General features: G+C 67.5%; 50 protein-coding genes and 1 pseudogene (2 of these 51 running past the window's edge). 25 read left to right on the plus strand and 26 right to left on the minus strand.

Features of this window, described 5'->3' with window-relative positions:
* A protein-coding gene (locus ACK4E3_RS02235) for an acetyltransferase (protein ID WP_409695726.1) crosses the window boundary here: on the plus strand, positions 1 to 173 show its 3' portion. It extends 472 nt beyond the left edge of the window; the window shows 173 of its 645 coding nt (coding positions 473-645); the start codon falls outside the window, past its left edge; the stop codon is at positions 171 to 173.
* Positions 170 to 1,309: a DegT/DnrJ/EryC1/StrS family aminotransferase gene (locus tag ACK4E3_RS02240; protein ID WP_409695729.1), complete on the plus strand. Its 1,140-nt coding sequence runs from the start codon at positions 170 to 172 to the stop codon at positions 1,307 to 1,309. Before ACK4E3_RS02235 ends, ACK4E3_RS02240 begins: the two co-directional genes overlap by 4 nt.
* Before the next feature lie 8 nt (positions 1,310 to 1,317).
* Here ACK4E3_RS02240 and ACK4E3_RS02245 read toward each other — a convergent pair whose 3' ends face one another.
* Together ACK4E3_RS02245 and ACK4E3_RS02250 are read right to left on the minus strand one after the other, a co-directional pair.
* Entirely contained in the window at positions 1,318 to 2,538 is a 1,221-nt protein-coding gene (locus ACK4E3_RS02245) for a glycosyltransferase family 4 protein (protein WP_409695732.1), read from the minus strand.
* A 107-nt stretch (positions 2,539 to 2,645) separates the two neighbouring features.
* Positions 2,646 to 2,813 (minus strand): hypothetical protein, encoded by a 168-nt coding sequence (locus tag ACK4E3_RS02250; RefSeq protein WP_409695735.1) that lies wholly within the window; start codon positions 2,811 to 2,813, stop codon positions 2,646 to 2,648.
* Positions 2,814 to 2,996: 183 nt separating this feature from the next.
* On the opposite strand from ACK4E3_RS02250, the gene katG reads away from it, so the two are divergent.
* The gene (gene katG / locus ACK4E3_RS02255; protein WP_409695738.1) at positions 2,997 to 5,237 is read left to right on the plus strand and encodes a catalase/peroxidase HPI; all 2,241 of its coding nucleotides are present in this window, start codon (positions 2,997 to 2,999) and stop codon (positions 5,235 to 5,237) included.
* A gap of 120 nt (positions 5,238 to 5,357) precedes the next feature.
* Complete coding sequence (locus tag ACK4E3_RS02260; protein WP_409695741.1) at positions 5,358 to 5,897, plus strand: FKBP-type peptidyl-prolyl cis-trans isomerase; 540 nt, start codon at positions 5,358 to 5,360, stop codon at positions 5,895 to 5,897.
* Positions 5,898 to 5,983: 86 nt separating this feature from the next.
* Here the strand turns inward: ACK4E3_RS02260 and rplL are convergent, their stop codons facing one another.
* Positions 5,984 to 6,373 (minus strand): 50S ribosomal protein L7/L12, encoded by a 390-nt coding sequence (rplL, locus tag ACK4E3_RS02265; RefSeq protein ID WP_409695744.1) that lies wholly within the window; start codon positions 6,371 to 6,373, stop codon positions 5,984 to 5,986.
* Positions 6,374 to 6,424: 51 nt separating this feature from the next.
* Complete coding sequence (gene rplJ / locus ACK4E3_RS02270; protein WP_409695747.1) at positions 6,425 to 6,940, minus strand: 50S ribosomal protein L10; 516 nt, start codon at positions 6,938 to 6,940, stop codon at positions 6,425 to 6,427.
* 384 nt (positions 6,941 to 7,324) lie between these two features.
* Here rplJ and ACK4E3_RS02275 point away from each other — a divergent pair, with 384 nt between their 5' ends.
* The 13 genes from ACK4E3_RS02275 to ACK4E3_RS02335 all read left to right on the plus strand — a co-directional run bounded on the left by ACK4E3_RS02275 (position 7,325) and on the right by ACK4E3_RS02335 (position 19,476).
* Positions 7,325 to 8,560: an aspartyl/asparaginyl beta-hydroxylase domain-containing protein gene (locus tag ACK4E3_RS02275; RefSeq protein ID WP_409695750.1), complete on the plus strand. Its 1,236-nt coding sequence runs from the start codon at positions 7,325 to 7,327 to the stop codon at positions 8,558 to 8,560.
* Between the two features lie 196 nt (positions 8,561 to 8,756).
* Positions 8,757 to 9,158 (plus strand): 30S ribosomal protein S6, encoded by a 402-nt coding sequence (gene rpsF / locus ACK4E3_RS02280; protein ID WP_409695753.1) that lies wholly within the window; start codon positions 8,757 to 8,759, stop codon positions 9,156 to 9,158.
* Positions 9,159 to 9,168: 10 nt separating this feature from the next.
* On the plus strand, positions 9,169 to 9,444 hold the full coding sequence (rpsR, locus tag ACK4E3_RS02285) for a 30S ribosomal protein S18 (protein ID WP_409695756.1): 276 nt from the start codon (positions 9,169 to 9,171) through the stop codon (positions 9,442 to 9,444).
* A gap of 13 nt (positions 9,445 to 9,457) precedes the next feature.
* Positions 9,458 to 10,042, plus strand: a complete 585-nt coding sequence (rplI, locus tag ACK4E3_RS02290; protein ID WP_409695759.1) for a 50S ribosomal protein L9 — start codon at positions 9,458 to 9,460, stop codon at positions 10,040 to 10,042.
* A gap of 184 nt (positions 10,043 to 10,226) precedes the next feature.
* Positions 10,227 to 10,607, plus strand: a complete 381-nt coding sequence (locus tag ACK4E3_RS02295; RefSeq protein ID WP_409695762.1) for a hypothetical protein — start codon at positions 10,227 to 10,229, stop codon at positions 10,605 to 10,607.
* A gap of 84 nt (positions 10,608 to 10,691) precedes the next feature.
* Complete coding sequence (locus ACK4E3_RS02300) at positions 10,692 to 12,161, plus strand: replicative DNA helicase (RefSeq protein WP_409695765.1); 1,470 nt, start codon at positions 10,692 to 10,694, stop codon at positions 12,159 to 12,161.
* A gap of 165 nt (positions 12,162 to 12,326) precedes the next feature.
* Entirely contained in the window at positions 12,327 to 13,010 is a 684-nt protein-coding gene (locus ACK4E3_RS02305) for a hypothetical protein (protein WP_409695768.1), read from the plus strand.
* A gap of 105 nt (positions 13,011 to 13,115) precedes the next feature.
* Positions 13,116 to 13,808 (plus strand): hypothetical protein, encoded by a 693-nt coding sequence (locus ACK4E3_RS02310; protein ID WP_409695771.1) that lies wholly within the window; start codon positions 13,116 to 13,118, stop codon positions 13,806 to 13,808.
* Positions 13,809 to 13,922: 114 nt separating this feature from the next.
* A complete protein-coding gene (gene alr, locus ACK4E3_RS02315; RefSeq protein WP_409695774.1) occupies positions 13,923 to 14,975 on the plus strand; it encodes an alanine racemase in 1,053 nt (350 codons plus the stop codon).
* Between the two features lie 107 nt (positions 14,976 to 15,082).
* Positions 15,083 to 16,471 carry a DNA repair protein RadA gene (gene radA / locus ACK4E3_RS02320; protein ID WP_409695777.1) on the plus strand — a complete coding sequence of 463 codons (1,389 nt, stop codon included), beginning with the start codon at positions 15,083 to 15,085 and terminating at the stop codon, positions 16,469 to 16,471.
* A complete protein-coding gene (locus tag ACK4E3_RS02325; protein ID WP_409695780.1) occupies positions 16,468 to 17,058 on the plus strand; it encodes a CvpA family protein in 591 nt (196 codons plus the stop codon). Before radA ends, ACK4E3_RS02325 begins: the two co-directional genes overlap by 4 nt.
* Before the next feature lie 43 nt (positions 17,059 to 17,101).
* Positions 17,102 to 18,604, plus strand: coding sequence for an amidophosphoribosyltransferase (gene purF, locus ACK4E3_RS02330; RefSeq protein ID WP_409695783.1), 1,503 nt, complete (start codon positions 17,102 to 17,104; stop codon positions 18,602 to 18,604).
* A gap of 80 nt (positions 18,605 to 18,684) precedes the next feature.
* Positions 18,685 to 19,476, plus strand: coding sequence for an SDR family NAD(P)-dependent oxidoreductase (locus ACK4E3_RS02335; protein WP_409695786.1), 792 nt, complete (start codon positions 18,685 to 18,687; stop codon positions 19,474 to 19,476).
* Between the two features lie 14 nt (positions 19,477 to 19,490).
* Here ACK4E3_RS02335 and der read toward each other — a convergent pair whose 3' ends face one another.
* The 7 genes from der to ACK4E3_RS02370 all read right to left on the minus strand — a co-directional run bounded on the left by der (position 19,491) and on the right by ACK4E3_RS02370 (position 25,731).
* Positions 19,491 to 21,092, minus strand: coding sequence for a ribosome biogenesis GTPase Der (der, locus tag ACK4E3_RS02340; RefSeq protein ID WP_409695789.1), 1,602 nt, complete (start codon positions 21,090 to 21,092; stop codon positions 19,491 to 19,493).
* A gap of 21 nt (positions 21,093 to 21,113) precedes the next feature.
* Complete coding sequence (locus ACK4E3_RS02345; RefSeq protein WP_409695792.1) at positions 21,114 to 22,481, minus strand: PQQ-binding-like beta-propeller repeat protein; 1,368 nt, start codon at positions 22,479 to 22,481, stop codon at positions 21,114 to 21,116.
* A 17-nt stretch (positions 22,482 to 22,498) separates the two neighbouring features.
* On the minus strand, positions 22,499 to 23,251 hold the full coding sequence (locus tag ACK4E3_RS02350) for a tetratricopeptide repeat protein (RefSeq protein WP_409695795.1): 753 nt from the start codon (positions 23,249 to 23,251) through the stop codon (positions 22,499 to 22,501).
* Positions 23,252 to 23,337: 86 nt separating this feature from the next.
* Positions 23,338 to 24,171: a 3-methyl-2-oxobutanoate hydroxymethyltransferase gene (panB, locus tag ACK4E3_RS02355; RefSeq protein WP_409695798.1), complete on the minus strand. Its 834-nt coding sequence runs from the start codon at positions 24,169 to 24,171 to the stop codon at positions 23,338 to 23,340.
* A gap of 20 nt (positions 24,172 to 24,191) precedes the next feature.
* The gene (locus ACK4E3_RS02360; RefSeq protein WP_409695801.1) at positions 24,192 to 24,725 is read right to left on the minus strand and encodes a hypothetical protein; all 534 of its coding nucleotides are present in this window, start codon (positions 24,723 to 24,725) and stop codon (positions 24,192 to 24,194) included.
* On the minus strand, positions 24,712 to 25,323 hold the full coding sequence (locus tag ACK4E3_RS02365; RefSeq protein ID WP_409695804.1) for an RNA polymerase sigma factor: 612 nt from the start codon (positions 25,321 to 25,323) through the stop codon (positions 24,712 to 24,714). The genes ACK4E3_RS02360 and ACK4E3_RS02365 overlap by 14 nt, the downstream gene beginning before the upstream one ends.
* A gap of 30 nt (positions 25,324 to 25,353) precedes the next feature.
* The gene (locus ACK4E3_RS02370; protein WP_409695807.1) at positions 25,354 to 25,731 is read right to left on the minus strand and encodes a DUF6249 domain-containing protein; all 378 of its coding nucleotides are present in this window, start codon (positions 25,729 to 25,731) and stop codon (positions 25,354 to 25,356) included.
* A 521-nt stretch (positions 25,732 to 26,252) separates the two neighbouring features.
* On the opposite strand from ACK4E3_RS02370, the gene uvrA reads away from it, so the two are divergent.
* The gene (gene uvrA / locus ACK4E3_RS02375; RefSeq protein WP_409695810.1) at positions 26,253 to 29,201 is read left to right on the plus strand and encodes an excinuclease ABC subunit UvrA; all 2,949 of its coding nucleotides are present in this window, start codon (positions 26,253 to 26,255) and stop codon (positions 29,199 to 29,201) included.
* Between the two features lie 6 nt (positions 29,202 to 29,207).
* Here uvrA and ACK4E3_RS02380 read toward each other — a convergent pair whose 3' ends face one another.
* The 9 genes and pseudogenes from ACK4E3_RS02380 to ACK4E3_RS02420 all read right to left on the minus strand — a co-directional run bounded on the left by ACK4E3_RS02380 (position 29,208) and on the right by ACK4E3_RS02420 (position 40,097).
* On the minus strand, positions 29,208 to 30,134 hold the full coding sequence (locus ACK4E3_RS02380) for a hypothetical protein (RefSeq protein WP_409695813.1): 927 nt from the start codon (positions 30,132 to 30,134) through the stop codon (positions 29,208 to 29,210).
* Positions 30,135 to 30,210: 76 nt separating this feature from the next.
* Positions 30,211 to 31,020 carry a hypothetical protein gene (locus tag ACK4E3_RS02385; protein ID WP_409695816.1) on the minus strand — a complete coding sequence of 270 codons (810 nt, stop codon included), beginning with the start codon at positions 31,018 to 31,020 and terminating at the stop codon, positions 30,211 to 30,213.
* The gene (gene glyS, locus ACK4E3_RS02390; RefSeq protein ID WP_409695819.1) at positions 31,017 to 33,221 is read right to left on the minus strand and encodes a glycine--tRNA ligase subunit beta; all 2,205 of its coding nucleotides are present in this window, start codon (positions 33,219 to 33,221) and stop codon (positions 31,017 to 31,019) included. The genes ACK4E3_RS02385 and glyS overlap by 4 nt, the downstream gene beginning before the upstream one ends.
* Before the next feature lie 86 nt (positions 33,222 to 33,307).
* A pseudogene (locus ACK4E3_RS02395) lies at positions 33,308 to 33,427 on the minus strand (DUF559 domain-containing protein); the annotation flags it as partial.
* A gap of 175 nt (positions 33,428 to 33,602) precedes the next feature.
* The gene (locus tag ACK4E3_RS02400) at positions 33,603 to 34,499 is read right to left on the minus strand and encodes a glycine--tRNA ligase subunit alpha (RefSeq protein ID WP_409695822.1); all 897 of its coding nucleotides are present in this window, start codon (positions 34,497 to 34,499) and stop codon (positions 33,603 to 33,605) included.
* A gap of 97 nt (positions 34,500 to 34,596) precedes the next feature.
* Positions 34,597 to 35,529, minus strand: coding sequence for a fasciclin domain-containing protein (locus tag ACK4E3_RS02405; RefSeq protein WP_409695825.1), 933 nt, complete (start codon positions 35,527 to 35,529; stop codon positions 34,597 to 34,599).
* Positions 35,530 to 35,766: 237 nt separating this feature from the next.
* Positions 35,767 to 36,639, minus strand: coding sequence for a 4-(cytidine 5'-diphospho)-2-C-methyl-D-erythritol kinase (locus tag ACK4E3_RS02410; protein WP_409695828.1), 873 nt, complete (start codon positions 36,637 to 36,639; stop codon positions 35,767 to 35,769).
* Positions 36,640 to 36,646: 7 nt separating this feature from the next.
* A complete protein-coding gene (locus tag ACK4E3_RS02415) occupies positions 36,647 to 38,341 on the minus strand; it encodes a tetratricopeptide repeat protein (protein WP_409695831.1) in 1,695 nt (564 codons plus the stop codon).
* Between the two features lie 43 nt (positions 38,342 to 38,384).
* A complete protein-coding gene (locus ACK4E3_RS02420; protein WP_409695834.1) occupies positions 38,385 to 40,097 on the minus strand; it encodes an electron transfer flavoprotein-ubiquinone oxidoreductase in 1,713 nt (570 codons plus the stop codon).
* A gap of 90 nt (positions 40,098 to 40,187) precedes the next feature.
* Here ACK4E3_RS02420 and ACK4E3_RS02425 point away from each other — a divergent pair, with 90 nt between their 5' ends.
* Entirely contained in the window at positions 40,188 to 41,018 is an 831-nt protein-coding gene (locus tag ACK4E3_RS02425; RefSeq protein WP_409695837.1) for a uracil-DNA glycosylase family protein, read from the plus strand.
* Positions 41,019 to 41,106: 88 nt separating this feature from the next.
* Positions 41,107 to 42,789 (plus strand): transglycosylase SLT domain-containing protein, encoded by a 1,683-nt coding sequence (locus ACK4E3_RS02430; RefSeq protein ID WP_409695840.1) that lies wholly within the window; start codon positions 41,107 to 41,109, stop codon positions 42,787 to 42,789.
* Here the strand turns inward: ACK4E3_RS02430 and ACK4E3_RS02435 are convergent.
* Positions 42,786 to 43,136, minus strand: a complete 351-nt coding sequence (locus ACK4E3_RS02435; protein ID WP_409695843.1) for a hypothetical protein — start codon at positions 43,134 to 43,136, stop codon at positions 42,786 to 42,788. The genes ACK4E3_RS02430 and ACK4E3_RS02435 overlap by 4 nt on opposite strands.
* Positions 43,137 to 43,185: 49 nt before the next feature.
* Here ACK4E3_RS02435 and trxB point away from each other — a divergent pair, with 49 nt between their 5' ends.
* A complete protein-coding gene (trxB, locus tag ACK4E3_RS02440) occupies positions 43,186 to 44,199 on the plus strand; it encodes a thioredoxin-disulfide reductase (protein ID WP_409695846.1) in 1,014 nt (337 codons plus the stop codon).
* Between the two features lie 55 nt (positions 44,200 to 44,254).
* Here the strand turns inward: trxB and ACK4E3_RS02445 are convergent, their stop codons facing one another.
* From ACK4E3_RS02445 to ACK4E3_RS02460, 4 genes are all read right to left on the minus strand, one after another.
* On the minus strand, positions 44,255 to 44,662 hold the full coding sequence (locus ACK4E3_RS02445; protein WP_409695849.1) for a response regulator: 408 nt from the start codon (positions 44,660 to 44,662) through the stop codon (positions 44,255 to 44,257).
* 84 nt (positions 44,663 to 44,746) lie between these two features.
* Positions 44,747 to 46,675 (minus strand): PAS domain-containing protein, encoded by a 1,929-nt coding sequence (locus ACK4E3_RS02450; protein WP_409695852.1) that lies wholly within the window; start codon positions 46,673 to 46,675, stop codon positions 44,747 to 44,749.
* A gap of 81 nt (positions 46,676 to 46,756) precedes the next feature.
* Positions 46,757 to 48,082, minus strand: coding sequence for a cell wall hydrolase (locus tag ACK4E3_RS02455; RefSeq protein ID WP_409695855.1), 1,326 nt, complete (start codon positions 48,080 to 48,082; stop codon positions 46,757 to 46,759).
* A gap of 74 nt (positions 48,083 to 48,156) precedes the next feature.
* On the minus strand, positions 48,157 to 48,636 hold the full coding sequence (locus ACK4E3_RS02460) for a Dps family protein (RefSeq protein WP_409695858.1): 480 nt from the start codon (positions 48,634 to 48,636) through the stop codon (positions 48,157 to 48,159).
* 208 nt (positions 48,637 to 48,844) lie between these two features.
* On the opposite strand from ACK4E3_RS02460, the gene ACK4E3_RS02465 reads away from it, so the two are divergent.
* From ACK4E3_RS02465 to nadC, 4 genes are all read left to right on the plus strand, one after another.
* On the plus strand, positions 48,845 to 52,510 hold the full coding sequence (locus ACK4E3_RS02465) for a PAS domain S-box protein (protein ID WP_409695861.1): 3,666 nt from the start codon (positions 48,845 to 48,847) through the stop codon (positions 52,508 to 52,510).
* Positions 52,511 to 52,695: 185 nt separating this feature from the next.
* The gene (gene nadA / locus ACK4E3_RS02470) at positions 52,696 to 53,796 is read left to right on the plus strand and encodes a quinolinate synthase NadA (protein WP_409695864.1); all 1,101 of its coding nucleotides are present in this window, start codon (positions 52,696 to 52,698) and stop codon (positions 53,794 to 53,796) included.
* Complete coding sequence (locus ACK4E3_RS02475; RefSeq protein WP_409695867.1) at positions 53,796 to 55,313, plus strand: L-aspartate oxidase; 1,518 nt, start codon at positions 53,796 to 53,798, stop codon at positions 55,311 to 55,313. Before nadA ends, ACK4E3_RS02475 begins: the two co-directional genes overlap by 1 nt.
* Complete coding sequence (nadC, locus tag ACK4E3_RS02480) at positions 55,310 to 56,179, plus strand: carboxylating nicotinate-nucleotide diphosphorylase (RefSeq protein WP_409695870.1); 870 nt, start codon at positions 55,310 to 55,312, stop codon at positions 56,177 to 56,179. Before ACK4E3_RS02475 ends, nadC begins: the two co-directional genes overlap by 4 nt.
* A 16-nt stretch (positions 56,180 to 56,195) precedes the next feature.
* On the opposite strand, the gene ACK4E3_RS02485 is transcribed toward nadC, so the two are convergent.
* Positions 56,196 to 56,769: the 3' portion of an acyltransferase family protein gene (locus tag ACK4E3_RS02485; RefSeq protein ID WP_409695873.1), read on the minus strand. It continues 536 nt past the right edge of the window; 574 of the gene's 1,110 nt are visible here — the last part of the coding sequence; its start codon lies off the right edge, out of view — the gene reads right to left on this strand; its stop codon occupies positions 56,196 to 56,198.

Raw genomic sequence — 56,769 nt, forward strand, 5'->3', positions numbered from 1 at the left:
GCAATGTCACCCTGGGCGATCACGTCTATGTCGGTGCGGGTGCGGTGATCCGTCAGGGGCTGAGCATCGGCGAGGGCGCGATCATCGGCATGGGCGCAGTGATCACGCGCAACGTTCCCGCCGGCGTCACCGTTGTCGGCAATCCGGCCCGCCAGATGGAGCGGCGATCGTGACCATCCGCATCTGGCTGTCGCGCCCGCATATGTCCGGCCACGAGGAGCGCGAGGTGGCCGAGGCCTTCCGCTCCAATTTCGTCGCCCCGCTGGGGCCACAGCTCGACACCTTCGAAGCCGCTGTGCGCGACTATCTGGGCGGCGAGGTTCACTGCGTGGGCCTGTCATCGGGCTCGGCCGCCCTGCATCTGGCGCTCAGGATCGCGGGCGTGGGCCGCGGTGACGAGGTGTGGATCTCGTCCATGACCTTTGCGGGCGGCATATTTCCGGTGAACTATCTGGGCGCGCGCCCGCGCTTCTTCGACCTCTGCGCGCAGAGCTGGACCATCGATACGGCGCGCCTCGCCCATGAGCTGGAACTGGCCAGCCGTGAAGGTCGCCTGCCCAAGGCCATCGTGCCCACCGACCTTTACGGCCAAAGCGTTGACCTGGAGGCGCTGGAGGCCCTGGCAAACCGATACGGCGTGCGTCTAGTGATCGATTCCGCCGAAAGCCTCGGGGCATCGGCGCCGGGCGGGCGGCGCGCGGGCAGCGGCGGGGACGCCGCCATCCTGTCCTTCAATGGCAACAAGATCATCACCACATCGGGCGGCGGGATGCTGGTGACGCGGCACGGGGAATGGGCCGAGCAGGCGCGCTTTCTGGCCACCCAGGCCCGCGATCCGGCACCGCACTACCAGCACTCGACCTTTGGCTACAATTATCGGCTCTCGAACATCTGCGCGGCCATCGGCCTTGGCCAGATGCGCGTGCTGGATGCCCGCGTGGCGCGTCGCCGCGAGATCTTCGTGCGCTATCAGCAGGCCCTGTCCCGCCCCGGCATCGCCTTCATGCCCGAGCCGGACGGCTATCGCTCCACACACTGGCTGAGTGCCATCACCCTCGATCCCGAGGAGCTGGGTGTGGACCGCGAGGCGATCCGCATGCACCTGCTCGGCCTCGGCATCGAGTCACGACCCCTGTGGAAGCCCATGCACATGCAGCCGCTCTACGAGGGCGCGCCCTATCACGGCGAGGGCGTGGACGAGCGGCTGTTCGCCAATGGCCTGTGCCTGCCCTCGGGCAGTGAAATGAGCGACGCCGAGCAGGACGAGGTGATCGCGGCGATCCTCGAGCGGCTTGACGCTGCTGCCTGAGCCTTGCGTCAGCCCCTGGCCGCGCCCGTGACCCACGCCACCCACTGCTGCGCCAGAGCGGCCCTCGCAAAGCGGGCCTCTGCCAGAGCGCGCGCGCGCCGCCCCATCTGCGCCAGAGCGGCCCTGTTTTCCGAGGCTGCGATCAGCGCATCGGCAAATGCCTCGGGATCATCGGGCGGCACCGCATAGCCGCAGCCGCTCTCGGTGATCAGTCCGGCCAGCCAGCCGGGATAGTTGTTCAGCACCGGCAGGCCCGACGCGATGTAGTCGAAGAACTTGTTGGGCGAGGTGCCATAATAGAAGGCCGGCACGTTCCTCAGCACCTGAAGGCCGATGTCCGCACCCGCCAGCAGGCCGTTCAGCCGGGTCTTGGGCACCGGATCGAGGAACAGGACCGTGTCGATGCCCTCCGCTTTCGCCCGTGCCTTCAGCCGGTCCTTCTCGCCGCCCGTGCCGATCAGCACGATGCGGATGTCGTCACGCCTGCGGGCCTGGAGCACGGCCCCGGCGTCCAGCACCGCGCCCAGCCCGTTGGCATTGCCGTGGGTGCCCGAGAACACCGCCAGAAGCTGATCCTCGCCCACGCCCTCGGGCCGCCAGCGCTCGGCCGGGCTGGCAAACAGGTCGAGGTCGCACCCATTGGGCACCATGGCGATGTGCTCTGGCCGCACCCCTCGCCGCTCGATGCCCTGAACGATGCCCGGCGACAGGCCGATCAGGCGATGGGCCGAGCGATAGCTGGCCCACTCCAGGACCGACAGCATGGCCAGAACAAGGGGATTTCGGATCACGCCCATCTCGCGCGGCAGTTCGGGCCACAGGTCGCGCACCTCGAACACGAACCGGCTCCCCTTCAGCCAGCGCGCGACAATGCCCGGAATCCCTGCCGTCAGTGGCGTCGATGTCGCGAAGATCACGTCGGCCCGCTCGCGCAGGGCCACCTCGATGGCCCCGATGGCATAGCGCGCGAACACGCCTGCGCGCTTCAGAAGGCCCATGTGATTGCCGTAGTCGAGATCGAACTCGATGACCTCGATGCCCTCGACCACGCCGCGGCGCTTGCCTTTCACATAGGGGCCATCAAGGCCGGTGCGTGCCTGGGCATAGCGACCGCAGACCATGACAACCTCATGGCCCTCCGCGATCAGGGCGCGCGCCATCTCGTAGGAGCGCGTTCCCGCCGAGCCCTGCGGGGTCGAGAAGTGCTGATGGAAATAGAGAACCCTCACCAAGCCCCTCCCCGCCCGCAATGCATCGGGCTCACAGGCGCGTCAGCTAGCAGATGCCGGGGGCCTGTGCCCACCCCTGATCGGGGGCCAAGCCCGGCAAGGCCGCGTCAGTGATGGCCGGTCATGCCCTTGGCGGGATCGTCCGAGGGGGTTTCGGGATCGACGGCGCGATTGCGCCTGGCATTGCGCATCTTGGCGAACAGGAGGGCCGCGCCCAGCAGAACGGGTCCGCCGATCAGCACGAAACCCCACGGAATGGCCTGAAAACTCTCCACAGCGATCTCCTCGTGGTTGGCTTGTCCTGAAGCCAACCCGCGCCTGCACGTGAGGTTCCGGGGCAATCCGGCGCCCATAGATTTTCCTGTTCATGCGAACAACGCTTATCGATTTTATTTTGACACGCGGCTTGGCTAGGGTGCGCCATCGCTTCCAACCTTCCCGATCAAGAGGACCAGACCATGGACGGAAACTCAGGCGGCTCCCCCCTCAATTGTCCGATGAAGAACCCGGCGGCGCGGCGCGCCCTGACCGGTCGCACCAACCGGGACTGGTGGCCGAACCAGCTTTCGCTCGACATCCTTCACCAGCAGGGCAAGCACGGCGACCCGCTGGAAGCCGACTTCGATTACGTCAAGGCTTTCAAGGCTCTGGACTATGAAGGGCTGAAGCGCGACCTGCACGCCCTGATGACCGACAGCCAGCCCTGGTGGCCGGCCGACTATGGCCACTATGGTCCCTTCTTCATCCGCATGGCCTGGCACGCGGCGGGCACCTATCGCACCGGCGACGGGCGCGGCGGCTCCTCGTCGGGCTCGCAGCGATTCGCGCCCCTGAACAGCTGGCCGGACAACGCCAACCTCGACAAGGCCCGCCGCCTGCTGTGGCCCATCAAGAAGAAGTACGGCCAGAGCATCTCGTGGGCTGACCTGTTCATCCTGACCGGCAACGTCGCCATCGAGTCCATGGGCGGCCCGGTGTTCGGCTTCGGCGGCGGTCGCCGCGACATCTGGGAGCCGGAAAAGGACATCTACTGGGGCACCGAGGAAGAGTGGCTGGGCGAGACCCGCATCGATCCCGAACAGGAAAAGGTGCTGGAAAACCCGCTGGCCGCGATCCAGATGGGCCTGATCTACGTCAATCCCGAAGGCCCCGGCGGCAATCCCGATCCGGTGCAGTCCGGGCGCGACATCCGCGAGACCTTCGCGCGCATGGGCATGAACGATGAGGAGACCGTCGCCCTGACGGCAGGCGGGCACACCTTCGGCAAGTGCCACGGCGCGGGCGATGCCTCCAAGATCGGTGCGGAGCCGGAGGGCGCCGACATCGCCATGCAGGGTCTCGGCTGGCATTCCAGCCACGAAAGCGGCATGGGCGATCACACCATCACCTCGGGCATCGAGGGCGCCTGGACGCCCAATCCGATCCGCTGGGACGGCGACTATTTCCGTATGCTGCTGGACTATGACTACGAGCTGACCACCAGCCCTGCGGGTGCCAAGCAGTGGCAGCCGGTCGGCCAGAAGCCCGAGGATATGGCCCCCGGCGCGCACAGCCCGGACCGGCGCGTACCCACCATCATGACCACCGCCGACATGGCCATGAAGATGGACCCGGAATATCGCAAGATTTCCGAGCGCTTCCGCGACAACCCCGACCAGTTCGCCGACGCCTTCGCCCGCGCCTGGTTCAAGCTGTGCCACCGCGACATGGGCCCCATCGCCCGCTACTTCGGCCCCGAAGTGCCGCGCGAGGAGCTGATCTGGCAAGACCCGATCCCTGCGCGTGACTACGCCCTGATCGACGATGCCGACATCAAGGCCCTCAAGGAGAAGATCGCCGCTTCCGGCCTGTCGGTGGCCGATCTGGTGCGCACCGCCTGGGCCTCGGCCTCGACCTATCGCGGCTCGGACCATCGCGGCGGCGCCAATGGCGCGCGCATCCGCCTCGAGCCCCAGCGCAACTGGGAGGTCAACGAACCGGCCAAGCTGGCGCGCGTGCTCGAGGTCTATGAGGGCATCAAGGCCGACTTCGACGCCTCGGCGTCCGGCGGCAAGAAGGTCTCCATTGCCGACCTGATCGTGCTGGGCGGCAGCGTCGGCATCGAGCAGGCCGCCAGGGCCGCCGGTCACAGCATCGAGGTGCCCTTCACGCCGGGGCGCACCGATGCCAGCCAGGATCAGACCGACGCCGACAGCTTCGACGTGCTCGAGCCCAAGGCCGACGGCTTCCGCAACTATCTTCAGGTGCGCTTCAGCGTGCCGACCGAAGAGATGCTGATCGACCGCGCCCAGCTTCTGGGCCTCAGTGCGCCGCAGATGACCGTTCTGGTCGGTGGCCTGCGCGTGCTGGGCGTCAACCACAACGACTCGAAAGACGGCGTGTTCACCGATCGCCCCGGCCAGCTCACCAACGACTTCTTCGTCAATCTGCTCGACATGGGCACGGCGTGGAAGCAGGTCGACGACAGCAGCGACGAGCTGTTCGTGGGCACCTGCCGCAACACCCACGAGCAGAAGTGGACCGCCACGCGCACCGATCTGGTGTTCGGCTCGAACTCCCAGCTTCGCGCCCTGTCGGAAGTCTATGCCTCTGACGATGCGAAGGAAAAGTTTGTGCGCGACTTCGTCAAGGCCTGGGTGCAGGTCATGGACGCGGACCGCTTCGATCTGGTGCGCGAGGCCCTCGACAAGGCGGCCTGAGCCTTACCGGCACACTGAGCGGCAAGCCCTCCCCTGCCTCGCGCGGGGGAGGGTTTGTCTTATGGGCTGTGACGTCGCATCAATGCGCAGACTCATCACCGCCCCCCGCCCGGAGACTTCATGCGCACCCTCAGAACCCCCGCCCTGATCATGGCCCTCGGCATTAGTGCCCTGCTGGGTGCCTGCGCCTCACCGGCCGCGCGCGCGCCGCTCGCCGAACCGGTGGCCAGCAGCAGCCCGACCACGCCCGAGCAATGGCGCGCGGCCCAGCAGGCCCATCTGGAATGGAACCGCACAAGGGCGGGCTGGCGCACCACCGACAGCGGCCTGCAATACCGGCGCGTGTCACGGGCGATGCCGCGCGGTGTATCCCCAGTGGCCACCGACCGGGTACGGGTGGACTATGAGGGCCAGCTCATCACCGGCACGGTATTCGACAGCTCATTCGCGCGCGGTGAAAGCGCGACCTTCCCGCTTGATCGCGTCATTCGCGGCTGGACCGAAGGGGTGCAGCTGATGCGCGAGGGCGAGACCTTCGAGTTCCTCATTCCGGCCGATCTGGCCTATGGCGATCGCACCATCGGCGATGGCCTGATCCCTGCGGGCTCGGCGCTGCGCTTTCGCGTCAGCCTGCACGAGGTCAATCCGGCGCAGGAGTGAGGCCCCGCGGGGCTCAGGCTCTCAGCGCGCATGAAAAAGGGCCCGGCGCGAACACCGGGCCCCCTTCGATGCCACAAGGCGAGGTCTTACTTGACCTGAACCTTGGCGCCGGCTTCCTCGAGCTTCTTCTTGAGCTCTTCAGCGGCCTGCTTGGAGACGTTCTCGACAACGTTCTGCGGAGCGCCTTCCACCAGATCCTTGGCTTCCTTGAGGCCGAGGTCCGGGCGAGCGCCGCGCACTTCCTTGATGACGTTGATCTTCTTGTCGCCGCCGTCGACGAGCACGACCGTGAACTCGGTCTGCTCTTCACCGGCCGGGGCGGCATCGCCACCGCCAGCGGCAACGCCGGGCATGGCCATGGCCACGGGAGCAGCGGCGGAGACGCCCCACTTCTCTTCCAGCAGCTTGGACAGCTCGGCGGCTTCCAGCACGGTCAGCGAGGACAGGTCTTCAACGATCTTTTCGAGCTTGGACATTGGGTTTTCCTTCGGATGGATTCAGAGGTGTGCAGAGATGACTGTGAGCGATCAGGCCGCGTCCTTGGCAGCGTAGGCGCCAAACACGCGGGCGAGTTGACCCGCCGGAGCCTGAAGCACGCCCGCCACCTTGGTGGCCGGGGCCTGCACGAGGCCGACGATCTTGGCGCGCAGCTCGTCGAGCGAGGGCAGCTTGGAGAGGCTCTCCACGCCCTTGGCATCGAGGACGGTCTCGTCCATCAGCGCGCCGACGATCACGAACTTGTCGTTGTCCTTGGCGAACTGGGAAGTGACCTTGGCGGCCGAAACGGGGTCGGGCGCATAGGCGATGCCGACCGGACCCTTGAACAGGTCCAGCACGGCGTCGCCGCCCTTGCCGTCGAGCGCCTTGAGCGCCAGGCGGTTCTTGACCACCTTGAAGGTGGCACCCTGCTCGCGCAGTCGGCCACGCAGATCAGTCATTTCCGCAACGGTCAGGCCCAGATTGTGAGCCACGACCACGGCGCCGGCCTCGGCGAAGACGCCTTTCAGCGTTTCGATCGACTCGGCTTTTTGTGCGCGGTCCATTGCGGTCTCCGTATGCGGTTTCGACACCGGGACCATCCCGGCATCGGCTGGGCCGAACACACGGCGAGGCGATGCCCCGTCGCGAGCCGACCCGTTTCAACTGTCCGAAGGAAGCGCGATGCCCGGCTGAGGGCGTGGAGCCCGTGGCTTGAGGCGGTCGCGATCATCCCCGTCTCCCCACGGTGTGCGAGGGCTCCCGCACGTTTACGGCTCTGGCGGCCCCAGAGCCCCGAAGTTCTCGGACAGGCGCTTCCCGGCTTTCGCCCGGAAGCATTGAGCAGCGGCCCATACAACAATGTGATCGCCCGCACAACCGCGCGCGCAGATTTCTCTTGCCAGCAGGGGGGACTGGGAGAGCATAGGCGCGTTGAGGGGACCAATCAGATGACGTTCAATACCAGCCCCATGCCCGGAGCCCCACCCGGCTCCATGCCCGCTACGGGTGCGACCGCTGTGGGTGCCACGGGCATGAGCACGGTCAGGCACGCCGAGGCCGCCCTGATGGGCCGCGACCCCGATACCGCCCTGGCCCTGCTGGATCAGGCCGAAGCCACCCAGCCGGGTGTCGAGGTCTGCATGACCCGCGCCGTGGCGTGGCGCATGAAGGGTGACCTGCCCCGGGCCATCGAGGCCCTGTCCAACGCTCTGGCCTTCGAGCCCTACAACTTCGTGGCCCTGCTGACGCGCGGCCTGCTGCGCCACGATGCGGGCCAGCACGCCGAGGCGGCGCTGGATTGCGGTAATGCCCTCAAGATCGCCCCTGCGCCCGAGCGCATCCCCCAGGGCCTGCGGGTTCAGGTCGAGCGTGCCCGCACCATCGTCGATACCTGGCGCGAGGCGCTGCGAGCGCACCTGAAGGCGGCCATCGAGCCACTCAAGGGCGAGTTTCCGAGCCAGCGCTGGGAGAGACTGGACGAGAGCCTCGACATCTATTGCGGGATCAGGCGCGCCTTCGTTCAGGAGCCGCTGCTGTTCACCCTGCCGCGCCTGCCGGCCATTCCCTTCCACGACCGCGACGCCTTTCCCTGGCTCGGCGAACTGGAGGCCGCCACCGACACCATCCGCGCCGAGTGCGAGCGTGCTCTGGAGCAGGCCAGCGAGGCATTCGCGCCCTATATCGCCTATCCGCCCGACGCGCCCGTCAATCAGTGGGGCGAGCTGAACCATTCGCGCCGCTGGAGCAGCTATTTCCTGTGGAACTGCGGCACGCGCCAGGACGAGGCCTGCGCCGCCTGCCCCGAGACCACAGCCCTGCTGGAGCGCCTGCCCATGCAGGACCAGCCCGGTTTTGCACCCACGGCCATGTTCTCAGCCCTGGAGCCGCGCACCCACATTCCCCCGCACACCGGCTCGGCCAACACGCGCCTGCTGGTGCATCTGCCCCTGATCCTGCCGGGGCCTGCGCGCTTTCGCGTGGGCAACGAGGAGCGCACATGGCGCATGGGCGAGGCGTGGGTGTTCGACGACAGCATCGAGCACGAGGCGTGGAACGATGCCGATGCCCTGCGGGTGATCCTGATCTTCGACATCTGGAACCCTCTGCTCAGCGAGGGCGAACGCGCCCTGATCACCGCCATGATGCGCGCGCGCAGCAGCTTTGGCTCGGCCAAGGGTATCTGAGCCCCGCCACGGCCCGCCTGGCGCCCTTGCCTCGGCAGGGCTGATGGCGTATAGCCGCGCGCTTTCCAGGACTGCGGTCCCGGGCACGGAGCGCCAAAGGAGCGGGATCATCCCGCTCGCCGTACCGGGAGCCATCGTCGATGGGCGGACACCCGCCCCCATCGGCGCCGCACTCCGCCAGCGGGAGATGATACCCATGGCTCTTTACGAGCATACGGTCATGACGCGCCAGGACATCAGCGCGCAGCAGGCCGAAGCCCTCAACGACACCATCAAGGCCCTGATCGAGGAAAAAGGCGGCTCCGTCGCCAAGATCGAATACTGGGGTCTGCGCAACCTCACCTATCGCGTGAAGAAGAACCGCAAGGCTCACTATTCGCTGCTGGCGCTCGACGCCCCGGCCGATGCGATCCAGGAGCTGGAGCGTCAGCTGTCCATCAACGAGGACGTGCTGCGCTGGCTGACCGTGCGCGTCGAGGAACTCGACCTCGAACTGTCGCCCCTGCTGGCCCGCCGCGAACGCGGTGAGCGTGGCGAGCGAGGCGAACGCGGCGAGCGCGGCCCGCGCAACGACAGCGACAACGACGATCAGGCTTAGGACAGACACAATGGCTGACAACAGCACCCCCACCCCGGGCGCCCCGGTCGGTTCCGGTCCGGCCCGCCGCCCCTTCTTCCGCCGCCGCAAGGTCTGCCCGTTCTCGGGCGAAGGCGCGCCGAAGATCGACTACAAGGATGTGAAGCTGCTCCAGCGTTACATCTCCGAACGCGGCAAGATCGTGCCCTCGCGCATCACCGCCGTCTCCCAGAAGAAGCAGCGTGAGCTGGCCCGCGCGATCAAGCGCGCCCGCTACCTCGCCCTGCTTCCCTATGTCGTGAAGTGAGGCTCGTGATCCGATGAAGGTTGTTCTGCTCGAACGCGTCGAGAATCTCGGCGGCATCGGTGACGTCGTCCAGGTCAAGGACGGCTTTGCCCGCAACTATCTCCTTCCCCGCTCCAAGGCCCTGCGCGCCACCTCCTCGAACCTCAAGGTGTTCGAGGCCGAGCGTGCCCAGATCGAGGCCCGCAACGAAAAGAACCGCGCCGAGGCGGCCAGGCAGGGCGAGGGTCTGGACGGCAAGACCTATGTGCTGATCCGTCAGGCCGGCGAAACCGGCCAGCTCTACGGCTCGGTCAGCGCGCGCGACATCTCTGACGCCATCCTCGCGGAAGGCGGCAAGGTCGAGCGCTCGCAGGTCTCGCTCGACAAGCCGATCAAGACCCTCGGCGTTCACCCCGTGAAGGTGCGCCTGCACGCCGAGGTCAGCGTGACGGTCAACGTCAACATCGCCCGCTCTGCCGACGAGGCCGAGCGTCAGGCCCGCGGCGAGGACGTCATCGCCTCGCAGTTCGACGAGGAGCGTCAGCTCGCCGCCGAACAGGCCCAGGACATGATCGAGGGCGGTGCCGGTCAGCAGGACGGTTTCGGCGAAACCGACTGATCGCTGCGCACAGGACAAGCGTAGAGGAACGGCGTGGTGCCCCAAGGTGCCGCGCCGTTCTCAATTGCGGCCGCCCCCCAAGCCCCTCACGAAGTTTTTGCTGGATGCACAGCGCCTTGCGTGGCAGCACTGGACGGTGGCCCGTGTCTGTGAGGGGCCGTGATGTTCAGGAGTGAGGGGGGGTATGCGGGCGTTTCTGGTGGCTGCGGGCATGGCGGCGGGGCTGATGCTGGGCGCGGGCCCGGCCTCGGCACAGAACATGAATGTGGCAGACTTCCTCACCCAGGCAGAGCGCGTTCCGCGCGATGCGCGCGCCCTTGCCAGCCCGACGGCCCGGCGCCTGATGAATGAGGTCCAGAGCGGCTTTCGTGCCGTGCGCGAGCGCGAGATCGCGGCCCGCGCAGCCGGTCGCACCCCGCCCACCTGCATGCCCGAGCGCATCCAGCTCAACCCGCAGCAGCTGCTGACGCGCTTTCAGTCGATCCCGCCCGCGCGCCGACGCCAGACCACGGTTCATGCCGCCATCAACGACTGGATGGTCGAGCGTTATCCCTGCCGCGGCTGAAGCATCCACAGTCGACCAATTTTGCTGTGGCTGTTCACGCGTCGGCGTCCTGACCTGGCGCAGGGCTCTGACTAGAGTGAGGGCATGAACGCTCTGACTCCCATCGGCGGCACCGCCCCCGCCAGCCTGCCGCACAACATCGAGGCCGAACAGGCGCTGCTGGGCGCCCTGATGTTCGACAATGCGGTGTTCGAGCGCCTCAGCGACCGGCTGCGCGGCCATCACTTCTATGAGCCTTTTCACCAGCGCCTGTTCAGTCTGATCGAGGAATACGTCCAGAAGGGCCTGCTGGCCGAGCCCGCCATACTCATGGAGCGCTTCAAGGCCGATCCGGCCTTCGAGGAGATCGGCGGCCTGCGCTATCTGGCCGATCTGGTGGACCGGGCACCGCCCGCGGCCAATGCCCCCGACTATGCGCGCGTCATCTATGATCTGGCCCTGCGCCGCGAGCTGATCCGCATCGGCGGCGAGATCATCGTTCAGGCCCCCCAGGCCGAGATCGAGGCCGATACCCAGATCGAGGAGGCCGAGGCCAAGCTCTACAATCTGGCCGAGACGGGCAAGCCGTCGTCGGGCTTCATCCCGTTCTCTGACGCCGTCGCCGCCGCCGTCGAGATGGCAGGCGAGGCCTACAGCCGCGAGGGCAAGCTGGCGGGCCTGTCGACCGGGCTGGACGATCTCGACCGCCAGATCGGCGGCCTGCACAAGTCCGACCTGATCATCCTCGCCGGGCGCCCCTCCATGGGCAAGACCGCCCTGGCCACCAATATCGCCTTCAACATCGCGCGCCGCTATCAGTTCGAGATCGAGCCGGGCGGTGCCCGCAAGGCCAGCGCGGGCGGCGTCGTCGCCTTCTACTCGCTTGAAATGTCCAGCGAACAGCTTGCCATGCGTATCCTTGCCGATGTCTCGGGCATCTCGTCGGACAAGCTGCGCAAGGGCGAGATCAACGCCACCGATTATGGCCGCCTGCGCGAGGCGGCCGCCGAGATTTCCCACGCACCCCTGCACATCGATGCCACCGGCGGTCTGATGCTGTCCAAGCTGGCCGCGCGCGCGCGCCGCCTCAAGCGCCAGCCCCATGGCCTCGACTGCATCATCGTCGACTATCTCCAGCTCGTGACCACCGGCGAGGGCTCGCGCGAGCAGAACCGCGTGCAGGAGGTCTCGGCCATCACCCAGGGGCTCAAGGCGCTGGCCAAGGAGCTGAACGTGCCGGTCATCGCCCTGTCCCAGCTCTCGCGTCAGGTCGAACAGCGCGAGGACAAGCGGCCCCAGCTCTCGGACCTGCGTGAATCGGGCTCCATCGAGCAGGACGCGGACATCGTGATGTTCGTCTATCGGGAGTCCTACTACAAGGGGCGCGCCGAGCCGCGCGAGGGCTCGCCCGAGCACCTTGAGTGGCAGGAGGAGATGGACCGCCTGCGCGGTCAGGCCGAGGTCATCATCGGCAAGCAGCGCCACGGCCCCATCGGCACCGTCAAGCTCTCGTTCGACGAGGACACGACCCGCTTCGGCAATCTGGCCCAGCCCGGCCGCTATGAGGTGCGCTAGGGCATCGGCGCTGCTATGGCGTCTTCATGACGGCTGTTCCTCCCCCGGCCACCGCGCGGCTGGTCGCTGTCCCGCGCCGCGTCCTCACGCCGGATTGACTGGCCTTCGCGCGGCGGTTGTGCGCTCATTATCCCTGCCGCCGTGCAGTGAATGAGGGGAAAGCTCATGAGCAAGGCCGAAGTCATGAGGTGCGCTCTCTCACTTGCCTTGGCCGCCTGTGTCATCTCGCACGCTGGTACCTCGCAGGCACAGCAGCCCTCTCAGGCCAGCCCGTGGGAGCCGGGCGGACCCTTCTATTACGGTGGTCTGACGCGCGAGCAGGCTGAAGAAGCGAACACAGCCTTTCAAGGTCGGATGCGGTTCATCCGCTACGGTGATGCACGCCCGCTGATCCACTTTGCCATGTTTGATATCCGGCATGTTCAAACATCCATCGTGCTCGGATATCGCTTCTTTCAGCATCGTGATGGCGTCACTCATGAAAACTGGGTCATGATGAGAACGGGTTTCTCCCAGGGCGTGGAGTCGGAGCCGCAATGGGCAAGCTCCGACACCTGCCCGCAGATGGCCACGGTCATCGAGAGCTTCCGCAATCTGCCGACACTTGGCCTCGATTTCTTCGGGCCGGGCAGGCGTTGGCCCTTTCCAGTTTCCCGCGGGCTCGTTTACGAGGTCTCGAGCCGTGGCATTATGCAGGCAGATACTCGCTCTCACAGCTGGCATGAGGTGACTTACAGGGGCGCTGACGGGCCACTCCAAGCCTTTGTACATGGCGCAAGACATACGCTGCAGCCATGCTGGAGCCGTGAAATGCCGCCGAGACCCGAAGGGGACGAAGGCTACCTCTGAACCTCGGCGGAACAGCTTTCGGAGAGCCACGAGAGGCGTGTGAGTGGCGAGGGGCGCGATCCCCGAACAGCCCCTGCCGCCGTGCAGTGAATGAGGAGCCGTTTGATGAAAAGCATCCCGCCAGCAGGCCAGACCGGAGCGCTGATCGCCGCGTTCTGTACGCTCTGTCTCGCCAGCGTCTCAATCGCCCAGACCCCCTCATCGCCACCCAGTGTCTGGGAGCCGGGCGGCTCCTATGACTATGGCGGACTGACACGTGAGCAGGCCAACCTGGCGCTCTCGGAGTTTGAAGGTCGCATGCGCGCTATCCGGTATAATGAGCGGACCACTGACATATACCTCGCGAGTTTCAACGCCGATTCCCTGAGTTCCAGCATCTTGCTGGGATACCGTTTCAGCCTGCCGGACGAGGGTGTCCCGGCTGAAGGGTGGGTATTTGCCCTGGCGTCATTCCACCAGGGAGCCGAACAGGCTCAAAGATGGGCCATCAGCACTGAGTGCCCTCAGATCGCTGATGTGGTGGACGCTTTCAGGCAGGTTCCTCGGATCGGCCTCAATGTGTCCGGCCCCGGCAGGGCAGGCCCCATTCCGTCCCAAGGATACGAGAGCTACGAGGTCTTTGCCCGCAGTGTGGCCCAGTTTGAAGATGGCTATCGTAGCCAGCATCAGGTGACCATAGCCGCGCAGGAAGGTCCAATCGCCGAGCTTGTCAGGCAGGCCAAACGCAGTCTGTGGCCGTGCTGGCAGGACCAGATACCCGAACCGCCTCATGGCTCACGGTGGCGGGGACGCGACTGAATCCGTCAAGGAGCTTGATAGCAGTGACAGCCAGACGGGCGCGAGGGGTTCGATCTCCTCCCCGCCCGGCCGCTACGAGGTGCGCTGAGGAACCAGCGCTGCTATGGCGTCTTCATGACGGCTGTTCCTCCCCCGGCCACCGCGCGCCTCGATGTCGATCTGGATGCGCTTGCGGCCAACTATCATGCCCTGAAGGCGCGCGCGGGCGTGCCCGTGCACCCGGTCGTGAAGGCCGACGCCTATGGTCTGGGCGCTGCACCTGTGGCGCGGCGGCTGATGCGCGAGGGGGCGGACACCTTCTTCGTGGCAAGGCTGGGCGGCGGCGTGAAACTGCGCGCCGCCCTCGGGAGCGGGCCGCTGATCTATGTGCTCGACGGCTGTGCGTCCGGTGCGCGCGCGTGCCTGATCGCCCATGACCTGCGTCCCGTTCTGAACAGCCACGAGCAGCTTCGCGCATGGGATGCGGGCGGCCCGTGCGCCATCCAGATCGACACCGGCATGAACCGGCTGGGCTTCGAGGGGGCGGACCTGCCGCGCGAAGTGCCCCATCTTTCCATGGTGCTCAGTCACCTGTCCTGCGCCGACGATCCGGCCGCACCGGGCAACGAGGCCCAGCGCGCCCTGTTCGCGCAGTGCGATGCCCTCTATCCCGGCGTGCCCCGCTCGCTGGCCAACTCGGGCGGGGTGTTTCTCGGCCATGACTATGCGCGAGATGCTGTGCGACCGGGCCTGTCACTCTATGGAATCGAGCCCACCGAACAGCCCGGCACCCTGCTGCGCCCCGTCGCCAGTCTGCACGCGATGATCCTTCAGGTGCGAGAGGTGCGTGCAGGCACACCGGTCGGCTATGGCGGTGCCTGGCGCGCACCACGCGATACCCGCATCGCCACCATTGGCATCGGCTATGCGGACGGCTTTGGCCGAAGCCACTTCCCTGATGGCGCGGTCCATGGCGGCGGGCGCCTGCTGGCGCTGGCGGGGCGCATCTCGATGGACCTGACCGGCATCGACCTGGGCGACACCGCGCTTGAGCCGGGCGACTGGGTAGAGATTTTCGGCAAGGACCGGCGCATCGAGGATGCCGCGCGCGCGGCGGGTACCATCAGCTATGAACTGCTGACAGGCATAGGCCCCAGGGTCGAACGGCGCTATCTGGGCCAGCCCTGATACATCAGTCCTGATACGTCAAAGGGGGTCGCAAGGCCCTCGCACACCCCCTGCGAGCCTGCGCGACTCCTGCTAGGGTCGGGACTCAATCCTGCGTGAGAGTGCCGATGGCCCGCGATGGTGCCCACTATGTCTGTCAGTCGTGCGGCGGCGTGCACGCCAAATGGGCCGGTCAGTGCCCGTCGTGCGGCGCGTGGAACAGCCTCGTCGAGGAGAAACAGTCCCGCCCGCCCGGTGCGCTCAAGCCAGCAAAGGCGCGCGGCGTCATCTTCGAGACCCTCCAGAGCGAGACGCCCGAGCCCGCGCGCATCCTGACCGGCATCGGCGAGTTCGACCGGGTGTGCGGGGGCGGCGTCGTGCCCGGCTCGGCCATACTGCTGGGCGGCGATCCGGGCGTGGGAAAGTCCACCCTGCTGCTCCAGGCCGCCGCCAGCGCCGCGCGGCGCGGTGCGCGCATCGCCTATGTCTCGGGCGAGGAGGCGGTGGAACAGATCCGCTCACGTGCCAGCCGCATGGGCCTGGCCGATGCCCCGGTCAATCTGGCCGCCGCCACAGCGCTGCGCGACATCGTAGCCACCTTGAAGCGCGAGCGCTTCGACATCGTCGTGATCGATTCCATCCAGACCCTGTGGTCCGATGCCCATGAGGCAGGGCCGGGCTCGGTCACCCAGGTGCGCGCCTGTGCGGGCGAGCTGGTGCGCCTTGCCAAGTCGGTCGGCACCGCCGTCATTCTGGTCGGCCACGTCACCAAGGACGGTCAGATCGCCGGGCCGCGCGTGGTCGAGCACATGGTCGATGCCGTGCTCAGCTTCGAGGGCGAGCGCGGCTATCCGTTCCGCATCCTGCGCGGCAACAAGAACCGCTTTGGCGCGACCGACGAGATCGGCGTGTTCGAGATGGGCGATCAGGGCCTTGGCGAGGTCGCCAATCCTTCGGCCCTGTTCCTTGGCGAAGGTGGTGCCCGCGCGCCGGGCTCCGCGGTCTTTGCGGGCATAGAGGGCACGCGCCCGGTTCTGGTCGAGGTGCAGGCCCTGGTCGCACCCTCGGCCTATGGCACACCGCGCCGCGCGGTGGTCGGCTGGGATACCGGGCGGCTGGCCATGGTGCTGGCGGTGCTGGAGGCACGCTGCGGGCTCGGCTTTGGCGACCGCGATGTCTATCTCAACGTGGCCGGGGGTCTGCGCATCAGCGAGCCCGCCGCCGATCTGGCCGCCGCCGCCGCTCTGGTCTCGTCCGTCAGCGAGACGCCCCTGCCCCAGAACTGCGTGGTGTTTGGCGAGATTTCCCTGTCGGGTGACGTGCGCCCGGTCAGCCGGTTCGAGGGGCGTCTGCGCGAGGCGGCCAAGCTGGGCTTCGACCACGCCCTGTGCCCCGTTCTGCCCGGTCGCAAGGGCGCAGAGGCCGTCCCCTCTGGCGGCTTCGGCCTGACTGGCGTATCCCGTCTGGGCGAGGCGGTGGCCCGCATCTCCGAGTCGCGCTTCGAGGGCTCATCATGACCGGCTTCGATCTGTTTGCGGGCGTCGTCATCCTGCTGTCCGCCATGGCAGGGTGGGCACGCGGCGGCCTGCGCGAGCTGGTCACCCTGCTGTCATTCACCCTGGCCGCCATCATCGCCCTGATCGCCCTGCCCCTGACCGGACCGTTGGGGCGCGCGCTGGTGGACCCCGACTGGGCCGGCTCGATCCTTGCGGCGGTCGTGACCTTCCTCGTCATCTATTTCGGCATCCGCATCATCGGCGCGATGATGAGCCGCCGCCTGCGCGATGCGAGGCAGCTCGGCACCGTGGACCGCGTGATGGGTGTGGGCATAGGCGCGGTGCGTGCGCTGGTGCTGCTGGGAGCCATCCATCTGGTGTTTCATGCCGCGACCCCGCCCGAGCGCGTGCCTGCATGGTTCCGCGAGGCCGCCGTCTTCCCGGTCTCTGAGGGTGCGGCGCGGGTGATCCAGCGCATCCTGCCGGGCATCGGGCGCGGCGCAGACACCCTGTCGCCTCATCTGGATCGCTCTGTGCGCGAGGGCTTTGGTGCAGAGCCCGCCACCGCCTCGCCCCAATCCGGCGCTAAGGCGCGCCCCGCACAATGATCCGCCCCCGCATCAATCAAGACCGGTTCTGGAGCTGACCCGCATGGCCCTCGCCCCCGCGAGCGACGTGATCGTCCACCGCACCTTCGAGCGCGATCCCGACGACGACCGCCCGCGGCTGGAGTGCGGCGTGGTCGGTGTCTGGGGCCAGCCTGACGCCTCGGCTGTCGCGGCCCTGGCCCTGCACGCCCTGCAACATCGCGGGCAGGAAGCGTGCGGCATCACCAGCTTTGGCGAGGGGCGCTTTCACAACGAGCGGCACCTGGGCCATGTGGGCGATGCCTTCTCCGGCCCCAACCTGCTGCAAAGACTGCCCGGCAGCTCGGCCATCGGTCACACCCGCTATTCCACGGCAGGCGGGGCGGGGATGCGCAACATCCAGCCCATGTTTGCCGATCTTCGCACCGGCGGCATCGCGCTCGGGCACAACGGCAATCTGACCAACTTCATGGCCCTGCGCGAGATGCTGGTCGAGGAAGGCGCCATCTTCCAGTCCACGTCCGATTCCGAGGTCATTCTCCACCTCATCGCCCACTCGAAGAAACGCAAGATCGTCGATCGCTTCATCGACGCCCTGTCCCAGATCGAGGGCGGCTATGCGCTGGTGGGCCTGACCAACAAGAAGCTGATCGGCGCGCGCGACCCGCTGGGCATTCGGCCTCTGGTGCTCGGCCGCCTCGGCGATGCGTGGGTGCTGGCCTCCGAGACCTGCGCTCTCGACATGATCGGCGCCAAGTTCGAGCGCGACATCCAGCACGGTGAGATCGTCATCATCGACGAGAAGGGCGTGCGCTCGCTGCGCCCCTTCCCCGCCGCACGCGCGCGTCCGTGCGTGTTCGAGTACGTCTACTTCTCGCGCCCCGACAGCGTCGTGAACGGCCGCTCGGTCTATGACGTCAGAAAGCGCATGGGTGCCCAGCTGGCGAGCGAGCACCCGCGTGAAGCCGATGTCATCGTGCCCGTGCCCGATTCCGGCGTGCCCGCCGCACTCGGCTATGCCCAGGCCAGCGGCCTGCCCTTCGAGATGGGCATCATACGCTCGCACTATCTGGGGCGCACCTTCATCCAGCCCAGCCAGGGCGTGCGAGAGCTGGGTGTGCGCATGAAGCACAGCCCGAACCGCGCCGTGCTCAGCGGCAAGCGTGTGGTCCTGATCGACGATTCCATCGTGCGCGGCACCACCTCGGTGAAGCTGGTGCGGGCGGTGCGCGAGGCCGGGGCGGCAGAGGTGCACCTTCTGTCCGCCAGCCCGCCGATCATGTGGCCGGACTTCTACGGCATCGACATGCCCGAGCGCAGCCAGCTTATCGCCGCCAATCATACGCTGGAGGAAATGCGTGCGCGCCTCGAGGTCGACACGCTCGGCTTCCTGTCGGTGGACGGGCTCTATCAGGCCATTGGCGTCGGCCCGCGCAATGCCGCCCTGCCCCAGCTGACCGACCACTATTTCACCGGCGACTATCCGACCCGCCTCATCGATCACGAACGGCGGATGAGCGGCGAGCGCAGCGCCGACAAGCAGCTCTCGCTGCTGGCCAGTGCCTGAACGAGTCCGGGCCTGAGCAAATCCGCGCATGAGCGCCTTCAGCATTGGCCTGAAGGTGCGCCATCGGCTATCGAGGGGCCATGAGTGAGCCCACGCCCGACCAACCTGACCAACCGCGCCCGGATCAGCCCCTGAAGGACCGCATTGCCCTCGTCACGGGGGGCTCGCGCGGCATCGGCCGGGCCTCGGCCCTGGCGCTGGCCAAGGCCGGCGCCCATGTCATCGTCGCGGCCCGCAGTCAGGGCGCGCTGGAAGAGCTGGACGATGCCATTCACGCCGAAACGGGCCGTCATGCCTCTCTGGTGCCCTTCGATCTGGTCGATGGCGGAGCGGTCGACCGGCTGGGCGGCGCGCTGTTCGAGCGCTTCGGAAGGCTGGACATCTGGGTGCACACCATCGCCACGCTAGGCGCCTCGGGCCTGACGCCTGTGGCGCACGCCCAGCCGCGCGAGTTCGCCAAGATCGAGAAGGTCAACTTCACGGGCGTCTATCGCCTGATCCGCTCGCTGGAGCCCCTGCTGCGTGCGTCCGATGCCGGGCGGGTCATTCATTTCACCAGCTCGCTGGCACGCGAGCCGCGGGCTTTCTGGGGTGCCTATGCCGCGACCAAAGCCGCGTCCGAAGCCCTGATGCGCTGCTGGGCCGACGAGATCGAGAATACGCCCATCCGCGTGGCCGTCGTCGATCCCGGCCGCATGCGAACCCAGCTTCGTGCCCAGGCCTATCCGGGCGAGAACCCCGACAAGCTGCCCGACCCGGACGAGATCGCTCCGCTCGTGCTGGATCTGGCCAGCGCATCCAGCCAGCCGCCGCCCGGCATCATCCGCTTTGCCGACTGGCGTGACGGGCCGAAGGTCACCGCCCTGATCTGAGCGTCAGCCTTTGATCAACGCTTGGGCTTGCCCGGCCCACCGGTGCGGATGCGCCCCGAACGCGATACCGAGCGCGCACCGGCGCGCGGAGCGCTGCTGCTTTTCGCCTTGCCGCCAGCCGGGGCCGCCTTGCGGGCACCAGAAGGCTTCTTGGTGCCCACAGCATCCTTGAGCCGGTTTCCGGGCAGGCCCGGTGCGCTGGCCTTGGCCTCTGCGGCCATCTGGGCGCGGGTCTTGCGGCGCGGAGCTGACTTGGCCGGACCCTTGGGCCGCGCGCGCTCTCCCCCTTCCGCATAGGGATTGGCCCCTGACTTGACCGTCAGGCGCATGGGCGTGCCGGGCATGTCGAAGCTCTCGCGCAGCGAGTTGATCAGATAGCGCCGGTAGTGGTCGGGCATCTGTGACGCGCGGCTGGAGAACAGCACGAAGGTCGGGGGGCGCGCCTTGGTCTGGGCCATGTATTTCGGCTTGATGCGCCGCCCGTCCACCGCAGGCGGCGGGTGACGCTGGACCGCCATGGCCAGCCAGTCGTTCAGATCGCGGGTCTTGACCTTCACCGACCATGTGGCGTGAGCCTTGAGGATCGCCGGCATCAGACGCTCGACACCACGCCCGGTCAGGGCCGAGAGCGCCACCAGAGGCGCGCCGCGCACCTGCGGCAGCATGCGCTCGGCGGTCTCGTGCATCTGGCTGAGGCGCGCCTGGGGCTCGGGCTCCATGTCCCACTTGGTGACGCAATAGACCAGCGCGCGGCCCTCGCGCTCGACCAGATCGGCCAGTTGCAGGTCCTGGGTGTCGAAGGCGTTGTCGCGGTCCATGACCAGCACCACCACCTCTGCGAAGGTGATGGCGCGGATGGTGTCGGCCACCGACAGCTTTTCCAGCTTTTCCTGCACACGCGCCTTGCGGCGCATCCCGGCGGTATCGACCAGACGCACGCGCCGCCCGTCGAACTCCCAGTCCACCGAGATGGAATCGCGCGTGATCCCGGCCTCTGGCCCGGTCAGCAGGCGATCCTCGCCGATCAGCCGGTTCACCAGTGTGGACTTGCCCGCGTTGGGCCGACCGATGATGGCCACCCGCACGGGTTTGTCGGCATCGTCGCTGTCCTCGACCTCAAGGCTGTCAGCGTGAGCCACCATGGCGGCATAGAGATCGGCCATGCCCTCGCCGTGCTCGGCCGAGATCGAGACCGGCTCGCCGAAGCCGAGGCCGTGCCCCTCGCCCACGCCCGCCTCTGCCGCCCTGCTCTCGGCCTTGTTGGCCAGAAGTACGACGGGCTTGTCCTGACGGCGCAGCTGCTCGGCAAAGATGCGGTCCAGCGGCGTCACGCCCTCGCGCGCATCGACCATGAACAAGATCAGCTGGGCGTCCTCGATGGCCGCCTCTGTCTGGGCACGCATGCGCGCCTCGAGGCTCTCGTCGGTGACGTCCTCATAGCCCGCCGTGTCGATCAGCGTCAGTTCGAGGTCGCCGATATGACCATCGGCATAGCGCCTGTCGCGCGTGACGCCGGGCCGGTCATCGACCAGCGCAAGGCGCTTGCCCACGAGCCTGTTGAACAGGGTGGACTTGCCCACATTGGGGCGGCCGACGATGGCGACCTTCAGCGCCATGGGTTCTGCCGCCCTCTCGATCTATCGGATGCTGATGAGCTGGCCGTTGTCGGTCAGCACATAGAGCGCGCCGTTGTAGGCGATGGGCGCGATATAGGCGGGCGCACCAAGGTTCAGGGCACCGTTCTCGACGCCGGTCTTGGGATCGAGGCTGATCATCTGGCCGCGCGAGTTCACCAGCAGCAGGCGGTTCGACGCCAGGATGGGGCCCGTCCAGACCGGGCGCTCGGTGCGTGCGCCCACGCCCAGGAAGCCGCCGCGACGACGCTCGCGCCCCTCGTTGAGGTTGCGCACCCAATAGACCTGGCCGTTGGCGCGGTTCACCGTCACCAGCTCACCGGCGGTCGAGACGGCATAAACCACGTCGCCCGCGACCCACGGCGCGCTGGTGCCCGCCAGCGGCAGGCTCCAGGTGGGCGCACCCGTACGCACGTCCATGGCGGCCATGACGCCCGAGTGGCTGATGGCGTAGACCGAACCGCGGAACACGGCCGGGCGCCCCGAGATGTCGCGCAGCTCGGACAGGGCGTTGGTGCGGCTGGTGCGCGAGAGCACCTGGGTCCAGAGCTGCGAGCCGTTGGACGCGCGCAGGGCCACCAGTTCACCCGACGAGAACGGCGCGATCACCGTATCGCCGGTCACGGCGGGGCTGGAGGCACGCATGATGCGGGCGGGCTCGGCGATGGCCTGATAGGACCAGGCCAGCGAACCGTCAGCGCGGTTGTAGGCAAGGATCTGGTTGTCGATGTCCACCACATAGACCCGGTCGCCCGCCACGGTCGGCGCGCCGCGCACGGGCGAGTCGTTGGGCGAGGACCAGACGATTGCACCGCTGGCCGCGTCCAGCGCCACGGTCACGCGATAGCCCGAAGACGCATAGACCCGGTCCCCGGCCACGGCGAGGCCGCCGCCGAACGAGTTGCGGTCACGGGTCTGGGGGCGAATGTTCTGGCGCCACAGGATCGCACCGGACTGCGCATCGACGGCCACCACGGTGGACTCGCCATCCATGACATAGATGCGGCCATCGGAGGCGACCACTGGAGAGGTCACCTGGGTGGTGCGCGAGGCACCCTGACCGATGTTGCGCCGCCAGGCGATCTGCATGTTCTCGCCGCCTGCGACGTGCTCGAGCACCTGATCGGTGTTGCCACCGGGCAGGGGCCAGCTGGTCACCGCACGCGGGGCGGGCAGGAAGAAATCGCGCCCGGCCAGCGAGGGCGTCGGCGTGACGGTCTGGTCAAGCCCGATGATCGATATGCGCTCGCCCGCACTGGCGACGGCGGCGGCCTGATCGCGATTGAAGGGCCACACGTTGCGCACGGTTCCACAGGCCGCAACGCTGGCGGCCAGACCCACGATGGCGAAAACCTTGAGAGTACGGGACATGGCGGTTTCTGTTCCTATTACTCGGCGGGCGGCGCGGTCGGCGCAGCAGCAGCGGCTGGAGCCGCCCCGGCAGATTGGGCAGAGGCATCTCTCATGCGCTCGACAATGTCGGCAATGGCGCTGGCGGTGCCGTTGTCGATCATCAGGCTGAGGGCCTGGGCGCGCTGGCGCACACCGTCGGAGACGTTCTGGCCAAGGGTGAGCTGGGTCAGGATGGGGCGGGCCTGCTCGAGCTGTCCATGCTGGACCAGCAGCAGGGCCAGAGCCTCGTTGGCATAGGCCGCGAAGGGCCGCCCTTCGGCGTTGATGGCGGTGAGGCGCGTGCGGGCCTGATCGAGCGTCTCGGTGTCCATGGCCAGATAGGCCGCCTTCAGGCGGGCCAGGTCGGCGATGTGCGGATCGCGGTGCGCGCGGGCGGCCTCGTCGAACAGTTCCAGGGCACGGGCGGTATCGTCCTGTTGCAGGGCGAGACCCGCCTGCTGCATGAGCGACATGGCGCGATAGGCGCTGGAGCCTGCGTCGGCGGCTTCCTCGAACGCGGCCTGTGCGGCGCTGACATCCTGGGCCTGCAAGGCCTGAAGGCCCCGGTCATAGGCCACGGAAGCGCGCGCGGTGCGCCCATCCTGCCAGTTTCCATAGGCCCAGACGCCAATCACGATCAGCAGGACCAGAACCAGCGCGCCCGCCGCCCACGGCAGCCAGGTCTTCGCCAGCGTTTTCCAGCGTTCGCCACGGAGGCCTTCTTCGACCTCGTCAAAAACATCAACCACGGAAGTGCGCTCCCCGCGCGCGAATAGAGACAATGCGGCGCGACCCTAAAGGTTCGCCCTGCCGCCCGCAACGCGCTCGTGCGGCCTCAGGTCGGCTTTTTCGAGAAGTAAGTCTCGACTTCGGCAGGAAAACGGCGGGCGCGCACATCGCTGGCATAGGCGGCCAGCGCACGCTCCACATCCTCGCGCATGGTGCCGTAGCGGCGCACGAAGCGCGGCGTCCAGTCGAAAAGGCCCAGCATGTCGCTGCTGACAAGGATCTGGCCGTCGCAGGCACTGGACGCCCCGATGCCGATGGTAGGCGCGTCGATGGCCTCGGTGATTTCGCGCGCAAGCGATTCGGCCACACCCTCGACCACCACTGCAAAGGCGCCCGCATCGGCGGTGGCCTCGGCCTCGGCCATCACGCGCAGACGCTCGTCCTCGGTGCGGCCCCTGGCGCGGAAGGCACCGTCGGTCAGCACAGCCTGGGGCCTGAGCCCGACGTGGCCCATCACCGGAATGCCGCGCTGGACCAGATAGGCGATGGTCTCGGGCACGGTCGGGCCGCTCTCGAGCTTAACGGCCTGGGCACCGGTTTCCTTCATGACCCGCGCGCAGTTCTCGTAGGCGATCTCGCGCCCGCCCTCATAAGAGCCGAAGGGCATGTCGATCACCACCATGGCCCTGTGCGCGCCGCGCATGACCGCCTGACCGTGCAGGATCATCATCTCGAGGGTGACGCTGACGGTATTGGGCAGGCCATGGACGACCATTCCGACCGAATCGCCCACCAGCAGCAGGTCGCAGTGCCGGTCCATCAGCGCGGCCATGGGTGCGTCATAGGCCGTCAGGCACACCACCGGCTCACCCCCCTTGCGCGCGCGGATGTCGGGGGCGGTGATGCGCTTTTGGCCGGTCTGCGGGCTCTGGGCCGACATGGAGGAAACTCCCTGGACTGTCAGACGTCGGCCACCATGCGAACGGTGGCCACGACGGCGACCGAGATCAGCAGGGCGGTCGCGACCCAGAAAAGCTGGGCCCCCATCATCACATCCGAGCCAGCATAGGTCGAGAGCGCGTCCAGCAGTGTGCGCCAGACCTCGCCCGTTCCAGTGCCTCCGGTGCTGCCCGTGCTCACGCCCGCAACCCCGGCGGCCTCGCCCACAGCAGGCGCGGCGGAGACCGGATCGGGCACGGCAGACAGAATGGTGGCGGTGCCCGCCTGCACACCCGTCTCGATGGAGGTTTCGACCGCACGCACCGCGCCCGCTCCGGCCCCGCCAAGACTCATGGCCAGGTTGCCGCCGATGGCCTCGCGCACTGCGAACACACCACCGACCAGTCCCGCAGCCCAGATCAGGCCATGACGCAGGGCCGTGGACTGTTTCAGCCTGCCCTCGACACGGCGCACGAAGGCCTCACCGCCCTCCAGGCTGACCGGCTGCTCGAACAGACGGGCGATATAGGCATCGAACTCGTCAGGCCCCGACATCGACAGACCTCCCGGCCGGTTGGCGCGGCGGCTCCAGCCGCGCGCGGAGTTTATCCAGACCACGTTTGACATGGGATTTGACCGTTCCCAGTGGCACATTCAAGGCATCGGCGATCTCGGGATGAGAAAGCCCCGCCCCGTGCGAAAGCGTGACGCAGAGGCGCTCGGCAGGCGTAAGCGTCAGCAGGGCGGCATCGAGGTCCATGCGCACACCGGGGTCCGACGCCACCGGAGTCCCCGGCTCATCATCGTGCAGTAGCGCCAGTTGCCGATCGCGCCCGGCCGCCTGCTGGGCCCTGCGGATATACTGGCGCACCGCGATGCGCCGCAGCCAGGCCCCGAAGGTGCCCTCGCCGCGAAACTCCGCCACCTTGCCGAACGCCGTCAGAAAGGCGTCCTGAGCCGCGTCATCCGCCGCCGCCGGGTCCGCCCCCATGCGACGCAGCAGGGCGCGTACCCCGGCCTGATGCCGACGCACCAGCTCGCCGAACTCGCGACGCCCGCCCGCAGCCGACAGGGCCGCCAGCTCGACATCGTGCATGTCGCTGATGCGTCCGGTGGCAGGCCCGCCCGAGGCGAGTGACTGGTGAAGGCTCATCGAGGGCTCTCCGCGCAGGCTCCTTTCGCCTCAGGCCTTGTTCTTGTTGAAGAAGCTCAGCACGATGAATGCCAGACCGATCATGCCGGGTATGGAGGCAATGCCCAGCAGCGGATAGACCGCATCGCCCTCTTCCATGCCGACGAAATAGCCGAACGCGCCGATACCCAGCGCCACGGCCAGCCAGATGACCCCCGTGCGCAGATCAGACTGGGCTGTGGAGACCTTCTTGCCGCTGCCCTTGAGGGCCTCGATGGCCTCGGGCGGCAGGGGCTGGCCCTTTTCGAGCGCGAGCCGGATGGTCTTGTGGGTCTCCTCGCGGTTCTTCACGCCCGCCCAGATGACGATGCCCACGATGGCGATGGCGACGATGAAGGGTGCCAGCGGCACCAGAATACCGAAGTTCATGAACTGTCTCCCCTGCGTTTCGCTATGGAGCGAACCAGACACCGTGTCCGGCCTCTTGTCCATGAAGAGGCAGCGAGGAGAGCCTGCGGATGCAGGCGGGCGCATGAAATATCGGTAAGGTCAGGAAGACACTGCGCCAGAGGCCCTGGCGCGAACTGCGCAGAGCGTCAGCGGCGGCGACGGCGTGCCTTGATGCGAACGGGCACGGGCCTGGGTGCCATCATGGCCGAGACGCCTGCGGCGATCGAGAGCGCGCCGAGGCCCAGCACCAGTCCTGTCGTCATCAAAGCGATCATCTCAGCACTCCACACCTGCTGGCTCATACGCTGTCGTCTGCCCTAGAAGGTGGTCACAAACCGTGGCTTGCGCAAGAGCCCGCGCCGTCAAGAGCGTGCCTGGCAGGCAGACAGGGACGAAATGTTCTCCTATTGTTCTTGCTGAATCGCGCGCTATGCTCCCCATATAGAGCGGCCGGCCCCACCGCGCCCTCGCCATCACCCCAGACCAAGACCGCCCGACGCATGACCGACTCCCACAGCTTCATCCGCGTTCGCGGCGCGCGCGAGCACAATCTGCGCGACGTGGACATCGACATTCCGCGCGAGAAGCTGGTGGTCATCACGGGCCTGTCGGGTTCGGGCAAGTCCTCGCTGGCGTTCGACACCATCTATGCCGAGGGGCAACGCCGCTATGTCGAGAGCCTTTCGGCCTATGCGCGCCAGTTCCTTGAACTGATGAGCAAGCCGGACGTGGACCTGATCGAGGGCCTCAGCCCGGCTATCTCCATCGAGCAGAAGACGACCTCGAAGAACCCGCGCTCCACCGTCGGCACCGTCACCGAGATCCACGACTACATGCGCCTGCTATGGGCACGGGTGGGCGTGCCCTATTCCCCGGCCACCGGCCTGCCCATCGAAAGCCAGACGGTCAGCCAGATGGTCGACAAGCTGATCGCCCTGCCCGATGGCGAGCGCATCCTGCTGCTGGCGCCCGTGGTCCGGGGCCGCAAGGGCGAATACCGCAAGGAGATCGCCGAGTGGCAGCGCGCGGGCTTCCAGCGCCTCAAGATAGACGGCGAGTTCTATCCCATCGAGGATGCCCCGGCGCTGGACAAGAAGTTCAAGCACGACATCGACATCGTGGTGGATCGCATCGTCACCAAACAGGGGCTGGAGAGCCGCTACGCCGACAGCCTGCAAACCGCGCTGGGCCTGGCCGATGGCCTGGCGGTGGCCGAGTGGGCGGACGCGAAGGACGGCGAGGACGGCCCGCGTCAGATGGTGTTTTCCGAGCGCTTCGCCTGTCCGGTTTCGGGCTTCACCATCTCCGAGATCGAGCCGCGCCTGTTCAGCTTCAACAACCCTTTCGGTGCCTGTCCCGCCTGCGATGGCCTGGGCGTCAAGCTCGCCTTCGATGCCGATCTGGTGGTGCCGGACCGCGACAAGAGCCTGCATCAGGGCGCGGTCGCACCCTGGGCCCGCGGCCCCTCTCCGCTCTACACCCAGACATTGCAGGCACTGGCGCGTCACTACGGCTTCTCGATGGACAAGCCCTGGCGCGACCTGCCCGAGCAGGCGCGCACCGTGGTGCTGGAAGGTTCGCGCGGGGAGAAGATCAAGTTCGTCTATGACGACAATGCGCGCAAATACGAGGTCGCCAAGGCGTTCGAGGGCGTCATGCCCAATCTGGAGCGTCGCTGGCGCGAGACCGACTCGGCCTGGGTGCGCGAGGAACTGGGCCGCTATCAGGCCGAGACGCCCTGCGAGGCGTGCGGGGGCAAGCGCCTCAGGCCCGAGGCCCTGGCGGTCAAGGTCGATGGCGCCGACATCGCCGACATCTCCATGCTGTCCATCTCGCGCGCCTTCCTGTGGTTCTCCTCGCTCGAGGAGCGCCTGACGCCCAAGCAGCTGGAGATCGCGCGGCGCATCCTCAAGGAAATCAACGACCGGCTCAAATTCCTCAACAATGTCGGCCTCGAGTATCTGAACCTGTCGCGCAGCTCGGGCACGCTGTCAGGCGGCGAGAGCCAGCGCATCCGCCTTGCCAGCCAGATCGGCTCGGGCCTGACGGGCGTGCTCTATGTGCTGGACGAGCCCTCCATCGGCCTGCACCAGCGCGACAACAGCCGCCTGCTCGAATCGCTGCGGGGCCTGCGTGACCTGGGCAATACGGTGCTGGTGGTCGAGCATGACGAGGAAGCGATCCTGACCGCCGATCACGTCATCGACATGGGCCCGGCGGCGGGCGTTCATGGCGGGCGGGTGGTGGCACAGGGCTCGCCGGCAGAGGTGCTGGCCCATCCCGACTCCCTGACCGGGCAGTATCTGTCGGGCGCACGCGAGATCGCCCTGCCCGCCGATGGCCGCCGTCCGCGCAACCCGAAGAAGGTGCTGCGCATCCACGGTGCCAGCGGCAACAACCTCAAGTCCGTGACCGGCGAGATCCCCGTCGGGCTGTTGACCTGCATCACCGGCGTGTCGGGCGGGGGCAAGTCCACCTTCACCATCGAGACGCTCTACAAGGCCGCGGCCCGGCGCCTGCACAACGCCTCGGACGCGCCTGCCGCCCATGAGCGCATCGAGGGGCTGGAGCATTTCGACAAGGTCATCGACATCGACCAGTCGCCCATCGGGCGCACGCCCCGCTCCAATCCCGCCACCTACACCGGTGCCTTCGGGCCGATCCGCGACTGGTATGCGGGCCTGCCCGAGGCCAAGGCGCGCGGCTATGGCCCCGGCCGCTTCAGCTTCAACGTCAAGGGCGGACGCTGCGAGGCCTGTCAGGGCGACGGCGTCATCAAGATCGAGATGCACTTCCTGCCCGACGTCTATGTCACCTGCGATGTCTGCAAGGGGCGGCGCTACAACCGCGAGACGCTGGAAATCGTGTTCAAGGGCAAGTCCATCGCCGATGTGCTGGACATGACGGTCGAGGAGGCGGCGCGCTTCTTCAAGGCGGTGCCCTCGATCCGCGACAAGATGCAGACACTGGAGCGCGTGGGCCTCGGCTACATCAAGGTCGGACAGCAGGCGACCACGCTGTCGGGCGGCGAGGCCCAGAGGGTCAAGCTGTCCAAGGAGCTGTCCAAGCGCGCCACCGGCAAGACGCTCTACATTCTCGACGAGCCCACCACGGGCCTGCACTTCGAGGACACGCGCAAGCTGCTCGAGGTGCTCGACGAGCTGGTCGAAGCCGGCAACACCGTGGTGGTGATCGAGCACAACCTCGATGTCATCAAGACCGCCGACTGGATCCTCGACTTCGGGCCCGAGGGCGGTGACGGCGGCGGCGAGATCGTGGCCACGGGCACGCCCGAGGACGTGGCGGCCAACGACGCCAGCTGGACCGGCCGCTATCTGAAGGAAGTGCTGGACCGGGCCAGAGACAGGGCCCGGGCACGGCGCAGCACGCCCGCATCCGATCCCCTGCCTGCAAAAGCGAAAAAGGCCCGCGCCGTCACGCGGGCCTGATCCGTATCAGGGCGCGGGAGCCACGCCCGATGCCACGCTGGCACCCTTCAGATCGACATAGGCCCGCACGAACGGCGTGTACATGATCACGCTGGTCAGCACCGAGATGACGGCCGAAAGCACGAGCCAGGCGATCATCAGGGCCAGCAACTGCGGCGGCAGGGTGGTGAGGTTGAAGCTCTCGGGATCGTTGACTGCGGCCAGAGCCTCGAAGCCCCCGCCAGCAAAGAACATGACCGGCAGGCCGACCATATAGACGAGAATCCACACCACGATCGACATGACGATGGCGATCAGTGCCGTCAGGAACAGCTTCAACACCTGCCCGCGGGTGGCCTTCCACGACTCGAAGATGCGGATGGCGCGATGATCCACCGTCATGGGCACCACGAAGGCAAAGCGAAGCGCCACGTAAACGCCCAGGACCACAAGAGCCAACATCAGGAGCAGGGCAACCACAGCTCCCCCCTGTTCACCGGCCACTAACCCCAGCCCGACACCCGTCAATCCGAGCAGCACGCTCATCACGATCATGCCGATGAAGAAAAGAACCACGAGGGCAATCAGGGCGATCACCACGTTCATTTCGTCCCGCCCGACCTGCAAATAGCCAAACCCCCGCTGCTCGGGCCGCACCACAGCCCGGGTCATGGCGCAGTAGAGGATAGACTGCATCAGGATGCCCAGAGGCATCGCAAGGAGCAGGAAGCCGAAGAAGTTGCCGAAAAACGCGCTCATTTCTTCCATGGACGGCTCGGTGTTGCCCTCAAGGCTTTGTGCGTTGGCCATGAACTCGGACAGGTTGCCGCCCAGCAGGAAAAGCGTGCCCAGGCTGAAAGCCACATAGAGCCCGATCCAGATCAGCACGGCCACGGGCGCGCGGCGCGTGACGCGAAAGCCCTCGAAGGCCGCATCGGTGGGTGAGAACGTCATGAAAGCCCCTCCATCAGAAATGACGTTGATGGGCTCACCTTAGCGACTTGTGCGGTGAATGCACATGACATCGCGCTCATGAAGGCGGGGGTGACGCCTCATCGAGCCGGGACCAGCAACCGGCCAGATAGCCCGCCCACAGCGGCACCTGCACGCCTGCGAATACGGCGGCCCACAAGCCATAGTCGAACAGCCCGCCAAGCCAGCGGCTCTGGCCCGCCGCGCCGACCACCTGCCAGAGCATGAGCCCCAGCAGGGGCGCGCTGGCCAGCACCAGCCCGGCGGCCAGCCTCAGCCCCTGCCCGCGGGCGAATCTCATGACGTCGAGCCCGATCATGCGCCCGCCCTGCACCGTCGCCGGACCGGACAGGGCAAGACGCGCCAGCAGCACCACGAACACGACAACAGCGGCCAGAGCCAGCGCCGCAGCCAGAGCCAGCTTCCAGCCCTCAACGCCCATGGCACCCGGCCCGGCGGCGACGGGCGTGGCGGCCAGCGCCTCCAGATCGAGCCCCGTCGCCCCGAACACGCCAAAGACCATCAGGGCCAGCACGGTGAACATCAGCGCCAGAAAGATGCCGGTCTGGACGAAGGCACCCAGCAGGCGCAGCTCGGGCCGCCCGGCCACCAGCCCCAGAAGCCCCGCAGGCAGAGCGAACCAGAGGCGATAAAGCGCGCCGAAAGCGGCAATCAGGGCCAGCACCTGCACCACCAGCGCGAGGGGCGCCGCACCGGGCAGGCTGGCCGCCTCGGGTACCAGAATGGGCAGCATCAGGCTCGCGCCCGCCAGCAACAGCGCCAGCGGCACCCTCACCCACGCGCGCGGCACGAAGCCCAGTGCGGCGCGAAGGGCGGCCAGAGGCCTGAGGCGTGCGGCGGCACTCACCCGGCGATCTTTCCGAACACGGCCACGCGGTCCATGACCTCGCGCACCTGCCCCAGCAGCTTGAGGCGGTTCTCGCGCTCTGCGGGCACGTCAGAATTGACCATCACCTTGTCGAAGAAGGCGTCGACGGGCGCGCGCAGGTGGGCGAGCGCGGTCATGGCGGCGGCGAAATCCTCGGCCTCCAGCGCCTTGTCGACCGCCGTGCGTGCCGCGCCGACAGCAAAGGCCAGGGCGACCTCCTGCTCGGGCTGGTTCGGCAGGCCGGTCTGGACCATGCCGGTGGGCAGATCCCCCTTCTTTGCCTCGGCCTTGAGGATGTTGGACGCGCGCTTGTAGCCAGCCAGCAGGTTCGCCCCGTCGTCCGTCTCGAGGAAGGCCCCCAGCGCCTCGACGCGCCGCACGATGCGGACCAGATCGTCGTCGCCCAGCGCGAACACCGCATCGACCAGATCGTGCCGCTGACCCTGGTCGCGCAGGAGAACCTTCAGGCGGTCGGCGAAGAAGGCGAGGACATCCCAGCCGAGATCAGTCAACGCAGCTTGGTAGTCAGACCAGCCATGGCCCCACTCGGCTTCCGTCTCGCTGGCGGCGAGTTGCGCCGTCAGCCTGAGGCGGTCAGGTTCGGTCTCGCCCTTCAGGACAATCTCCCTGACTCGACCGGCCGATTCATAGTTCGACAGCTTGGCGTGGCGACGAACTCCAGACAGGTACTCACCTGTGACATAGGCCCAACCCTGAACTCCGAGGCGAAGGCCATTGTCTAAGATCAACCGGATAACCCCTAGCGCCGCGCGGCGCAGGGCGAACGGGTCTTTCGAGCCGGTGGGCTTCTCGTCGATGGCGAAGAAGCCGACCAGGGTGTCGAGCTTGTCTGCCAATGCCACGGCCACGGTGAGCGGCTTGCTGGGCACCGTGTCGCTCGGCCCCTGCGGCCTGTAGTGATCGCGGATGGCATCGGCGATGGCGTCGCCATACTGGGCGCGGGCGTAATAGCCGCCCATGATGCCCTGAAGCTCGGGAAACTCGCCCACCATGCCGCTGGCAAGGTCAGCCTTGGCCAGACGCGCGGCCTGCTCGGCCTGATCGGGGTCCGCACCCACCAGCGGGGCGATCTCGCGCGCCAGCGCCGCGATCCGCTCGACCCGTTCGGCCATGGTGCCCAGCCTGGCGTGGAAGGTGACGCCGGACAGCTTCTTGAGCCAGGCATCGAAGCCCACTTTCCGGTCCTCGTCCCAGAAGAAGCGCGCATCGTTCAGGCGGGCCGAGAGCACGCGAGCATTGCCCTGCGCCAGCGCACGGCCCCCGTCCGACGCCTCGACATTGGCGACCACCACGAAGTGCGGCGCGAGGCGCCCGGTGGCGGGATCGCGCACGGCGAAATACTTCTGGTGCACCTTCATCGACAGGCGCACCACCTCGGGCGGCAGATCGAGGAACTGCGGGTCCATGTCGCCCAGAATGGGCGTGGGCCATTCGGCAAGGCCCGTCACCTCGTCCAGCAGGCCTTCGTCCTCGACCAGTTCCAGCCCGCGCGCGGCACACACGGCGCGCGCCTGTTCAAGGATACGGGCGCGTCGCTCCTCGGCATCGACCAGCACGGCGTTGTCGCGCAGCTGGCGCAGATAATCGTCGAAGCTGCGGATCTTCAGGGGCCGCCCGGTGCCCATGAAGCGGTGCCCCTCGGTGGCGTCGTGGGCCTCGATGCCCTCGATGGCAAAGGGAACCACCTGCCCGTCCAGCAGGCACAGGATACGCCGGATCGGACGCACCCAGCGCAAGGTGCCCGTGCCCCAGCGCATGGACTTGGGCCAGGGAAAGTTGCGGATCACATGGTCCAGCGTCTCGGCCACCACATCGGCGCTGGCCCGGCCCGGCGCATTGATGGTGGCGAAGAACACGCCGTCGCGCTCGACCAGCTGTTCGCGCGCCACGCCGGTCTTGCGCAGAAAGCCCTCCATGGCCTGTTCGGGCGCGCCAACGCGCGGGCCTTTCAGCTCCTCGTTGCGCTCGGGCGTGGCCGTGGGCAGGCCCTCGATCACCAGCGTAAGGCGGCGCGGCCCGGCATGGGTGACAAGGCTGTCCCAGGAAAGGCCCGCAGCCTTGAGGCGCTCGGCCATCATGCGCTCCAGATCGCGCGCGGCCCCCGCCTGCATGCGTGCAGGGATTTCCTCGGACAGGATTTCAAGAAGAAGCTGGGGCATCAGTCTCTGTCATCTCGCACCCACTCGTCGGGCGCACCAGAAAGCCCTTCCCCCTCGATGGGGGAAGGGTTGGGATGGGGGTGAAGTTAAGCCTGTGACGCAGGCGAAACCAGTTCTGCGCGGATGGCCGCCACAACGGAGTCGCGGTCCTCGACGGCCCGACGCGCGGTGAAGCGAATAACGCGGTAGCCCTGGCTCTCAAGCCACCTCGTGCGCGCAGGTCAGCCCAAAGAAGCTTCTCGGCGAGGCTGGGCGCACGGCGCATCCGGCGCGCGCGCGCTATGGCCCCAGTGCGGTGGCGAGGCCTGCCGGGCAGGCTCTCACCCCCATCCCCGCCCCTTCCCCCATCGAGGGGGAAGGGAGCCTGATCACTGCCAGCGCTCACGCCCGCCCCCGCTCCTGCTCGAGCCACTCGCTCGCGCACGCCTTGCACAGATCGCGGATGCGCCCGATGTAGCTCTGGCGCTCGGCCACGGCGATGGCACCGCGCGCATCCATCAGATTGAACAGGTGCGAAGCTTTCAGCACCTGATCATAGGCCGGCAGCACCAGCGCCTGCCCCTGCGGCCCCTTCATCGCCAGCAGGCGCGAGACCTCGGCCACCATGTCCTCGAAGCGGCGCCTGAGGCCCTCGACGTCATAGCCGTGGAAGTTTGCCTCGGACTGCTGGCGCTCGTTCTCAAGGAACACGTCGCCATAGCGCACGCCGTCGTTGTTGAAGCGCAGGTCATAGACGTTGTCGACGCCCTGCACATACATGGCGAGGCGCTCCAGCCCGTAGGTCAGCTCGCCCGAGACCACATCGACCTCGATGCCGCCGACGCCCTGGAAATAGGTGTACTGCGTCACCTCCATGCCGTCGCACCAGACTTCCCAGCCCAGCCCCCACGCGCCCACCGTAGGGTTCTCCCAGTCATCCTCGACAAAGCGGATGTCGTGCAGCTTCGGGTCGATGCCGATGCGCTTGAGGCTGTTGAGGTAAAGCTCCTGCAAGTCGTCCGGGTTCGGCTTCAGGAGCACCTGAAACTGATAGTAGTGCTGCAGACGATTGGGGTTTTCCCCATAGCGACCATCACCGGGGCGGCGCGAGGGCTGGACATAGGCGCACTTCCACGGCCGCGTGCCCAGCGCGCGCAGCACCGTGGCCGGGTGCAGGGTGCCCGCACCCACCTCGATGTCATAAGGCTGCAGGATCGCGCAGCCCTTCTCGCTCCAATAGGCCTGGAGGGTCAGGATCAGGTCCTGAAAGCTCAGGGGTTCGGTGGACTTCGCAGCCAAGATCAGGTCCGCAGTATTGGGAGGGTTGCGCCGCGCGCAAAAAAAGACGGCGGACCATAGGGCCCGCCGCCTTCTGCATCAAGCGGTTGGAGGGGTCTTAGACCATGGGGTCTTCGACCGGCTCCTCGTCGGTGGGCTCATCCACCGGCGGGGTCGTGCTGACGTCAGCGTCGTCCATGGTGGTGGAGGGCGCATAGCCAGCGTCATCGCTCGGGGCGGGATCGCCCGGAGTCCACACAGGCGTGTTGCTGATGGTCTCGTTGACCGCACCGGTGGCATCCACCTCGCGCTCGACCTCGAGGCTGGCGTCGACCTCGGTGGCGGTTTCGGTGTTCAGGGCGGCACCGCCGGTGGCACCCGCTTCCGCTTCAGCCTCGGCTTCGGCCTCGGTGGAAACGCCGACTTCGGCGTCACCCATGGCCGCCATGGAGCTGGCCGGGTTCAGCACGGTATCGATGGCGAACACGGCGCCGTTGCCAGCGCGGATGTCAGCCTGGGTCACGGTAGCGGCGTCGGCACGGATGGTGCCGTCAGCACCGTCGAGCAGGACTTCCGAACCCGCAGCCGTGGCGACCGCACCGCGGCGGTTGACGATCATGTCAGAAGACACGTCGGCGTTGATGACATGATAGAGCAGAAGCTGACGCAGCTCCTGGGCGTTCTCGGGCTGGGTCAGGCGCTCCAGCTCACCGGGAGGCAGGGCCGCGAAGGCATCGTCGGTCGGCGCGAAGATGGTGATGCCCTGCTCCGACTCCAGCACCGAGGTCAGCTGGGCCGCTTCAAGCGCCGTCAGCAGGGTTTCGAAGTTGCCGCTGGCGCGGAGCTGATCCACCACAGTGCCCTCAGCCTGAGCCTGGGTCGCCATGGTGGTGTCCTGAGTCACAGTATCCTGCGCCATGGGGTCGGTGCTCATGTCCTGAGTGTAGTCAGGCGCCGAGGTCGTGGCATCCTGGGGGACATCCTGAGCAAACACCGGGGCGGCCATCAGGGCCACGGCGGCGGTCGCGGTAAGAAGACGGGTACGAAGCATCCGAGTCGTCCTTTCTGTTACGAGGCCTTTTGCTGGCCTCTGATCGGGAGACGGGACGTGGGCCCGCGCTCCTCATGGCCAAGTAACAGCGACGGATACTATGAGTTCCCCCTTGTATGCGTTTTTCCGATCACAGTTTTCATCAAAGAGAACATTCAGTGTCTCGAATAAGGCAACCTTCTGAATTTGCGTAGTGTTGACCGCAATTCTGTCCGAATTGCCCATAAGTCGCCACGCTCAGCTGAGCTGAGTTTTCAGGCACCACCAGTGGGGCGCGCCGTGATTGATCTGCCTACAGGCGCGATCACGGTCGGCCTCGGAGACGTAAAGCCCGAACACGCTGGCCCCAGAGCCGGACATCCGTACGAGGGGTGCCCCCGCCAGCGCATCCATGACCTCTGCTATGGCTGGCTGCAATGCCATGGCCGGTGCTTGCAGGTCGTTTCTCTGCGCGGCCAGCCAGGCAATGAGCGCCTCGGCGCTCTTCAAGGCCGCCGGTTCCGGCGCACCGAAGCGCCAGTCGCGCCGGGTCTCGCTGCGGTCGAAGGCGGCATAGACCGGCCCGGTCGAGCACGGCACGCGCGGGTTCACAATAAGGGCGAAAAGGCGCGGAAAGCCCGCCAGAGGCTTGATCTCATCGCCATGGCCACGAGCGATGAGGGCTTTGCGGTAAAGGCCCATCGGCCCGTCTGCACCGAGGGTTCGGGCCATGGCCGCCAGATCATCATCCGGCATCCGGGGTGCATAGGCATCGCGCAGGTGCGCCAGCAGCACAGCCCCGTCCATCGAACCCCCGCCCAGTCCTGCCGCCACGGGCAGGCGCTTGTCGAGCGTGATGTGCAGCGAGGGCAAATCGACCTGCGCACCAAAAACCGCCAGCGCCCGCTCGACCAGATTCTCGCCCGCGCCCAGATCGGCGGCAAAGGGGCCGGTGACGCGGAATGAGGGCGCGTCGGCCTCGACCACCTCCAGCACGTCTCCGTCATCGGCGAAGGCGACCAGGCTTTCGAGCGGGTGAAAGCCGTCAGGGCCGAGCGGCCCGACATGCAGGCACAGATTGACCTTGGCCGGTGCGATCAGCCGTACGGCGTCGGTTGCGGTCCTGCTCACAGGGGGCTCAGTCGAGGCCTTCGCGCAGCTTGCGCTCGATCTCGGCACTCAGGCTCTCGTCGGGATCGAGGCTGAGGGCCCGGCTCCACTGGAAGGTCGCCTCGCGCCTGCGGCCCACGCGCCAGTAGGCATCGCCCAGATGGTCATTGATGACCGCAGAGCCCGGCTCCAGCGACACGGCCAGCTCCAGCGTCTCGACCGCCTCTTCGTACTGGCCCATGCGATACTGGGCCCAGCCCAGGCTGTCCTGATAGTGGCCGGAGTCAGGATTCGCGGCGACGGCGCGCGCGACCATCTCGGCGCCCTCGTCCACGCGCGTGCCGGTGTCGATCCACAGATAGCCGAGGTTGTTCAGCGTCGGCGCATCGTCGGGCTCGAGCTGCAGTGCCGCCCACAGCTCGGCCTCGGCCTCGGCGTTGCGGCCCAGTTCCTGATAGAGCGAGCCGCGCATGTAACGCACCATCCAGCCCTGATCCTCCATGTTGAGAACCGGACCGTTCATGACCTCGACCGCTTCTTCGTACTGGCCCTCTCCCATCAGGACGCTGGCCAGCATGAGCTGCACAGTGGGATCCTCGGGCAAGGCCGCTGCCGCGCGGCGGATCTCGACCAGAGCCTCGGCAGAGCGCTCCTCGTCGATCAGGTTCATGGCCATCTGCTGACGTGCGGCCGCATAGAGCAGCGGCTCGTCGGGTCTGACCTGGGCCCAGACATCGCGGGCCTGCTGGTTCAGTCCGATGCTGGTGAACAGCTCGCCCAGCAGCAGCAAGCTGGCCTCCTCCGGGGTCAGGCCGTTGGCGAGGCGCAGATAGATGACGGCAAACTCGTTGACCTCCTCGGCCTGGGCGATGGCCGCCGCCGTGGCCAGCCCCATGGCCGCCCCTTCGATCAGGGTGATGGCGGCAGGTGCACTCTGGCCCGTGCTGGCGCGGGCGAATGCGACCTGCAGAGCCAGATCGTCGGCACCCTCGTCGAGCGCCTGCTGATAGAGGGCCAGCGCCTCTGTGCGGCGCCCCCGCCGCTCCAGATATTCGCCGTAGGGCACGCGGAACAGCACCGACAGCGGCGCCGTGGTGGCCAGATCGCGGATCTCGGCCTCGGCTTCGTCGAACCTGCGGCGATGCTCGAGCAGCAGGGCGCGGTGATAGCGGCCGAAGGCGAGGCTCAGGGGATCGAGGGTGGCGGGGGGCTGGGCCAGCGCGCGCTCCCAGTCATTGGCGGCAGCCGCCACCCAGGGCGAGACGAACTGGCCTGCGCGCGCATGGGGAAAGCCGATCGGATTGTCACGCAGCAGCTGGTTGGCACCGCGCGCATCGCCTGCGCCCAGCCTGCGCACCGCCTGGGTCAGCCGCCCTGCCTCGCGGAAAGTGGCCGAGGTTTCGCGTCCGGTGGGCGCCAGGCGTGCGGCCACATCCAGATCGCCGGCAATCAGTGCGGTGGTGAAGGCACGCTCGCGCACGCTGTCGATGTCGGGCGCACCGCCTGCCGCGCGCGCCAGATAGGAGGCACCTGTCTCGGTCGAGCCGAGATTCACCGCCACCCGCCCGGCCAGAAACTGGCCGTAAGGCGATCCCCCTGCCGCCTCGGGGGGCAGCTCCGAGGGCGCGGCGATGCGCGGGCGCGTATCGGCCATGGCGGAGAGCGCGCTCATGCCGAGAGCCGCAAGGGCCGTGAACGTCATCAGGATGGGCACGCGTTTCATGGGCAGGACGCCTTGATGCTGGGCAGAAGAGACAGGTGTCGCGTTACATATTGGGATAATTGGGGCCGCCGCCGCCCTCGGGCGTGGTCCAGACGATGTTCTGGGACGGATCCTTGATGTCGCACGTCTTGCAGTGAACGCAGTTCTGCGCGTTGATCTGAAAGCGCGGGTTCTGCCCGTTCTCGTCGTAGAGCACCTCATAGACCCCTGCGGGGCAATAGAGGCGCGCAGGCTCTCCATAGAGTGGCAGGTTTACCCGGATCGGCACGCTGGGATCGATCAGCTTCAGGTGCGCGGGCTGATCTTCCTCGTGGTTGGTGTTCGAGATGAACACCGAGCTGAGCTTGTCGAAGCTCAGCACCCCGTCAGGCCTGGGATAGGCGATGGGCTTGTGCTTGTCGGCCTGCTCGGTCGAAGCTGCGTCGGTCTTGCCGTGGGACAGCGTGCCCAGTGGTGACCAGCCGTGCATCAGGCGGGTGATCTGCATGTCCACGCCCGCAACCAGCGTGCCGAGCGTGGTGCCAAGGCGCGAGAGCAGCGGCTTGACGTTGCGCACCAGCTTCAGCTCCTGGCGCACATCAGAGGTCTCATAGGCTTCCTGATAGGCGCTCAGCTCGTCGCCCGCGCGCCCCGCGCTGATCGCCTCCCAGGCGGCGTCGGCGGCCATGATGCCGGTGCGCATGGCGTTGTGACTGCCCTTGATGCGCGGCACGTTCACAAAGCCGGCCGAACAGCCGATCAGCGCCCCGCCGGGGAAGGTCAGTTTCGGCACCGACTGGTATCCGCCCTCGGTGATGGCCCGCGCACCGTAAGAGACGCGGGTGCCTCCTTCCAGATGCTCGCTGATGGCCGGATGGTGCTTGAAGCGCTGGAACTCGTCGAAGGGCGACAGGTGCGGGTTGCGATAGTTCAGGTGCACCACGAGGCCCACCGAAACGTAGCCGTCGCCGAAGTGATAGAGCCATGAGCCGCCGCCGGTCTTGTCGTCCAGCGGCCAGCCCAAAGTGTGCTGCACCAGTCCGGGCTGATGGCGGTCGCGCGGGATCTGCCACAGTTCCTTGATGCCGATACCGAACTTCTGCGGATCGCTGCGGGCGCACAGATCGTGGCGGGCCATGATGACCTTGGCCAGAGAGCCGCGCACACCCTCGCCGATCAGCACATATTTGCCGTGGATCTCCATGCCCGGCTGATAGTCGGGCTTGCGCTCGCCCGAGCGGCCGATGCCGAACACGCCCGCGACGACACCCTTCACACGCCCGGACGGCTCGTCGAACACCACTTCGCTGGCGGCCATGCCGGGATAGACCTCGACGCCCAGCGCCTCGGCCTGCTCGGCCAGCCAGCGGCACAGATTGGCCAGCGATCCGGCATAGCAGCCGTGGTTTTTCATGTAGGGCGGCTGGGGCAGCCAGCTGATGTCGAGCGCGCCTTCCGGGCCGAGCACCAAGAAGCGGTCCTTCGTTACCGGCGTGTCCAGCGGCGCGCCGCGCTCGCGCCAGTCGGGGAACAGCGCCTCGAGACCGACAGGATCGATGACCGCGCCGGACAGGATGTGTGCACCGACCTCCGATCCCTTCTCCAGCACCGCAACGCTGACCTCGCCGCCATCGCGTGCAGCGTCCTGCTTCAGGCGGATGGCTGCGGCCAGCCCCGCCGGACCTGCACCGATGATGACGACATCATATTCCATCACCTCGCGCTCGCTGGCGGAGGATTCGGAGGGCGGCGGCAGGGCGTCTTCGGCCGTGGTCATGCTGTTTCGGAATGTCCTGTGGTGATCGGAAGCGACGGCATCCTTTATCAGGAGGTGACGCAAGGGCGGTCAAGGTTTATCCGATCAGCCATGGTGATGAGCAACCCGGGCGATGCGGCGCGCGCCGTCGAGAGCTGGCTGATGTTCTGGCACGATGCCGGAGCGGACGACGCCTATGCCGATGCCCCCGTCGATCGACGTGCACCTCTGGCCCCGGTGCTGCCCCTTCCCGGCCAGCGCGGCGGCATCGCGGCGGCACCTGTGGCCTCGCCCGAAAGAATCACCAGCGCCCCTACGCTTGACGCCGCCGTGGCCGAGGCCCGCCGCATGGCCCGCGAGGCCGCCAGTCTCGATGAGCTGAAAGAAGCCATCGCCGCCTTTGACGGCTGCCCCCTCAAGGGCCAGGGCGCCAGCCAGTCGGTGTTCGCGCGCGGCAATGGCGCAGGCAGACTTCTGGTGATCGGCGAGGCTCCGGGCGCGGACGAGGACCGCACGGGCGAGCCGTTTGCCGGCGAGGCCGGAAAGCTTCTTGATCGCATACTGGCCGCAGCCTCCCTTGAGGGCGAGGCCTTCATCACAAACTCCGTCTTCTGGCGCCCGCCCGGCAATCGCACGCCGTCGCCGGACGAGCAGGCGGTGTGCCTGCCCTTTCTGGAGCGCACGCTGGAGCTGCTGAAGCCTCAGGCGGTGCTGCTTCTGGGGGCGGCGGCGGCGCGTGTAGTGCTGGCCAGTCCCGCGGCCATCACCAGGGTGCGCGGCCAGTGGCACGACTGGCGCCTTGGCGAAGGCGGCGTGAGCGTTCCGGCCATGCCGACTTTCCATCCGGCGTTCCTGCTGCGCCAGCCCCAGGCCAAGCGCGAGGTCTGGGCCGATGTGCTGGCGGTGCGGGCACGCCTTGATGATGCCCAAACTGTGGCATAGGGCTGGCTCGATCCTGTGGAGCATCGCCCAGGCCGTCCCGTTCCGGGACCGGCATAGGCGCGGGCGATTCTTTGAGTTGGGGGACACTGTGACATCACGGCGCGCGCGCAGCATCATTCTGACGGGTCTTGCAGGTGCACTGGCCGCGTGTCTCCTGTCCTCTCCCGTCCTTGCCCAGAGCGGCTTTCCGCGCCTGCCTTCCGCCCTCAGTCCTTCGGACCGTCTGTCTTACACCACCGCCTTCGATGCACTGCGCCGCGGCCAGATCGACCGCGCCCGGGCCGAGGCCAGCCGCCTTCAGGACCACACCTTGCTGGGCAGGCTCGAGTTCGAGCGCCTGTTTCACCCCAGTTACACCGCCAGCTTCGAGGAGCTTTCCGACTGGCTGAACGCCTATGCGGACCTGCCCATGGCCACGCGGGTCTACAACCTCGCCATGCGCCGCAGGCCAGAGGGCGCGCCCGAGCCGCGCCGTCCCGGCGGCACGCCCCTGCTGCGGACCTGGGCCGACATCAATGCCGCTTCGCCCGAGCAGGCCATGCCCGAGCCGCCCGGCCCGCGCGATGCACGCATGGCGCTGAACGACGGCGATCTGGACCGCGCCTTCATGCTAGGCTCGCTGACCGCCGACTGGTGGGTCGCGGGACTGGCCGCATGGCGCCAGCGCAACTATGCCGAGGCCCTCAACGCTTTCGAGCGCGTGGCCACCGACCCCACTCAGGACATATGGGTGCGCTCCGGCGGTGCCTACTGGACCGCGCGGGCCTTGCAGCAGCTCGGACAGGGCGAGCGCGAGACCGAGTTCCTGCGCCTGGCCGCGCGTTGGCCCGCCACCTTCTATGGCCAGATCGCCCTGCATCGCCTCGGCGAGACGCCGGTGATCGAAAATCTCGGCCCCACCTCCTATGCCGACATCCTCGCCGCCGAGGATCGCTCGCGCGCCGCCGTCAGCCTGCCACCCGACCTCGATTACGACGCGCTGGAAGTGTTCGTGCGCGATGATGCGCGCGCGCGGCGCGTGGTGGCCTATGTCGAGCTGGACGATCTGGCCGAGGCCCGCGAGGAACTTCGCCTCGGCCTTCGCAACGCGGAAACCGCCCCTGCCCGCGAGATGTGGCGCCAGCTTGCCGAGGCGCTTGGCCCGCGCGTGACCGGCAATGCCACGGGCCGCATCCGTGCCGGCGACTATCCGGTGCCCCTGCTGGAGCCCGATGGCGGCTTCACCGTCGAGCGCGCGCTCGTCTATGCCATAGTGCGCAAGGAAAGCCGGTTCGACCCCTCCGCGCGCAGCCATGCGGGGGCCTATGGCATCATGCAGGTGCTGCCCACCACCGCCGCCGAGATCACGGGCGATGTGGGTCTGGCGCGCAATCCCGAGCGCCTGCTTGACCCGGCGACCAGCCTGCGCGTGGGCCAGATCTATCTGCAAAGGATGCTTCAGCTTCCCAGCTTCGAGGGCGACATCCTGCGCGCCATAGTCAGCTACAACGGCGGGCCGGGCCGGGTGATCTCCACGCTGCGCCAGCTTGATGCCGATGCCGATGCCCTTCTCATCATCGAGAGCATACCGGTGGCCGAGACACGCCAGTATGTCGAGGAGGTCATGGCGGCCTACTGGATCTATCAGCGCATCTTCGGCGGCCCGCTGAACACGCTCGATGCCATCGCCAGCGGCGCGCGCACCGTGCCGCTCAGCCTCGACTACCGCCCGCCCGAGCCCGCGCCCGTGCTGGCAGACAGCGCCGGTGCACCCGCCGAGGGCACACCCTAGTCGCCACCGCCGTCGCCGCCCCCTGCCGCGTCACCGGCTTCGGAGGGACCGCTCGCAGGCCTGTCCCCGCTCTCGTCCCGGGGTGAGACCGAGGATGTATCGCCCCCGCCCGCGACACTGCCCCCGCGCGCCTTTTTCTTTCCGCTGCCCAGAGTCAGCATCAAGCCCAGCGACGCCCCGAAGATCAGGCCCAGCCCCACACCGATGGCGATGTCGTCCAGCGCCACGCCCAGCGCCGCACCGATCGCCAGTCCCACGGCAATGCCGAGGGGAAGCCCAATGGCGGATGACGCCTTGCGCGAGGCGTCTGCATCTCGCCCGGCCTGGTCGCTATCTTGTGCATTCATTGACGCAACCTCCTTCGCAAGCGGTGATGTTTGAGCCTATCTAGGGTTCATGACAAACGCTTCTGCCTCCCCCCGTAAAGTCCGCGTCGCCATCATCGGTTCTGGCCCGGCGGGCTGGACGGCCGCCATCTATGCCGCGCGCGCCATGCTCAATCCGGTGGTCATTGCCGGCATGCAGCCGGGCGGGCAGATGACCATCACCACCGATGTCGAGAACTATCCCGGCTTTGCCGAGGTCATTCAGGGCCCGTGGCTGATGGAGCAGATGCGCGCCCAGGCCGAGCACGTCGGCACCGAGATCATCCACGATCTGGTCACGCGCGCTGACCTGTCCTCGCGCCCTTTCCGCCTCGAGCTGGATGGCGGCGAGACCCTGCTGGCCGAAACGCTGATCATCTCGACCGGTGCCCAGGCCAAGTGGCTGGGCCTGCCTTCAGAACAGCACTTCAAGGGTTTCGGCGTGTCGGCCTGCGCCACCTGCGACGGCTTTTTCTATCGCGACAAATCCGTGGTGGTGGTCGGCGGGGGCAACACGGCGGTAGAAGAAGCGCTGTTCCTCACCAACTTCGCCGCCAAGGTCACCCTGGTGCACCGGCGCGATACCCTGCGGGCCGAAAAGATCCTGCAGGAGCGGCTGTTCGATCACCCCAAGGTCGAAGTGGTCTGGAACCACGAGATCGACGAGGTGCTGGGCACGGACATGCCGCGCGGCGTGACGGGCCTTCGCCTGCGCCATGTCGAGACGGGGGCGCAGCGCGAGGTGTCGTGCGACGGTTTCTTCGTGGCCATCGGCCATGCCCCCGCATCAGAACTGTTCGTCGGTCAGCTCGAAACCAATGACTCTGGCTATCTTCGGGTCGTGCCGGGCACCCCGAAGACTGCCATCGAGGGAGTCTATGCGGCCGGGGACGTAACCGATGATGTCTATCGCCAGGCGGTCACGGCTGCGGGCATGGGCTGCATGGCCGCTCTCGAGGCGGTGCGTTTCCTGGCCGAGAAGGACCATGCCGCCAAGGGCGACCCCCTGCCCGCCTCGGAAGCCGAGAAGATCGGAACCTGGTAGTCCGCGGGGCCGGGTCTCGCCTGCCTGCCTTCAGCGGGTGTGATGCCTGTTCGGCTCAGTTGAACAGGCGCAGGGCCGGAGGCGCAGGCAGATCGTTGATGCCCTCGCGCCGGGCCAGGGCAAAGGCGACTGCGCGGCTGACCAGCCGGTCGTCGATGGGCTTGCCCATGACCCCGATGACGCCGCTCACGCCTTCGCGCACCATGCCGGGATTGCCGGTCAGGAACATGACGGTGACGCCGTGCTCCTGCGCCAGCTCGCGACCGATGGCGATGCCGCTGGGTCCGTCCGAGAGGTGGATGTCGACCATGGCCAGATCGATCTCGCTGTCACGCACGACATCACGCGCGGCCTGCGCATCGGCGACCGTCGCGACGACCTCGTGACCGAGATCCTCAAGCATGAGGCGCAGGTCCATCGCGACCAGGGCCTCATCTTCTATGATCAGTATCCTTGCACTCATATCCTTGACCCGAAGGCCGGAAAGCCGGTGAGAGAGTCCCCACTGTTTCCGGGATAACGCACGACAGCCCCTGCAAGTTTCATGTCAGGCCAGAGCAGCCCTGCGGCGGGACAACGCAGTTCTCGGTAGGTCGGCGATGACCTTGAGGCCCTGCGCATCCCACTGGCGCCTGATGCGCCCGCCCAGCTGGTTTTCGACCGACAGCTGGGTGAGGCTGGTGCCAAAGCCGCTGCCATGCGGCTCGGCCATGACCGGCGGCCCGTCACGTTCGGTCCATTCCAGAATGAAACGGTCGCCCTCGATACGCGTGTGCAGGCTCACAGTTCCCTGATCGTTGGACAGGGCGCCGTACTTGGCCGCATTGGTCGCCAGTTCGTGAAACAGCAGGGCCACGGGCGTGGCCGCCTGGTCGTCGAACACTGCGTCCTCGCCCTCGATGACGATGCGCTGGCGCCCCCCGGCAGCTGCATAGGGCTCGAACAGGTCGTTCAGGAAGGCGTGCAGGGTGGTGCGGCTGTAATCGGGGGCGGAGGTTTCGGTGTGGGGCCGCACGAACTCGTGGGCACGCGCCAGGGCGGCGATACGCGTGCGCAAGGTGGCGGCAAACTCCCGCGCCTCGGGGAACTGACGCGCCGACAGGGCGATCAGGGCCGAGACCACCGCAAAGATGTTCTTGATCCGGTGCGACAGCTCCTGGCTCAGCAGCTCGCGCGCCTCTTCCATGCGCTTGAGGTCATCGATGTCCGTACAGGTGCCGAACCAGCGCGTAATGCGCCCCTGGTCGTCGCGCATGGGCAGGGCGCGGCCCAGCGTCCAGCGATAGGTGCCGCTGTGGTGCTTGAGCCTGTACTCGATCTCGTAGGGCTCTCCGGTCTCGAGCGAGTGCCGCCACTTCGCCCATGCCCGCTCCTGATCGTCAGGGTGGAACATGTCGTTCCAGCCCTCGCCGTCGGTCGACCCCTCGGGCACGCCGGTGAACTCGTACCAGCGGCGGTTGTAATAGTCGTGAAACCCGTCCGGCAGGGTCGACCAGACCATCTGGGGCATGGCATCGGCGATCAGGCGGAACTTGGCCTCGCTCTCGGCCAGGGCGGCGGCTGTCTGGGTCAGCTCCAGCTCGACACGCTTGCGCTCGGTGATATCCACCACCGTGCCGGGAAAGCGCACCGCACGCCCGGTCTCGTCCCGCTGGACCTGGCCGCGCGCGATGACCCAGCGCACCTCGCCGTCGGGCTGCACCAGTCGATACTCGTGTTCAAAAGTGCTGCCTGAGCGGATGACATCACGGATCGCCCGGGTCATCCGCTCCAGATCTTCGGGGTGGAATCGCGACATATAGGCCTCGGCGGGCCGGCCCTCGGCCGCGGCTTCGGCACTGACACCGTAAAGACGCGCAAACTGCGGATCGGCCACCATGCGGTCGTTGATGACGTCATAGTCCCAGGTGCCCACATATTCCGAGGCCCGCAGGGCGATCTGCAGGCGCTCCTCGGCGCGGGTCCGCTCCAGCAGGGTGTGGCGCAGTTCAAGCTGGGCCTGCACCTGATCGCGCAAGGCCTTGAGTGCAAACACTTCCCTCTCGCTCAGGCCTGCACGCGCCTGACTGTCCATGGCGCAGAGCGTGCCGATGGGCGCACCGGAGGGACTTTTCAGGATCGACGCCGCATAAAAGCGCAGGCGGCCCGCCGTGACCATCGGATGGTCCTTCAGCACCGGGTGCTCCAGCGCGTCGGGGACCACGAACAGCTCATCCTCGCGGATGGCAAAGTCGCAGAAGGTGTTACCACGCGGCGTCTCGCGCACCCCGACACCCTTCTCGCTCTTGAAGAACAGATGCTCGCGGCCCACGAAGGTGATGCTGGCCATGGGAGCGTTGCACGCCATCGCCACCAGTTCGGCGATGTTGTCGAAGGCCGGATCACGGGGCGTATCGAGGATGCCATAGCTGTCCAGCTCGGCCAGCCTGCGCTCCTCAAGCGCGTCCACAGTGGTATTGGCGGAGTCTGCCGACACGTCCGATCCCGAGATTTCCGCACCTCGACGGGGTGCAGCCGACGAGCATCAATGCCTTGGAGGCGCTGAGGGTTGCAAGCCCTATCCCTCGCCGGGCTCTGGCGCCATGCGGATGCCGCTGCGCTCGGGGCGACCGCGCTCTATGACCTCGAGGCTCTCGACTCCGGCCGGAGCAGGCGCGGGTGCGGGCGCGGCGCTTTCCTCGAAGGCACGAAGCCGGGCGTTGATCTCGGCCACCTCCTCGCGGGTCGGCTGACGACGCCCGCCCAGGGAGACCACACCCACCACGCGCTCGACGCCATCAACATTGACGGTGCGCACCGGCTCGGCCAGACCCTCGACCACCGTGCCTTGCGAGGCCATCAGGATGCGCGGGCGGGCAAAGCGGGCCTCGTCGATCACGGGTTCGCGCCCTGCATAGGTCTGGGTCAGGGCCTGCGGATCTCCGGGTGCGCCGCGCCAGCGATAGAAGATGTGCGTGCCGATCTGGGCGATCTTGGTCAGGCTGGGTGCCCACCAGGGGTGCACATAGTCGGCGTGATAGTGAGTGGCGCTGCCGACCGCGGCAGATACATGGCCAGAGATCATGCGCACGGCGACCGCCTCGGCACGCTCCCACGCCCAGCGCACGGGCGGGCGTGCCAGCGAGCCGTCGCAGGTGAAGGTGAACTGACAGCCCGTGGTGCGCTCGGCACCCTGATAGACCACGGCGCAGATGCTGGCCGGATAGTTGGGATCGCGCACGCGGTTCAGCACCACCTGGGCGACGGCTTCCTGTCCGGCGGTGCTCTCCAGCGCCGCCTCGTAATATACCGCCTGGGTCAGGCAGCGCAGCGCGCGTGCGCGATCCGCAGTCGCGATCTGACCCAAGGCAAAGGGGCGCATGGGACGGAGGGCCGCGCTCTGGGTGGGCAGGGCCGCGTTCAGCCGCTGGGCATCAACGCCGGTGGCCGCGCCGGGATCGAGACTGGGACGACCGCCGAGATTGACGCTCTCCCACCCGGGCGTCAGCCCCAGGCGGCTGATGCGAGCATTGGCATCTGCGTGGCGGTCGATCAGACCGACCGTGGCGGGATCAAGACCGCCGCGAAGGCGCTCAAGCCCCGCAGCCCCTAACTGGCCGTCGGTCAGACTGGCGATGCGCCGCGCCGCATGCACATCGTCGCGCGAAGGCGTGGAGCCGCTGGCCAGCCCGGCAAAGCCCACCACGGCGATCAGCGGCAGGACAGCAAGGGGGGCCGCGAGGGTAGCGCGTGCGGGCGGGCGCGGCTCCGTCGGGCCATCGCCCCCTGCCCCGCCAGGACGCCCGCCCGGCGCTTGCCTCAGGGCCGATGCAGCGCGCACCGCCCCTGTCGCCATGGCGCGCAGCCGCTCTTTCGTGACGCTCACGACTTTCATGACAGACATAGGGCCGCGTCTTGTCGGCGGTTTCATGGCTGTCGGATTCCTGCTGGCCGGGGCCGGTTGCGGTTCAGAATCGCCTATTTTCCGCCGAGGGTCGAGCGCAGCATCCAGGCGTGCTTTTCGTGGGCGGCGAGACGCTGGGTGCACAGATCGGCGGTGGACTCGTCCTCGGCGTCGGAGGCGACCTTGATGGTATCGCGCAAGGTGGCGATTACTGTCTCGTGGTCGCGCATCAGTTCGCGGAACATGGCCTCCCAGTCCTGCGAGGCATCGCCGTCCTTGATGCTGGTCAGATTGGCAAAGGCCGCATGGCTCTGGGGGGCGTATTCGCCAAGCGCGCGAATGCGTTCGGCCAGATCGTCGAGCGCGGCCCAGATCTCGGTGTATTGCTGCTCCAGCAGGTTATGGGCGCTGAAGAAGTTCTCGCCCCGCACGTTCCAGTGATAGCCGTGCACCTTGAGATAAACCTGGAAGCTGTCGGCCAGAGCCTTCGACAAGGCATTGGCAACCTCGGCGCGGTCGGCCTTGGGCAGTCCGGTCTTGATGGTGGCATTCATGGTTCGGCGGCTCCTGATGTCGTCTTTCGGGTGTCGTGCGTGACTAGATGGGCGCGCGTCTTCCAGCTTCAAGCTGCGCGCCGGCACCTGCCGCAGCGCCGGGACACCCGGTCAGGAAGGGTGGCGCGGCCGGCACGGCAGAGGCGGGTATCGGGAACGCGCGAGGCGGCTGTGCGTTGCAATCGGTCTGGGCGTCTCAGGGGGTGTCATGATCGCGGATAAATTCATCCGTAAGCTGGCCTTGTATGAGCCCGCAGGGCCTATCCGCTCGCTCGTCATTGCCGCGTCGTTCGCCAGTGCCAGCATCGCGCTGCGCATCGCTCTCAATCCCGTGTTTGCCGACACCTCGGGCCTGCTGCTGCTGCTGCCGGGCATACTGCTCGCCAGCCTGATGGCCGGCACGCTGGCAGGTGTCGCGACCCTGATCCTGTCATATCTTGGTGCCTGGACGCTGGCCATCGCGACGCCACTGCTGCCCCCTGACCTGGCGGGTAACCCGAGCCGTTACACCGTCATTCTGCTGGTCAGCCTGTTTGCCGTGCTGATCTCGACCTCGCTCCGGCGCACCATCCGCGACCTGCAGACCTCCCTGATCGCACAGCAGGATGCCGCCAGCCGCCTCGACGAGAGCGAGGAGCGCTTCCAGCAGATCGCCGACATCGCCCCGGCCATGCTGTGGACCGCCGACGCCAAGGGCCGCGTCTATGTCAATGCCGAGTTCCTGAAGTTCTGGGGCGAGCGTCCCATGGGGCACGCCTCGGCCATGCCCTGGCTGGAAGCCGTCCATCCCGATGACCGCCAGCGCGTGCTGCACGCCTCGCTCGAGGCCCTGAACCAGCGCAAGCCCCTGACCATCGAGGCGCGGTACCAGCGCGGGGATGGTGCATGGCGCATCCTCTCCACCCACGCCCAGCCGCGCCTTGGCCCCGACGGCAGCTTCATGGGCATGGTGGGGGCCAATCTCGATGTGACCGAGGCGCGCGAAACCACTGCTTCCATCGCCGAGCGCGAGCGGCGTCAGAAGTTTCTCATCGACCTGCTCGATGCCCTGCGCTCCCATGACGACCCGCGCGCCATCGCCGATCATCTGGTGCGCGCGCTTTCGACCGAGTTCGAGGGCTGCGTCGTCGGTCTGGCCGAGCCTGAGGGCGACGAGTGGTCTATCATGGCCAGCGACACCGACACGCCGCTGGCGCGGGCCATCCGCGGTGGCCTGCCGCCCGCCGTCATCTCGCGCGTCGATCAGGGTCAGGTTGTGGTGGTGCCCGATGCGGCCGACGCCATCGAGTATGCCGAGTTGCACGTCCAGGGCGTGCGCGGCTTTGCCCTGGTGCCCCTGATGCGTCAGGAGCGGCTTCAGGCGCTGGTCTATGTGGATGCTGCCTCCAGCACCCAGTGGTGCGATCTGAAATCCGACCTGCTGGTCGAGGCCGCCGAGCGCAGCTGGAGCGAGATCGAGCGCGCGCGCGCCGAGGCGGCCCTGCGCGAGAGCGAGGCGCGCTTCCGCGATGTGGCCGACACCGCGCCCGTGCTGATCTGGGTGACGAGGCAGGACCGCACGCGCGCCTTCGTCAACAAGGCCTATGTCGCGTTCAACGGCGGCACCTACGATGAAGCCCTGAACGCCAACTGGCGCGATGCCATCCACCCGGATGACCAGGAGCGCATCATCGCCGAGTCGATCGCGGGCGAGGCCAGCGGCAAGCCGTTCTCGCTCGAGGCGCGCTACAGGCGGGCGGACGGAGCATGGCGCTGGCTGCGCTCGCTGTCCCATCCGCGACTGACCCCTTCGGGCGATGTCATCGGCTTTGTCGGCGTCGCCTACGACATCACCGAAACCCGCGAGACCAACGAACAGCTTTCGAGGCTGGCGCGCGAGCGCGAGGCCATTCTGGGTCAGCTCGCCGAGGGCGTGATCGTCACCGATGCCGCGGGGCGCATCACTTTCGTCAATGAGGCCGCCAGTCGTATCCACGGCGTCGAGACACTGGACGTCGGGCCTGATGGCTATGTCGAGGCCTACGCCCTGCTGACCGAGGAGGGTGAGCCGCACCCCACCGAGACCCTTCCTCTGGTGCGTGCCGTGCGCAACGGCGAGACGCTGACCGATGCCCGCTGGCGCATCCGCAGGCCCGATGGCAGCGAGGTTCTGGCCGTGGGCAATGCGCGCCCCCTGCTGGACTCCGAGGGCATCGCCTTCGGCGCCGTGCTCACCTTGCGCGACGAGACCGCCCGCATCAGCGCCGAGAACCGGCTCACAGAAAGCGAGATGCGATTCCGCACCGTGTCGGACAGCGCCCCGGTGATGATCTGGAAGGCGGACGAGAGCCACACCATGGTCTTCGCCAACCGCCGCTTCCGCACCTTCTACGGCAGTGACGACCTCGCCGCCCTGCCGAAGGTGGCCCTCGACATGGTCCATGCCGATGACCGCGAGCAGGCACAGGCCATGGTGCAGGATGCCTTCGGGCGGCTGGACCGCTTCGACATGACGGTGCGGGTCGTCCACCCCGAGGTGGGCGAGCGCTGGCTGCGCTGCGAAGGGGTGCCCCGTTTCGATGCGTCCGGCGGCTTCCAGGGCTATGTCGGTGCGAACTTCGATGTCACCGAGGTCAAGCGGGCCGAGGCGGAGCTGAAGCGCATCAACGAGCTTCTGGAGGAGCGCGTCAGCGAGGCGCTGGACGAGAAGGCCCGCGCCGAGGCCGACCTGATGCACGCCCAGCGCATCGAGGCGCTCGGGCGCCTGACCGGCGGGGTCGCCCACGACTTCAACAACCTGCTGACCGTGATCATCGGCGCGCTGGACATGGTGCTCAAGAGCCCCGGCGACACGGCCCGCAGCCAGCGTCTCGCCGAGGCCGCCCTGTCCGCAGCCCGGCGTGGCGAGCGCCTGACCAATCAGCTTCTGGCCTTCTCGCGCCGTCAGACCCTCCGCCCCGAGGTGGTGGAACTGAATGCGCTCGTGCGCGAGGCCGAGCCCCTGCTGCGCAAGGCCGTCACCGAAAGCGTCACCCTGGCGCTCGACCTGCGCCGCTCGGCCGTGCACGCCAATGTCGATCCGGCCCAGTTCGAGGCGGCCCTGCTCAATCTGATCGTCAATGCCGGCGACGCGGTTTCGGCCAAGGGCAACATCCATGTCACCATCAGCCAGCGCAGCCTCGACACCCCGCAGGGGCCGCTGTCGCCCGGCGCCTATGCGGTCATCAGCGTATCGGACGATGGCACGGGCATGAGCGAGGACGTGCTGGAGCGCGTGTTCGAGCCCTTCTTCACCACCAAGGCAGTGGGCAAGGGCACGGGGCTGGGGCTGTCCCAGGTCTATGGCTTTGCGCGCCAGAGCGGCGGGGGCGTTGAGATCGAGAGCCGCGAAGGCGAAGGTACGCGCGTCTCGCTCTATCTGCCTCTGGTCGAGGCCTTGCAGAAGCGAAAGGCCACGCGAGCCGCAGCGCCCGACAGCGAGGCGGACGTCGACATCCGCGGCCGCGAGGTGCTTCTGGTGGAGGATGACGAGGCGGTCGCTTCCGTGGCGGTGGACGTTCTGGAAAGCCTTGGCGTGGACGTGGAGCACGTCACCTCGGCGCAGGCGGCGCTGGATCGGCTGGCCGCACGGCGCTTCGACCTGATGATCTCTGACATAATCATGCCGGGCGGGCAGAACGGCGTGGAACTGGCCGATCAGGTCTCGCGCAAGTATCCCGATCTTCGGATCATGCTGATGTCAGGCTATGCGGGAGAGGCCTTCGACAAACAGCTCGAACAGTCGTCCTGGCCCTTCCTGCGCAAGCCCTACACCGCCCACGACCTGCGCTCACAGACCCGCAGGGTGCTGACAAGGCCGCGCCGCACGCGCGCAAAAAAACCGGCCGAGACCTGAGGATTTGGCTTGAATCCCTGCATGGGGGGACTACATTCAATACCACTTATGCTCACTCTTAGCATAAGTGGGCCGCCCGGAGGAGTTCCCGATCCCAAGCGGCTCTCGTCTCGCGCATCGGCGCTGCTGCGCCTGTGCGCGTCTTTTCAGGCCTGCCATATGCTCATTCAGAGCAAAAGCGGGCGATGGAGGTCGACATGGCTGCTGATGGCACCTTTCCCGCTCTGACCCCGCAGGTCGAGGCCGCGACGGCGGCGATCTGGCCCAAGGTTCGCGAGCACGTCACGCCGCTGGAATGGGCTGCCAAGGCCCCGCTGATCGCCGAAATCCAGGCCCTGAAGCAGGCACGCAATGCCGTCATCCTGGCCCACAACTACATGACGCCCGACATCTTTCACGGCGTGGGAGACTATGTGGGAGACAGTCTCGGCCTGGCACGCGAGGCCCAGCGCTCCGACGCCGCCGTCATCGTGCAGGCAGGCGTGCACTTCATGGCCGAGACCTCCAAGATCCTCTCGCCTGACAAGACTGTCCTGCTGCCCGACCTGCGCGCGGGCTGTTCGCTGGCGTCCTCGATCACCGGGGCGGACGTGCGGCTGATCAAGCAGCGCTATCCGGGCGTGCCGGTCGTCACCTATGTGAACACCACGGCGGACGTGAAGGCCGAGACCGACATCTGCTGCACCTCGGCCAATGCGGTTCAGGTGGTCGAGTGGGCCGCGCGCGAATGGGGCACGGACAGCGTGATCCTGATCCCCGATCAGTATCTGGCACGCAATGTCGCCGCCCAGACGGATGTGCGCATCATCGCCTGGGCAGGAAGCTGCGAGGTGCATGAACGCTTCACCGCCCAGGACATCGCCGACATGCGCGAGGCCTGGCCCGAGGCCGAGGTTCTCGCCCACCCCGAGTGCCCCGAGGACGTGCTCAATGCCGCCGACTTCGCCGGTTCGACGGCGGCCATGACCGACTATGTGATGAAGAAGCGCCCGCGTCAGGTGGTGATGATCACCGAATGCTCGATGGCTTCCAACATTGCGGGCGAAGTCGAGGGCGTGCAGTTCATCGGCCCGTGCAACCTGTGCCCGCACATGAAGCGCATCACGCTCGAGAACATCCGCGACTGCCTGCGCGACATGCGCCACGAGATCATCGTGCCGGAGGACATGGCCGCGCGCGCGCGTCTGGCCGTCCAGCGCATGATCGACCTGCCCCCGCCCTCCAAGCCTGCCCGCTATGATCTGGTGCGCGCCCGTGGCCACACCCCCGCCATCGAGCTGATCTGATGACCATACAGCGGATGCGTCACGACGGGCCGCTGATCGTCGGTGCGGGCCTGGCCGGTCTGACCGCCGCGCTTCACGCCGCGCCGCGCCGCGTGCTGGTCGCCAGTGCAGGCGCCCTCCTCACCGATGCCTCCAGCGCCTGGGCCCAGGGCGGCATCGCGGCCAGCGTGGCCGAGGGCGACAGCGCCGCCCTGCACGCGCACGATACCCTTGCCGTCGCCCATGGCCTTGGGGAGCGCCAGCGCATCGAGGCCGTCACCGCGCGTGCGCGCGAGGCTGTCGACTGGCTGAGCGATCTGGGCGTGGACTTCGATCGCGACGATGCGGGCTGCTATCGCCCCGGCCTCGAGGCGGCCCATTCGCGTGCGCGCATCGTGCGGGTCGGAGGCGACGGCGCGGGCCTCGCCATCCTGCGCGCCGTGCTCGCCGCCGCCCGCAGTGCCAGCCACATCGACCTGCGCGAGCACTGGCACCTGCGCGAGCTTGTAGCCGATGACCATGGCGCGGCGTCCATGGCCGTGTTCGACACCCCCGGCGGGCCGCTCGCCATCGAGGCCGAGAGCATCACTCTGGCCACCGGGGGTCTTGGCGGGCTCTACAGCGTGACCACCAATCCGGCAGCCCTGCGCGGTGAGCCGCTTGCCATGGCGTGGAGGCTGGGGGCACAGCTTCGCGACCTCGAGTTCGTCCAGTTTCACCCCACGGCCATGGATATCGGACTGGACCCGGCACCGCTGGCCAGCGAGGCGCTGCGCGGCGAGGGCGCGCGCCTGACAGACGCCTCCGGCCAGCCGATCATGGGCGATCATCCGCTGGGCGATCTGGCCCCGCGCGACGAGGCGGCACGGGCCGTGCACAGGGCTCTTCGCGATGGCAGGGGGGCGTTTCTCGATGCCCGCCAGGCGCTGGGCGAGGCCTTTGCCGAGCGCTTCCCCGCCGCCTTCGCCGCCTGTATGTCGCGCGGTCTTGACCCGCGCACCACGCCCATACCCGTCGCGCCCGCCGCGCACTATCACATGGGCGGCATCGCGGTATCGCCCTCGGGCGAGAGCAGCGTCGAGCGCCTCCATGCCATAGGCGAGTGTGCGTCTTACGGCATGCATGGCGCTAACCGGCTGGCGTCGAATTCTCTGCTGGAGGCAGTGGTGTGCGGCACGATCACCGGCGGGCACCTGCGCGACCTTTCGCCTCGCGCGGGGCGGCCGCTCGCACCCGGTTCCGCATTCATGACGCAGCACACCGCCCTGCCGCCCGCCGATCTCGCCCGCCTTCGTCAGGCCATGAGCGAGCATCTGGGCGTGGTGCGGGACGAGGCGGGCATGAGCGAGCTGCTTGATCTGATCGACGCCCTGCCGCCCTCCAATGTCGGCCTCACCGCAAGACTGATGACCGAACAGGCGCTGGCCCGGCGCGAGAGCCGCGGTGCTCACTTCCGCTCGGACCACCCCCATTCAGCGTCCGGCGCACGCCACAGCCTCAGCCAGTACCCTCCCGCCGTTCTTCAGGCCGCCGAATGATCCCTCCCCTGCCCGACTTCATCTATCGCAACCTCATCGAGGCAGCCCTTGCCGAGGACATGGGCCGCGCGGGCGACCTGACGGGCCTGGCCACCCTCGGGCCGGATGTGCGCCTTTCCGTTTCGCTGAGGGCGCGCGAGGGCGGCGTGCTGTCGGGCCTGCGCGCTGCGCAGCTGGCAATCCTCAGCCTTGATCCCGATGCGCTGATCGCCATTCACGCGCAGGACGGGGACAGCCTCGCCCCCGGCATGAGCGTGCTCGACGTCACGGCCAATGCGCGCGCCCTGCTGGCCGCCGAGCGCACGGCGCTCAATCTCGTGGGCCTGATGTCCGGGGTCGCCACCCTGACCCGCGCCTATGTCGATGCCGTCGCAGGCACGGGCGCGCGCATCACCGACACGCGCAAGACCATCCCTGCCTTGCGCGCCATCCAGAAATACGCCGTGCGCTGCGGCGGGGGCATCAATCACCGCATGGCGCTAGACGACGCCATACTGATCAAGGACAACCACATCGCCGCCGTCGGCAGCGTGGCTCAGGCCATCCGCAGCGCCCGCCGCATGGGCGGGCATCTCACGCCCGTGGAGGTCGAGGTCGACACGCTCGAGCAGTTCGACGAGGCCCTGGCCGAGCGCCCCGACGTGATCATGCTCGACAACTTCAGTCTCGATGAACTGCGCGAGGCGGTGCGGCGCAACAGGGCGCCCAAGGAGGGGCGCATCCGGCTGGAGGCATCGGGCGGCGTCACGCTCGACAGTGTGGCCGCGATCGCAGGCACGGGCGTGGATGTCATATCGGTGGGTGCCCTGACTCATTCGGCGCGCTGGCTCGACTTCGGTCTGGACGCGGCCCGAGAGGCGGCGTGATCCTGCCTTCCGCGCCTCAGTGGGCGTGCTGGTGACCCGTGATGACCTCGCGTCGCTGATCCAGCCGCGCCTTTATGAAGGCCTGCACCGGATCGTCGATCAGCTTCTGGAAGGCCACCGCACAGGCGAGTGCGAAGGGGATGGCAAGCGCCCAGATCACCCACAGCCACGGCTCTGAAAGGGCAAGCCTCTCCGCGAGCAGCGCGCTCAGCCCGAACCAGACCGCGCCGGACAGGGCGTGGCTGATGAACAGGGCGAACGACAGGTCGGCGGCGCGCGCGACCAGAACATGCCCGCGCGCGCTCAACTGATCGCTGCCCAGCACGATCATGGCCAGGCACAGGATCGAGACAAACCCCATGAGCGTGCTGACCGGCCCCGCCTGAATGACGGCCAGCAGGCCAACACCGCTGACCAGCAGGGCAAAGCCCAGCGGGCGCGAGGGCTCGCGCCGGTCGACATAGCGCGCCAGAAAGAGCCCGCACAGAAAGATGGGCAGCGCCCGAAACACGCCAAGCTGGAAGGGCAGATTGTGCAGGTCGTGGTGAAAGACCACCCGCGCGGCCACGGTCGCTGCGCTCAGCAGGGCG

This window comes from Brevundimonas sp., from assembly GCF_046299595.1.
Taxonomy (GTDB): Bacteria; Pseudomonadota; Alphaproteobacteria; order Caulobacterales; family Caulobacteraceae; genus Brevundimonas.

Excerpts from the sequence above, each read along its gene's own strand:
- katG (WP_409695738.1), top strand. The coding sequence starts at position 2,997 with ATGGACGGAAACTCAGGCGGCTCCCCCCTCAATTGTCCGATGAAGAAC.
- ACK4E3_RS02260 (WP_409695741.1), top strand. The coding sequence starts at position 5,358 with ATGCGCACCCTCAGAACCCCCGCCCTGATCATGGCCCTCGGCATTAGT.
- rplL (WP_409695744.1), bottom strand. The coding sequence starts at position 6,373 with ATGTCCAAGCTCGAAAAGATCGTTGAAGACCTGTCCTCGCTGACCGTG.
- rplJ (WP_409695747.1), bottom strand. The coding sequence starts at position 6,940 with ATGGACCGCGCACAAAAAGCCGAGTCGATCGAAACGCTGAAAGGCGTC.
- ACK4E3_RS02275 (WP_409695750.1), top strand. The coding sequence starts at position 7,325 with ATGACGTTCAATACCAGCCCCATGCCCGGAGCCCCACCCGGCTCCATG.
- rpsF (WP_409695753.1), top strand. The coding sequence starts at position 8,757 with ATGGCTCTTTACGAGCATACGGTCATGACGCGCCAGGACATCAGCGCG.
- rpsR (WP_409695756.1), top strand. The coding sequence starts at position 9,169 with ATGGCTGACAACAGCACCCCCACCCCGGGCGCCCCGGTCGGTTCCGGT.
- rplI (WP_409695759.1), top strand. The coding sequence starts at position 9,458 with ATGAAGGTTGTTCTGCTCGAACGCGTCGAGAATCTCGGCGGCATCGGT.
- ACK4E3_RS02295 (WP_409695762.1), top strand. The coding sequence starts at position 10,227 with ATGCGGGCGTTTCTGGTGGCTGCGGGCATGGCGGCGGGGCTGATGCTG.
- ACK4E3_RS02300 (WP_409695765.1), top strand. The coding sequence starts at position 10,692 with ATGAACGCTCTGACTCCCATCGGCGGCACCGCCCCCGCCAGCCTGCCG.
- ACK4E3_RS02305 (WP_409695768.1), top strand. The coding sequence starts at position 12,327 with ATGAGCAAGGCCGAAGTCATGAGGTGCGCTCTCTCACTTGCCTTGGCC.
- ACK4E3_RS02310 (WP_409695771.1), top strand. The coding sequence starts at position 13,116 with ATGAAAAGCATCCCGCCAGCAGGCCAGACCGGAGCGCTGATCGCCGCG.
- alr (WP_409695774.1), top strand. The coding sequence starts at position 13,923 with ATGACGGCTGTTCCTCCCCCGGCCACCGCGCGCCTCGATGTCGATCTG.
- radA (WP_409695777.1), top strand. The coding sequence starts at position 15,083 with ATGGCCCGCGATGGTGCCCACTATGTCTGTCAGTCGTGCGGCGGCGTG.
- ACK4E3_RS02325 (WP_409695780.1), top strand. The coding sequence starts at position 16,468 with ATGACCGGCTTCGATCTGTTTGCGGGCGTCGTCATCCTGCTGTCCGCC.
- purF (WP_409695783.1), top strand. The coding sequence starts at position 17,102 with ATGGCCCTCGCCCCCGCGAGCGACGTGATCGTCCACCGCACCTTCGAG.
- ACK4E3_RS02335 (WP_409695786.1), top strand. The coding sequence starts at position 18,685 with ATGAGTGAGCCCACGCCCGACCAACCTGACCAACCGCGCCCGGATCAG.
- der (WP_409695789.1), bottom strand. The coding sequence starts at position 21,092 with ATGGCGCTGAAGGTCGCCATCGTCGGCCGCCCCAATGTGGGCAAGTCC.
- ACK4E3_RS02345 (WP_409695792.1), bottom strand. The coding sequence starts at position 22,481 with ATGTCCCGTACTCTCAAGGTTTTCGCCATCGTGGGTCTGGCCGCCAGC.
- panB (WP_409695798.1), bottom strand. The coding sequence starts at position 24,171 with ATGTCGGCCCAGAGCCCGCAGACCGGCCAAAAGCGCATCACCGCCCCC.
- ACK4E3_RS02360 (WP_409695801.1), bottom strand. The coding sequence starts at position 24,725 with ATGTCGGGGCCTGACGAGTTCGATGCCTATATCGCCCGTCTGTTCGAG.
- ACK4E3_RS02365 (WP_409695804.1), bottom strand. The coding sequence starts at position 25,323 with ATGAGCCTTCACCAGTCACTCGCCTCGGGCGGGCCTGCCACCGGACGC.
- ACK4E3_RS02370 (WP_409695807.1), bottom strand. The coding sequence starts at position 25,731 with ATGAACTTCGGTATTCTGGTGCCGCTGGCACCCTTCATCGTCGCCATC.
- uvrA (WP_409695810.1), top strand. The coding sequence starts at position 26,253 with ATGACCGACTCCCACAGCTTCATCCGCGTTCGCGGCGCGCGCGAGCAC.
- ACK4E3_RS02380 (WP_409695813.1), bottom strand. The coding sequence starts at position 30,134 with ATGACGTTCTCACCCACCGATGCGGCCTTCGAGGGCTTTCGCGTCACG.
- glyS (WP_409695819.1), bottom strand. The coding sequence starts at position 33,221 with ATGCCCCAGCTTCTTCTTGAAATCCTGTCCGAGGAAATCCCTGCACGC.
- ACK4E3_RS02405 (WP_409695825.1), bottom strand. The coding sequence starts at position 35,529 with ATGCTTCGTACCCGTCTTCTTACCGCGACCGCCGCCGTGGCCCTGATG.
- ACK4E3_RS02415 (WP_409695831.1), bottom strand. The coding sequence starts at position 38,341 with ATGAAACGCGTGCCCATCCTGATGACGTTCACGGCCCTTGCGGCTCTC.
- ACK4E3_RS02420 (WP_409695834.1), bottom strand. The coding sequence starts at position 40,097 with ATGACCACGGCCGAAGACGCCCTGCCGCCGCCCTCCGAATCCTCCGCC.
- ACK4E3_RS02425 (WP_409695837.1), top strand. The coding sequence starts at position 40,188 with ATGGTGATGAGCAACCCGGGCGATGCGGCGCGCGCCGTCGAGAGCTGG.
- ACK4E3_RS02435 (WP_409695843.1), bottom strand. The coding sequence starts at position 43,136 with ATGAATGCACAAGATAGCGACCAGGCCGGGCGAGATGCAGACGCCTCG.
- trxB (WP_409695846.1), top strand. The coding sequence starts at position 43,186 with ATGACAAACGCTTCTGCCTCCCCCCGTAAAGTCCGCGTCGCCATCATC.
- ACK4E3_RS02445 (WP_409695849.1), bottom strand. The coding sequence starts at position 44,662 with ATGAGTGCAAGGATACTGATCATAGAAGATGAGGCCCTGGTCGCGATG.
- ACK4E3_RS02455 (WP_409695855.1), bottom strand. The coding sequence starts at position 48,082 with ATGTCTGTCATGAAAGTCGTGAGCGTCACGAAAGAGCGGCTGCGCGCC.
- ACK4E3_RS02460 (WP_409695858.1), bottom strand. The coding sequence starts at position 48,636 with ATGAATGCCACCATCAAGACCGGACTGCCCAAGGCCGACCGCGCCGAG.
- ACK4E3_RS02465 (WP_409695861.1), top strand. The coding sequence starts at position 48,845 with ATGATCGCGGATAAATTCATCCGTAAGCTGGCCTTGTATGAGCCCGCA.
- nadA (WP_409695864.1), top strand. The coding sequence starts at position 52,696 with ATGGAGGTCGACATGGCTGCTGATGGCACCTTTCCCGCTCTGACCCCG.
- ACK4E3_RS02475 (WP_409695867.1), top strand. The coding sequence starts at position 53,796 with ATGACCATACAGCGGATGCGTCACGACGGGCCGCTGATCGTCGGTGCG.
- nadC (WP_409695870.1), top strand. The coding sequence starts at position 55,310 with ATGATCCCTCCCCTGCCCGACTTCATCTATCGCAACCTCATCGAGGCA.